5 protein-coding genes (2 of these 5 running past the window's edge) are annotated in these 57,671 nt (G+C 71.8%); all 5 read right to left on the bottom strand.

What is annotated here, in order from left to right; all coding sequences use genetic code 11:
* A protein-coding gene (locus tag CGL27_RS45925) for a type I polyketide synthase (protein ID WP_119993607.1) crosses the window boundary here: on the bottom strand, window positions 1-3,050 show its beginning. 4,696 nt of this gene lie to the left of the window's left edge; only the first 3,050 of its 7,746 coding nucleotides appear in the window; the start codon lies at window positions 3,048-3,050; its stop codon lies beyond the left edge, outside the window.
* Window positions 3,051-3,103: 53 nt separating this feature from the next.
* Window positions 3,104-13,468, bottom strand: a complete 10,365-nt coding sequence (locus tag CGL27_RS45920) for a type I polyketide synthase (RefSeq protein WP_119993605.1) — start codon at window positions 13,466-13,468, stop codon at window positions 3,104-3,106.
* A gap of 57 nt (window positions 13,469-13,525) precedes the next feature.
* Complete coding sequence (locus CGL27_RS45915; protein WP_119993603.1) at window positions 13,526-23,143, bottom strand: type I polyketide synthase; 9,618 nt, start codon at window positions 23,141-23,143, stop codon at window positions 13,526-13,528.
* Window positions 23,144-23,188: 45 nt separating this feature from the next.
* Entirely contained in the window at window positions 23,189-48,022 is a 24,834-nt protein-coding gene (locus CGL27_RS45910; protein WP_119993600.1) for a type I polyketide synthase, read from the bottom strand.
* Between the two features lie 77 nt (window positions 48,023-48,099).
* Window positions 48,100-57,671, bottom strand: the 3' portion of a protein-coding gene (locus tag CGL27_RS45905; RefSeq protein ID WP_119993598.1) for a type I polyketide synthase. Its footprint extends 4,684 nt past the window's final position; the window shows 9,572 of its 14,256 coding nt (coding positions 4,685-14,256); its start codon lies beyond the right edge, outside the window; it ends in the stop codon at window positions 48,100-48,102.

Here is a 57,671-nt window from a genome sequence, read left to right as displayed (position 1 = left end):
CCTCCGCGCTCGGGCATCGCCAAGGGCGCCACCAGCACCAGCTCATCGACCCGGCCGCACCCGACCTGGTCGCCCGCCTGTGCGGCCATCTCCGCGAAGGCCGTCCCGGGAACCAACGCCACGCCCTGCACCGTGTGTTCGGCGAGCCAGGGGTTCGTGGCTGTCGACAGCCGCCCGCTGAGCAGCACTCCGCCGCCGCCCGCCAGCGAGACCGCGGCGCTCAGCAGGGGGTGCGCCACCGCCCTGAGGCCCACCGATCCCACGTCGCCGACGGCCGCCATCGAGTCCAGCCAATAGCGCTGACGCTGAAAGGCGTAGGTCGGCAGATCGACCCGGCGGGCACCTGGGCCCTCGAACACCTTCCGCCAGTCGACACCGACGCCACTGGTGTGCAGCTCGGCGGCCGAGGTCAGGAACCGCTCGGGTCCGCCCTCATCCCGCCGCAGGGTGCCCACGACCACTGCCCGCGCCTCAGCGGCCTCCACCGTCTGCTGCACCGGCAGGGCCAGCACCGGATGCGGGCTCACCTCGGCGAAGACCGTGAAACCGTCATCCAGCAACGTGCGTGTCGTGCTCTCCAGTTCAACGGTCTGCCGCAGGTTCCGGTACCAGTACTCCGCGTCAAGAGCAGCGGTGTCCACCAGCTCACCGGAGACCGTCGAGTAGAACGGCACCTCCGACGAACGGGGCGCGATGTCCGCCAGAACCTTCAGCAGTTCCTCGCGGATCTCCTCCACATGTGCGGAGTGCGAGGCGTAGTCCACCGGAACCCGACGGACCCGCACCTCCTCGCCCTCCAGCTTCGCGACCATCTCATCCAGCGCCTTGGCATCACCGGAGACCACGATGGAACCGGGGCCGTTGACCGCCGCGACCGAGATCGCGCCGTCCCAGGCGGCGATACGCTCCTTGACCTGGTCGACCGGCAGCCCGACCGACACCATGCCGCCACGACCCGCCAGACCGGCGGCGATCGCCTGCGACCGCAGGGTCACCACCTTCGCGGCATCCCCAAGCGACAGCGCACCCGCGACACAGGCCGCCGCGATCTCGCCCTGGCTGTGACCCATCACGGCATCCGGTTCCACACCCACCGAACGCCACAACTTCGCCAGCGACACCATCACCGCGAACAACACCGGCTGAACGACATCCACCCGGTCGAAACCGGGAGCACCCTCGGCACCACGCAGCACATCCGTCAACGACCAGTCCACATACGCGGACAGAGCCGTCTCGCACTCGCCGATCGCCTCCGCGAAGACCGGAGAGGATTCCAGCAGCTCCACCCCCATACCGGCCCACTGCGCACCCTGACCGGGGAACACGAAGGCGGTCCTGCGCCCCTTCGCCGCCTGCCCCCTGACCACGCCCTGGGCCACCTCGCCCTCGGCCACGGCCCGCAGGCCGCGCAGCAGGCTCTCGCGGTCCTCGCCGATCACCGCCGCGCGGTGCTCGAACGCCGATCGGGACGCCGCCAGGGAGTAGCCGATGTCCGCTACGGACGCCGTCGTGAGATCGTCGCCCTCGGCCGTCAGACGGGCGTACAGCCGCTCGGCCTGCGCCCGCATCGCGGTCTCGCCCTTGCCCGAGACCAGCCATGGCACGACGGAGGAGGCGACCGGGTGGGGAGCCTCGGCCTCGGCACCGGCCGGCTCCGGCTCCTCCGCTTCGGGGGCCTGCTCGATGATGGTGTGCGCGTTGGTGCCGCTGATGGCGAAGGAGGAGATCCCCGCCCGGCGGGGCCGGCCCGTCTCCGGCCAGGGCTGGGCCTCGGTCAGCAGCTCCACGGCCCCCGCCGACCAGTCGACATGCGGGGTCGGCTCGTCCACATGCAGCGTCTTCGGCAGAACGCCGTGCCGCATGGCCATCACCATCTTGATGATCCCCGCGACACCCGCCGCCGCCTGTGCGTGGCCGATGTTGGACTTGATGGATCCGAGCCACAGCGGTCGGTCCTCCGGCCGGTCCTGGCCGTAGGAGGCGATCAGCGCCTGCGCCTCGATCGGGTCGCCCAGGGAGGTGCCCGTGCCGTGCGCCTCCACCACGTCGACGTCGTCCGGGGTGAGTCCGGCGTTGTCGAGCGCCTGACGGATCACCCTGCGCTGTGACGGGCCGTTGGGGGCCGTGAGGCCGTTGCTGGCACCGTCCTGGTTCACCGCGGAGCCGCGCACCACCGCCAGCACGGGGTGGCCGTGGCGGCGGGCGTCGGACAGTCGCTCCACGAGCAGTACGCCGACGCCCTCGGACCAGTTGGTGCCGTCCGCGGCCGCCGCGAAGGGCTTGCAGCGGCCGTCGGAGGCGAGACCCCGCTGACGGCTGAACTCGGTGAAGGTTCCGGGGCCGGCCATCACGGTGATGCCACCGGCCAGGGCGAAGTCGCACTCGCCCTGGCGCAGCGCCTGCGCGGCCAGGTGCAGCGTCACCAGGGACGACGAGCACGCCGTGTCCACGGTCACCGCAGGGCCTTCGATGCCGAGGACATAGGAGATCCGGCCGGAGGTGACGGCGGGTGTCTGCCCCGTCATCAGATGGCCTTCGACCTCTTCGGCCTCGATCGGGCCGGCCGCACCGTACCCCTGGAAGGCGGCGCCCATGAACACGCCGCCGGTGGTGCCCTTGACGGACAGCGGGTCGATGCCCGCCCGCTCCAGGACCTCCCAGGACGCCTCCAGCAGCAGCCGCTGCTGGGGGTCCATCGCCAGCGCCTCACGCGGGGAGATCCCGAAGAACACGGGATCGAACAGGGCGGCGTCGTGCAGGAATCCGCCCTCGTTCACATAGCTCGTGCCCTGGCTGTCGGGGTCCGGGTCGTACACCTCCTCGAGCCAGCCGCGGTCCTTCGGGAACGGTGAGAGCCCGTCGGCGCCCTCGGCGACCATGCGCCAGAGCTCCTCCGGAGAGCTGACCCCGCCGGGGAAGCGGCAGCTCATCGCGACGATCGCGATCGGCTCCCGGTTCTTCTCCTCCACCTCCCGAAGGCGCAGACGAGTGCGGTGCAGATCAGTCGTCACCTTGTTGAGATAGTCGCGGAGCTTCGTCTCGCTCACTGTTTTGCCGTCACTTTCTCTACAGTCAGGGTCAGAGGGCGCTGGACAACGGTTCAGGACAGCCCGAGCTCGTTGTCGATGAAGTCGAACAGCTCGTCGTTGGAGGACGACCCGATCCGTTCGGCCATCTCGACAGTGGAGTTGGCGTCGTCGGAAGCCTCGCCCAGCTTCTCCAGGAGCTCCTTCAGCCGCCCGGCCACCTTCGTGCGGGTCTCGCTGTCGTCCATCACGTTGGAGAGCAGCGGCTCCAACTTGTCGAGCTCGGCGAAGACCACGGGCTCCCCCGTGCCGCCGTCCGGCAGGAGCTCCTCCCGCAGGTGGTCCACCAGCGCCGTGGGGGTCGGGTAGTCGAAGACCAGCACGGCCGACAGTCGAAGACCCGTCTCCGCGTTGAGCCGGTTGCGCAGTTCCACCGTGGTCAGGGAGTCGAAGCCCATGTCCTTGAAGGCCATGTCCGGCTCCACCGTTTCCGGCGAGCCATGACCGAGGACCGTCGCCACCTGCACCCGCACCAGGTCCAGCAGAGCCCGGTACTGATCGGCCGCGGAGAGACCGGCCAGGCGGTCCCGCAGCGATCCGGTGCCGGTCCGCGCGGTCTCCACCGCCGTGACCCGGCGCCGGGGAACACGCACCAGACCGCGCAGCAGAGCGGGCACCTCACCGGTGCGGGCCTGGACGCGCAGGGCGGCGAGGTCCACATGGGTCGGCACGAGCACGGTCTCGTCGGTTCCCAGCGCGTCGTCGAACAGCGCGAGGCCCTCTTCCGAGCTGAGCGCGTTCAGCCCGGCCCGCGCGATGCGCTGGAGGTCCGCCTCGCCGAGATCCCCGGTCATCTCGCTGCGCTGCTCCCACATGCCCCAGGCCAGGGAGACCGCGGGCAGGCCGAGCGCGCGGCGCTGATGCGCCAGGGCGTCCAGGAAGGCGTTCGCCGCGGCGTAGTTGGCCTGGCCGCCGCCACCGAAGTTGGAGGAGGCCGAGGAGAACACCACGAAGGCGGAGAGGTCGAGGCCGCGGGTCAGCTCGTGCAGATGCAGCGCCGCGTCCACCTTCGGACGCAACACCTTGTCCACCCGCTCCGGCGTCAGCGACTCCACCACACCGTCGTCCAGCACACCCGCCGCATGCACCACCGCGGACAGCGGACGCTCCGACCCGATCCCCGCCAGCAGACTCTCCACCGACGCCCGATCGGCCACATCACAGGCCACAGCCCGCGCCTGCGCACCGAGCCCGGCCAGCTCCGCCACCAACTCCGCCGCGCCCGGCGCCTCCACGCCACGACGACTCGTCAGCACCAGACGCTCAACACCGTGCTCCACCACCAGATGACGGGCCAGCAGCGCGCCCAGACCACCGGTGCCACCCGTGATCAGCACCGTGCCACGGCCGTCGAACGGCGTGGTCTCCGGCTCGGGCCGGTCCTCGGCCGGGGCCACCCGGGCGAGACGCGCCGCGAGCACGCGTCCGTCGCGCACGGCCACCTGCGGCTCCTCGGCGGTCAGGGCCGTCCGGAGCACCGACGACACCTCGCCCTGCTCCTCCGGGTCCAGGTCCACCAGGAGGAACTTCCCCGGGTGCTCGGTCTGCGCGGAGCGCAGCAGGCCCCATACGGCGGCCTCGGCCGGGGTGCGCACCTCGTCGGAGGAGCGGGCGCCCATCGCGCCGCGGGTCACGTACACCAGGTAGGAGTTGTCGAACCGGTCGTCGGTGACCCAGGTCCGCACCAGTTCCAGCGCGCGGTACGTGGTGCCGCGCACCCGTCCCGCCAGGTCCCCGCCGTCGTCGATGCCGACCGCCTCCGCGGCGCCCGCCACCATGACGACGTCCGGCGCCGTGGCCCCGGAGTCGATCGCCTCGCGCAGCGCGGCCAGATCCGCGTACGACGCCACGTCGGCGCCCTGGGCCGCAAAGCTGGAGAGCACCCCCAGGTCGTCGGTGCCCAGCACGGCCCAGGTGCCTTCGGAGGCGGGGGCCGGCGCACCGACGGGGACGGGGGTCCAGTCCAGCCGGAAGAGCGAGTCATGCCCGGCCGCCGGGGAGCCGGCCGACTGGATCTGCCCCTCCGCGACCAGCCGCAGCACCAGGGAGTCGGCGGTGGCCACGGCGCGGCCGCTGGTGTCGGCCACCGCGAGGCCGATCGAGTCGGGCCCCCGCGAGCTGAGGCGCACCCTCAGTTCCGAGGCGCCCGTGGCCCGCAGCGACACGCCGGTCCAGGAGAACGGAAGCCTGGCGAGGCCCGCCTCCTCCTGGGGTACGAACATGACGGCCTGAATCGCCGCGTCCAGCAGGGCGGGGTGCAATCCGAACTTCCCGGCGTCCGAGGCGTTCTCCTCCGGCAGGCGCACCTCGGCGAAGACCTCGTCACCACGGATCCACACCGACCGCAGCCCCTGGAAGACCGGGCCGTAGGCGAAGCCACCCGCCGCCATCCGGTCGTAGACGTCCTCGATGTCGATCCGCGCCGCGCCCTCCGGGGGCCATACGGCGAGGTCGGCCTGCCCGGTCTCGTCCGGCGCGCCGCTTTGGGCGAGCAGGCCGGAGGCGTGCTGGACCCACGGCTGCTCCATGGTGGGGTCTTCCAGCCGGGAGTACACGTTCAGCGTGCGCGCGCCGTTCTCGTCCGGTCCGCCCACCGCCAGTTGGAGGTGCACCGCGCCCCGCTCGGGCAGCGGCAGCGGCGCCGTGAGGGTCAGCTCCTCGACCCGGTCGCATCCCACCTGGTCGGCGGCGTACAGGGCCAGTTCGAGGAAGGCGGTGCCGGGCAGCAGGATCGTGTCCTGGACCATGTGGTCGACCAGCCACGGGTGCGTCTGCGGCGAAAGACGGCCGGTGAACAGGAAGCCGTCCGCGTCGGGCAGTTCGACGGCGGCGCCCAGCAGCGGATGCGTCGGCGGGACGAGCCCCACCGCGGTGACATCGCTGGCGAACGTCGACAGGGCCTCCAGCCAGTAGCGCTCGCGCTGGAAGGCGTAGGTGGGCAGCTCGACCTGCCGGGCGTGACGTCCGGCGAAGGTCTGCGCCCAGTCCACTCCGACGCCGTGCACGTGGAGTTCGGCCAGCGCGCTGGTCAGCGCCAGTGTCTCGGGTCGGTCCTTGCGCAGCACCGGCACCAGGACCGGCTCGGTGGTCCCCTCGGGCCGGTCCGCCACGCAGTCCCGCGCCATCGCGGTGAGCACACCATCGGGGCCGACCTCGACGAACCTGGACACGCCCTGCGCTTCGAGCGCCCGTACGCCGTCCGCGAACCGCACCGCCTCCCGGACATGCCGGACCCAGTACTCCGCGGAGCACACCTCGTCGGCGTTCGCCGCCTCGCCCGTCACATTCGAGACCAGGGCGATGGACGGTGCCTGGAACGACAGTTCCTCGACGACCTTGCGGAAGTCGCCCAGCATCGCGTCCATCCGGGGCGAGTGGAAGGCGTGGCTGACCTTCAGCCGGCGGATCTTACGGCCCTGCCGCTCCCACTCGGCGGCGATCTCCAGCGCCGGTGCCTCGTCGCCCGCGATGACCACGGAGGTGGGGCCGTTGATGGCGGCGATGCTCACCTCGGCCTCACGACCGGCCAGCGACGGAGCGATCTCGTCCTCGGACGCCTGCACCGCCACCATGGCTCCGCCCTCGGGCAGCGCCTGCATCAGCCGCCCACGCGCCGCGACCAACGTGCAGGCGTCCTCCAACGAGAACACCCCGGCCACATGGGCGGCGGCGATCTCACCGATGGAGTGGCCGATCACCACATCCGGCGCCACACCCCACGCCGACAGCAGCCGGAACAACGCCACCTCGACCGCGAACAGCGCGGGCTGGGTGAACGCCGTCTGATCCAGCAGCTCGGCGTCCGCGCTCCCCTCCGCCGCGAACACCACATCCCGCAGCGGACGGTCCAGCAGACCGTCCAGATGCGCGCACACCTCGTCCCACGCGTCGGCGAACGCCGGGAAGGCGTCGTACAGCTCCCGCCCCATGCCCAGGCGCTGCGCACCCTGGCCCGAGAACAGGAACGCCGTCTTGCCGGCCGCTCCCGCCACGCCGCGTACGACGCCGGGCGCGGTCTCGCCCTTCGCGAGGGCCTCGAGGCCACGCAGCAGGTCCGCGCGGTCCTCGCCGACCACGGCGGCCCGGTGGTCGAAGAGAGATCGGGCCGTCGCCAAGGAATAGCCGACGTCCACAGCGGGCATGGACTCTTCGGTGGCGGTGGCCAGTTGGCCCCGCAGCCGTTCGGCCTGGCCCCGGAGGGCGGCGTCGGTCCGGCCGGACAGGATCCACGGCACCGGGGCCGCGGTGGAGTCCGGGGCCTGTGCGGCCCGCGGCGCCTGCGGCTCGTCGTCGGTCGGCGCCTGCTCGATGATGGTGTGCGCGTTGGTACCGCTCACGCCGAAGGCGGACACCGCCGCCCTGCGCGGGTGGTCCCGCTCCGGCCAGGGCATCGCCTCGGTCAGCAGCTCCAGATCGCCCGCCGACCAGTCCACATGCGGCGACGCCTCGTCCACGTGCAGCGTCTTGGGAAGGGTGCCCTCGCGCATGGCCATCACCATCTTGATGACCCCGGCGACACCGGCGGCGGCCTGCGTATGACCGATGTTGGACTTGATGGCGCCCAGCAGCAGCGGCTGGCCCTCGGGGCGGCCCTGGCCGTAGGTGGCCAGCAGCGCCTGCGCCTCGATCGGGTCGCCGAGCGGAGTGCCGGTGCCATGGGCCTCGACCACGTCCACGTCGGCGGAGACCAGCCGGGCTCCGGCCAACGTCTGCTCGATCAGCCGCTGCTGCGACGGGCCGTTGGGCGCCGTCAGACCGTTGGACGCGCCGTCCTGGTTGATCGACGAACCCCGGATGACGGCCAGCACCTTGTGGCCGTTGCGCTGCGCGTCCGACAGCCGCTCCACGAGCAGCATGCCCACGCCCTCGGACCAGCCGGTGCCGTCGGCGTCGGCGGAGAACGCCTTGCACCGTCCGTCGAAGGACAGCACGCGCTGGGCGCTGAACTCGATGAACGTGCCCGGCGTGGCCATGATCGTCACACCGCCGGCCAGCGCCACGGAGGCCTCGCCCTGGCGCAGCGACTGGCAGGCCAGGTGCAGGGCGACCAGCGACGACGAACACGCGGTGTCCACCGTGACGGCCGGCCCCTCGAAGCCGAAGGTGTAGGAGATACGGCCGGAGGAGACGCTGGGGGCGCTGCCGAGTCCGAGATACCCCTCCACTCCTTCGGTGTCGCTCAGGATGCGTGAACCGTAGTCGTGGTAGTTGGAGCCGACGAAGACTCCGGTCTGGCTTCCGCGTAGCGCCACGGGGTCGATCCCGGCGCGCTCGAACGCCTCCCAGGAGGTCTCCAGCAGCAGCCGCTGCTGCGGGTCGATCGCCATCGCCTCACGGGGCGAGATCCCGAAGAACGCCGGGTCGAAGTGGCCCACCTGGTCGAGGAAGCCGCCCGCCCGGACGTAGCTCGTACCGGACTTCTCGGGGTCCGGGTCGTAGAGACCGTCGATGTCCCAGCCACGGTCCTCGGGGAATCCCGAGATCACGTCCGCACCCGCCATCACCAGGTCCCACAGCTCCTCGGGGCTGCTCACCCCGCCGGGGAACCGGCAGCTCATGCCGATGATGGCGATGGGCTCATCGGTGGCCATGGGCTTGTCGAGCCCCTCCGGCCGCTGGGGTGCGGCGGTGGTGGCACCCGCGGTGACCGGCTGGTCGCCGAACATCTCGGTGTACAGGTACCGGGCCAGCACCGTGGCGGTCGGGTAGTCGAAGACACAGGTGACCGGCAGTCGGAGGCCGGTGACCACGCCGAGGCGGTTGCGCAGCTCGACGGCGGTCAGCGAGTCGAAGCCGAGGTCCCGGAAGGCCCGGTCGGCCTCCACCGCGTCCGCGCTGTCGTAGCCGAGGACGTCGGCGGCCTGGTTGCGCACCAGCTCCAGCAGCAGCTTGGGCTGCTCGGCAGGGGGCAGCTCCGCCATCTCCCGGCGCAGCGCGGAAATGGCGTCGTCGCCGTCGCCGGTGTCCGCACCAGTGGTGGCAGCGGGGCGGTTCAGCTCGGGCAGCTCACGGAACAGCGCGCTCGGACGTGAACCGACGAACTCCGGCCGGAAGCGATCCCAGTCGATCTCGGCGATGACCACGAAGGTCTCGTCCAGTTCAAGCGCCTGCTGCATACCGGAGATCGCCAGCTCGGGCACCATTCCGACCATGCCGGAACGGTCCATCCGCTCGCCGACGTCGCCGGAGCCGAGGCCGCCTCCGGCCCAGGCGCCCCAGGCGATGGAAGTCGCCGGAAGGCCGTCCGCACGCCGCTGCAACGCCAGCGCGTCGAGGTAGGCGTTACCCGCCGCGTAGCTGCCCTGACCCGGACCGCCCAACGTACCCGCCCCGGAGGAGAACAGCACGAACGCCGACAGATCCATCCCCGCGGTCAGCTCATGCAGATTCCGGGTCGCGTCCACCTTCGGACGCAACACCCCGGCCGCCCGACGCACCGTCAGCGCGTCCACCACACCGTCGTCCAGCACACCAGCCGTATGCACCACGGCCGTCAGCGGGAACTCCCGCGGAATCGCGTCCAGCACCGCGGCCAGCGCCGCACGGTCCGCGGCGTCACACGCCGCCACCGTCACCCGGGCACCGAGCCCCTCCAGCTCCGCCTTCAACTCGGCGGCACCCTCGGCCTCCATACCACTACGGCTCGTCAGCACCAGATGCTCAGCACCGGTACGCGCCAGCCAGCGGGCCACATGGCCACCCAGCGCACCCGTACCACCGGTCACCAGCACCGAACCCCGGCTCTGCCACGACTCCCGGCCCCCGGCGTCCTCAGCCGCCGAGACCCGCACCATGCGCTTGGCGAACACACCGGAGCCGCGCACCGCGACCTGGTCCTCGCCCTCCGTGCCCGCCAGCACTCCGGCCAGACGGGCCACCGCACGGCCGTCCATGGTCTCTGGCAGATCGACGGCACCGCCCCAGCGCTGGGGATACTCCGCCCCGACGATCCGCCCCAGGCCCCACACCATCGCCTGCACCGGGCTCACCAGCCGGTCGGAACGCCCCACCGACACCGCACCCCGAGTGCCGCACCACAGCGGAGCCACCACACCCGCGTCACCCAGTCCCTGGACCAGGCCCACCATGGCCGCCAGTCCGGCAGGCACCACCTCGAACGTCGTGTGCCCCGACTCGTCCAGTCCGAGGAGCGAGAACACGCCCGCGACGCCCGAGGGCTCCACCCCGGCCTCGTCGAGCGCCCCGCCCAGCCGCTCCGCCACTGTCCAGCGGTCGTTGCCGGATCCGTCCAGCACCACTCGGACGACGTCGGCCCCGCTCGTCCCCAGCCCGTTCACCGTGGCGGTCACCAGGGCATCGTCGGCGTGCGACGCGGGAAGGACGACGAGCCAGGTGCCCGAGAGGGCCGCCGCGGTGGCGGACGCCTGTGGCTTCCAGACCACCTGGTAACGCCAGCTGTCCACCGTGTTCTGCTCACGCCGCTGACGGCGCCAGGACGACAGCGCCGGAAGCAGCGCCGTCAGCGACGACTGCTGCTCCTCGTCGTCCACCTCCAGCGTGCGGACCAGCGCCTCCAGGTCCTCGCGCTCCACCGCCTCCCAGAAACGGGCGTCCACCGCGTCCACGGCCAGACCGTCGACGGTGGCGGACAGCTCCTCGGCCGACACATCCAGCCAGTACCGCTGACGCTGGAAGGCATAGGTAGGCAGCTCCACCCGGTGGGCACCGCGGCCCTCGAGCAGGGCGGTCCAGTCCACCGTGACGCCGCGGACGAACACCTCGGCGGCGGAGGTCAGGAACCGCTCCGGGCCGCCCTCGTCACGCCGCAGCGTGCCGACGACCACGGCCTGGGTCTCGGCGGCCTCCACGGTCTGCTGCACCGGCAGAGTCAGCACCGGGTGCGGGCTCGCCTCGATGAACACGGAGTGGCCGTCGTCCAACAGCTTTCGAGTGGTGGCCTCCAGCTCGACGGTCTGCCGCAGGTTCCGGTACCAGTACTCCGCGTCCAGACCGGTGGTGTCCACCAGCTCGCCGGACACCGTGGAGTAGAACGGCACCTCGGACGCGCGGGGCTCGATGCCGGCGAGGACCTTCAGCAGCTCCTCGTGGATGGCCTCGACGTGCGCGGAGTGCGAGGCGTAGTCCACCGGGACCCGGCGGACCCGGATCTCCTCGCCCTCCAGCTGGGCGACCATCTCGTCCAGCGCGCCCGGGTCTCCGGAGACCACGACGGAACCGGGGCCGTTGACCGCGGCAACCGAGATTCCACCGTCCCAGGCGGCGATACGGTCCCTGACCTGGTCGACCGGCAGCCCGACCGACACCATGCCACCACGACCGGCAAGGCCCACCGCGATCGCCTGCGACCGCAGGGCCACCACCTTCGCGGCGTCCTGCAGCGACAGCGCACCCGCGACACACGCCGCGGCGATCTCACCCTGGCTGTGGCCCATCACGGCATCCGGCTCGACACCCACCGAACGCCACAGCTTCGCCAGTGACACCATCACCGCGAACAGCACCGGCTGAACGACATCCACCCGGTCAAAACCGGGAGCGCCCTCGGCACCGCGCAGCACATCCGTCAACGACCAATCGACATACGCCGACAGGGCCGTCTCACATTCGGCTATCGACTCCGCGAACACCGGCGAGGACTCCAGCAACCCCACCGCCATGCCCACCCACTGCGCCCCCTGACCCGGGAACACGAAAACCGAGCGGCCGGCGTCGCCGGTCCTCCCCCGCACCACTCCGTTCGCCGCGGTGGCGTCCTCGGCGACCGCCTCCAGACGCTGGAGGAGTTCCTCACGGTCGGCCCCGGTGACCACGGCCCGGTGCTCGAAGGCGGACCTGGTCGTGGCGAGCGACAGCGCCACGTCCGCCGCGTTCAACTCCGGGCGCTCCGTGAGGAATTCGCGGAGCTGCCCGGCCTGCGCACGCAGCGCCTCGGCGCCACGGCCCGACACGACCCACGCCACCGGACCGTCGGCGACCTCGGCCTCAGTGGCCTCGGCCACCTCGGACTCCGGAGCCTGCTCCAGGATGGTGTGCGCGTTGGTGCCACTCATGCCGAACGACGACACGGCGGCGCGGCGCGGGTGATCCCGGTCCGGCCACGGTGTCGAGTCGTGCAGAAGGGAGACGGCGCCGCCGGTCCAGTCGATATGCGGCGAGGGCTCGGCCGCATGGAGCGTCTTCGGCAGCACGCCCTCCCGTATGGCCATCACCATCTTGATGACCCCGGCGACACCGGCGGCGGCCTGCGTGTGCCCGATGTTCGACTTGATGCCCCCCAGCCACAACGGCTGGTCCGCGGGCCGGTCCTGCCCGTACGTGGCCATCAGCGCCTGCGCCTCGATCGGGTCACCCAGTGTGGTACCCGTACCGTGCGCCTCCACCGCGTCCACCTCGGCGGCGGACAGCCGGGCGCTGGTCAGCGCCTGCCGGATGACCCGCTGCTGCGAGATGCCGTTGGGCGCCGTCAGACCGTTGGAGGCGCCGTCCTGGTTGATGGCCGAACCCCGGACGATGGCCAGCACCTGGTGGCCGTTGCGCTCGGCGTCGGACAGCCGCTCGACGAGCAGCATGCCGACGCCCTCACCCCAGCCGGTGCCGTCGGCCGCGGCCCCGAACGGCTTGCACCGGCCGTCCGCCGCCAGGCCACGCTGCCTGCTGAACTGGACGAACGCCGATGGCGTGGACATCACGGTGATGCCACCGGCCAGCGCGAGCGTGCACTCGCGCTGGCGCAGCGCCTGAACGGCGAGGTGCAAGGTCACGAGGGACGACGAGCACGCCGTGTCCACGGAGAGCGCGGGGCCCTCGAGACCCATGGTGTAGGAGATCCGGCCGGAGACGATGCTCGCCGCGTTGCCGGTGCCCGAGTGGCCCTCGACATCTTCCAGGCTCTCGGCCGCGCCGAGCATGAGCATGGAGTAGTCCTGGCCGTTGGTCCCGACGAACACACCGGTCCTGCTGCCCCGCAGGGATGTCGGGTCGATGCCCGCCCGCTCGACCGCCTCCCAGGATGTCTCCAGCAGCAGCCGCTGCTGCGGATCCATCGACAGCGCCTCGCGCGGCGAGATCCCGAAGAACGCCGGATCGAATTGGCCGGCGTTCTCCAGGAAACCGCCCTCGGTCGTATAGCTGGTGCCGGGACGGTCCGGGTCCTCGTCATAGAGGGCGTCGATGTCCCAGCCACGGTCCATGGGGAATTCCGAGATCGCGTCGGTGCCGTCCGCCACCAGGCGCCACAGGTCCTCGGGAGAGTTCACCCCTCCGGGGAACCGGCAGCTCATGGCGACGATCGCGATCGGTTCCTGGTCCGCTGACTCGGCCTCGAGCAGGCGCTGGCGAGTCTGCTGGAGATCCGCGGTCACCCGCTTGAGATAGTCGAGAAGCTTCTCTTCGTTCATTGTTATGTCACCCATGGAAGTAGTAAGGAACGACCCTCGGGAACCGACCGCGCCAGCTCAGGAGATCCCGAGCTCCTTGTCGATGAAGTCGAACATCTCGTCCGACGTCGCCGACTGAATCTTGTCCGAAACCGCCTTCTTGCCCGAATTGCTGGAATCCTGCTCCGCCTCTCCCCACTTCAGAAGGAGCGTCTGCAAGCGCGTCGTGATCCTCGGCCGGTCCACGTCGTCGGCGGAGATCGTGGCCATCGCCGCTTCGATCCGGTCCAGCTCGCCGAGGATCGGTGCGGCCGCCGAGATCCCGTCCTCAACTACGTCGGTACGCAGTCGGCGGGCGAGCGCCACGGGCGTCGGGTGGTCGAAGACGATCGTCGCGGGCAGGCGCAGGCCCGTCGCAGCGTCCAGCCGGTTGCGCAGTTCGACGGCGGTCAGCGAGTCGAACCCGAGTTCCCGGAAGGCCCGCTGGGACTCGACCGACTCCACCGACGGGAAGCCCAGCACCATCGCCACCTGTGTGGTGACCAGGTCGAGCAGCGCTCGTTCCTGCTCCGCCTCCGACATTCCGGCAAGCCGCTCGCGCAGTTCCGAGCCACCGGTCTCGAACTGCGCGGCGGTACCACCGCCGATCGCGGCCTCCAGGATCCGCCGCGCCTCGGGCACCTCGTCCAGCAGTCGGCTGGCCCGAACGGCGACGTAGGAGGGTACGAATCGCTCCCAGTCGAGGTCGGCGATGGCCAGGTGCGTCTCCTGCAGGTCGAGGGCCTGCTGGAGGGCCTTGACCGCCAGTTCCGGGGTCATCGCGGCCATGCCGCCGCGCCGCAGCCGGTCCTCCAGCGCCCCGTCGACCGCCATGCCGCCCTCGGCCCACGGGCCCCAGGCCACCGAGGTGGCCGCCAGGCCCTGGGCCCGGCGCTGCTGCGCCAGGGCGTCGAGGTAGGCGTTGGCCGCGGCGTAACTGCCCTGCCCGGCCCCGCCGATGGCTCCGGCGAGCGAGGAGAAGAGCACGAACGCGGACAGGTCGAGGCCCTCGGTCAGCTCGTGCAGATTGCGAGCCCCGTCCACCTTGGGACGCAGCACGCCCGCGACCCGCTCCACCGACATCGAGTCCAGGACACCGTCGTCCAGGACGCCCGCCGCGTGCACGACGGCGTTCAGCGGATACCGCTCCGGGATGGCGGCCAGTACGCCGGCCAGGCCATCGCGGTCTGCTGCGTCACAGGCCGCGATGGTCACCTCGGCGCCCAACGCGGTGAGCTCGTCGCGCAGTTCGGCCGCGCCGTCGGCCTCCAGGCCACGGCGGCTGGTCAGCACCAGGTGCTCGGCGCCGGCACGTGCCAGCCACCGGGCCACCTGGCTGCCCACTCCCCCGGTGCCGCCGGTCACCAGCACCGACCCCCGCGCGCTCCACGGCCGAGCCGCGGTCTGCGGCGCGGTGGCCCGCACCAGGCGCCGGGTGAACACGCCGGACGTGCGCACCGCCACCTGGTCCTCGAACTCGCCCGCGCCGCCGCCCAGCACACCGGACAGCCGGTTCGCGGCCCGCTCGTCGAATGTCTCCGGGAGGTCGACCAGACCGCCCCACAGCCGCGGGTGCTCCAGACCGGCGACCCGGCCAAGCCCCCACATCTGCGCCTGGGCGGCGCTGCGCAGGGTGTCGGATCCGGTCACCGACACGGCGCCTCGTGTCGCCACCCACAACGGGGCCTCGACACCGGCGTCCACCAGTGCCTGCAACGCGACGAGGTTCAGCGCGAGCCCTTGCGGCACGACCGCGTGCTCGGGGCTGGGACTCTCGTCCAGGGCCAGCAGGGAGAGAACCCCGCTGACGGCCGCGTCGGACGCGCCCTCGGCCGCCGTGCGGAGCCGCTCGGCGACCGCCGCGCGGTCGACGTCGGCCGCGCCGTCGAGCTCGATCCGCGCCACCTCCGCGCCCTGCCGCTCCAGCATGGTCACCGCGGAGGTGACCAGCTCGTCGTCGGCGTACGACTGGGGAACCATGACCATCCAGGTCCCGGTCAGCGCCCGCTCCGAGAGCTCGGACACCGGGGTCCACGCGATCTGGTAGCGCCAGCCGTCCACCGTGGACCGCTCACGATGGCCCTTGCGGTAGGACGACAGGGCGGGGAGCACCTCGGTCAGCGAGGCGTTTCCGTCCACGTCCAGCGCGGTGGTCAGCGCCTCCAAGTCCTCACGTTCGACCGCGTCCCAGAACCGGGCGTCGACCGAATCCGCGGCGGCGGATGCGGTGGAGTCGTCGCTCTCCGGAGCGTCCAGCCAGTAACGCTGCCGCTGGAACGCGTACGTCGGCAGCTCGACCCGCCGGACGTCCTCACCGGCGAACAGGGCCTCCCAGTCCACGGTGACGCCGTGGACGTGGAGTTCGGCCAGGGCCGCCGTCAGCGCCTGGGCCTCCGGGCGGTCCTTGCGCAGCGCGGGCACCACGACGGGGGCCGAAGTCTCCTCCACTGTCAGGCACTCCCGCGCCATCGCCGAGAGCACCCCGTCGGGGCCCACCTCGAAGAACCTGGTCACGCCCGCGTTCTCCAGGGAGCGCATCCCGTCCGCGAAGCGCACCGCCTCGCGGACGTGGCGCACCCAGTACTCCGGCGAGCACACCTCATCGGCACCCGCCGACTTGCCCGACACGTTGGAGACCAGCGCGATCGAGGGCGGGGCGAACGACAGCCCCTCGACGACCTTGCGGAAGTCGTCCAGCATCGCGTCCATACGGGGCGAGTGGAACGCGTGGCTGACCCGCAGTTGGCGGGTCTTACGGCCCTGCTCCGCCCACTGTCCGGCGATCTCCAGCGCCGCGGCCTCGTCGCCCGCGATCACCACGGAGGTCGGCCCGTTGACCGCGGCCATGCTCACCTCGGCCTCACGACCGGCCAGCGACGCCGCGATCTCTTCCTCGGACGCCTCGACGGCGACCATCGCACCCCCCTCGGGAAGCGCCTGCATCAGACGGCCACGGGCGGCCACCAGCGTGCAGGCGTCCTCGAGCGAGAACACCCCGGCCACATGCGCGGCGGCGATCTCACCGATGGAGTGACCGATCATCACATCCGGGGCGACACCCCACGCGGACAGCAACCGGAACAACGCCACCTCGATGGCGAACAGCGCCGGCTGGGTGAACGCCGTCTGATCCAGCAGCTCGGCGTCCGCACTGCCCTCCGCCGCGAACATCACATCCCGCAGCGGACGATCCAGCACCACATCCAGATACGCGCACACCTCGTCCAGCGCACGGGCGAACACCGGGAACGCCTCGTACAGCTCCCGCCCCATGCCCAGGCGCTGCGCACCCTGGCCCGAGAACAGGAACGCCGTGATGCCCGTGGGAGTGGCGACCGAGCGCACGACCCCGGGAGCCTCCTCACCGGTGGCGACGGCTTCCAGCCCGCCCAGCAGCTCCGCACGGTCCGCGCCCGTCAGCACGGCACGGTGTTCGAACACCGACCGGCTGGCGACCAGGGAGTAGCCCACGTCCTTCAGGCTCAGTTCCGGCCGTGCGGTCAGATGCGCCCGCAGCCGCCGCGCCTGGGCGCGCAGCCCGTCCGCGCTCCGGGCGGAGAGCGTCCAGGGTGCCGCGCCACGGTCGTCGGGAGCCGTCGCCTCGGCCGGTCGCTCGTCCTCCGCGTCCGTCGGGGCCTGCTCGATGATGGCGTGCGCATTGGTGCCGCTGACGCCGAACGCGGAGACACCGGCCCGGCGCGGCTGACCCGTCTCGGGCCACTCGGTGGCCTCGGTCAGCAGCCTCACCTCGCCCGCCGACCAGTCCACCTGCGGCGAAGGCTCGTCCACGTGCAGCGTCTTCGGCAGCACACCGTGCCGCATCGCCATGATCATCTTGATGATGCCGGCGAGTCCGGACGCGGCCTGGGTGTGTCCGATGTTCGACTTCAGCGCGCCCAGCCACAGGGGCCGGTCCTCGGGGCGCTGCTTGCCGTAGGTGGCCAGCAGCGCCTGCGCCTCGATGGGGTCGCCCAGCGACGTACCCGTGCCGTGTGCCTCCACCGCGTCCACCTCGGCGGCCGACACCCCGGCGTTGGCCAGCGCCTGGCGGATCACCCGCTGCTGCGAGGGGCCGTTGGGCGCCGTCAGACCGTTGGACGCACCGTCCTGGTTCACGGCCGAGCCCCGCACGATGCCCAGTACCTGGTGGCCGTTGCGCCGCGCGTCCGAGAGCCGCTCCACGAGCAGCACATCGGCGCCCTCGCTCCAGCCCGTACCGTCCGCCGCGGCCGAGAACGGCTTGCAGCGGCCGTCCGGGGCAAGCCCGCCCTGCCGGCTGAACTCGACGAAGGCCATCGGAGTAGCCATAACCGCCACACCACCCACCAGCGCCATGGAGCATTCGCCCTGACGCAGCGACTGACAGGCCAGATGCAGTGCCACCAACGACGACGAGCAGGCCGTGTCCACCGTGACGGCGGGGCCCTCCAGGCCGTAGGTGTAGGAGAGACGGCCGGAGACCACGCTGCCGGAGTTGCCGGTCAGCAGATGGCCCTCGACGTCCTCGGGCACCGTCTCCAGGTTGGTGCCGTATCCGGAGCCCGAGAAGCCCACGAACACACCGACCTGGCTGCCCCGCACCGACGCGGGGTTGATGCCCGCCCGCTCGAACGCCTCCCACGAGGTCTCCAGCAGCAGCCGCTGCTGGGGGTCGGTCGCCAGCGCCTCACGGGGCGAGATCCCGAAGAACCCGGGGTCGAACTCGCCCGCGTCGTAGAGGAATCCGCCTTCACGGGCGTAGAACGTGCCCGGCCGGTCCGGGTCCGGGTCGTACATGCCCGACAGGTCCCAGCCGCGGTCCGACGGGAAGGAGGAGACGGCATCGCCGCCGCTCTCGACCAGCTGCCACAGGTCCTCCGGGCTCCGCACCCCACCGGGGAAACGGCAGCTCATGGAGACGATCGCGATGGGATCGTCGTCCGCGCCGACCCCGGCGGGAGCCCCGGATCCGGTGGCCACCGCCGGGGACGAGGTGCCCAGCACCTCGGTGCGCAGATGCGCCGCGAGCGTGGCGGCGCTGGGGTAGTCGAAGACCAGCGTGGCCGGAAGACTGAGACCGGTCTCGGCGGCCAGCCGGTTGCGCAGGTCGACCGCGGTCAGCGAGTCGAAGCCCAGATCGCGGAAGGCCCGGTTCGGCTCGACCATCTCCGCGGAGGCGTAGCCGAGCACGGAGGCGGCGTGCTTGCGCACCAGATCGAGCAGCGCCCGGTCCCGCTCGCCCTCGGTGAGGGGCTTCAGCCGCTCGCGCAGCTGCGCCCCGGCGGCGTCGGCGCTCTCGCCACCGTCGCCCTTCGTCTCCAGCGCCCGGACCTCGTCGAGGTCGCTCAGCAACGGGCTGGGGCGGACCGCGGTGAACGAGGGCGCGAACCGCTCCCAGTCCACGTCCGCGACCGTCACCACACCGTCGTCACCGGCCACCGCGCGCTCCAGAGCGGCGATCGCCAACTGGGGTGCCATCGCGGGCAGTCCACGCCTCGCCAGCTGCTCCCCCGCGTCGTCCCGGGTGGCCATGCCGCCTTCGGCCCACGGGCCCCAGGAGACGGCGGTGCCCGCGAGGCCCCGCGCACGGCGCTGCTCCACCAGCGCGTCCAGGAAGGCGTTTCCGGAGCCGTAGACGCCCTGGCTGCCGCCGCCCCAAATACCGGAGATGGACGAGAAGACCACGAACGCGTCAAGCTCACGGTCGCCGAGCAGCTCGTCCAGGTTGACGGCGCCCGCCACCTTGCCCGATACCACCCTGGCCGCGTCCGCGAGCTCCGTCTCCAGCAGGGAGGCCGCGATCGTGACACCCGCCGCGTGCACCACTCCGGTGAGCGGCTGGTGCTCCGGCACGGCGTCCAGGACGGCGGCCAGCGCGTCGCGGTCCGCCGCGTCGCACGCGGCCACCGTCACCTCGGCGCCCATGCCCTCCAGCTCCGCCTTCAACTCGGCGGCGCCTTCGGCCTCCAGACCGCGACGGCTGGTCAGCACCAGGTGCTCGGCACCGCTGCGGACCAGCCAGCGGGCCACCTGGCCGCCGAGCCCGCCCGTGCCGCCGGTGACCAGCACCGTGCCACGCGCCCGCCACGACGTCTCCTCGCCGACGGCCGGGGCGGACCGCACCAGACGGCGTACGAAGACACCGGAGCCGCGGACCGCGACCTGGTCCTCGCCGCCCTCGGCGGACAGCACACCGGCCAGCCGCTCCGCACCGCGCCCGTCCAGCGACTCGGGCAGATCGACCAGACCGCCCCACAGCGGCGCCAGCTCCAGCCCGGCCACCCGGCCCAGCGCCCAGATCATCGCCTGCGCCGGGCTGGTGAGCCGGTCCGAACGGCCCACCGACACGGCGCCACGCGTACCGCACCACAGCCGGGCCGGGATGTCGGCCTGCACCATGGCCTGCACCAGCACCAGGGTCAGCGCATAGCCGCCCGACAGCGCCGGGTGGCCCGGGCAGGGCTCCTCGTCCAGGGCGAGCAGCGACAGCACACCGCCCAGCTCGGGCGTCTCCGCGGCCACCTCGCGCAGCCGCTCCGCCAGCGCGTCCGCGTCGAGGTCCCGCTCGTCCACCGTGACCGGGACCACGCCCGCGCCATGCCGCTCGAGCCCGGCGACAACGCCGGAGACCAGTTCGTCCTCGGCGCGGGATGCCGGAACCACCACCAGCCACGTCCCCGACAGCGAGCCGTCGGCGACGTCGGAGAACGGCTTCCACGACACCCGATAGCGCCAGCCGTCGATCGTGGACTGGTCGCGGTTGTTGCGGTGATACGCGGAGAGGGCGGGCAGCACCGCGCTCAGCGGCGCCTCACTGTCGACGGCCAGCGTCCCCGCCAGCGACTCCAGGTCCTGGCGCTCCACCACGTCCCAGAACCGCGCGTCGACGGAGCCGGTGGCATCGGCCACGCTTCCACTGGGCGGCAGGCCGAAGCCGTCCAGCCAGTAGCGCTCGCGCTGGAAGGCGTAGGTCGGCAGCTCGACACGGCGGGCGCCACGGCCCTCCAGGGTGGTGAGCCAGTCGACCTTCTTGCCGCGCGCGAACACCTCGGCGGCGGAGGTCAGGAACCGCTCCAGGCCGCCCTCGTCACGCCGCAGCGTGCCCACGACCACGGCCTGGGCCTCGGCGGCCTCGACGGTCTGCTGAACGGGAAGGGCGAGCACGGGGTGCGGGCTCACCTCGATGAAGGTGGTGTGTCCCTTGCCGAGGAGTGCGCGGGTGGTGGCTTCCAGCTCGACGGTCTGGCGGAGGTTGCGGTACCAGTACTCCGCGTCCAGACCGGCGGTGTCCACCAGCTCACCGGTCACCGTCGAGTAGAACGGCACCTCGGACGAACGCGGCCGAAGGTCCGCCAGGACCTTCAGCAGCTCCTCGTGAATCGCCTCCACGTGTGCGGAGTGCGAGGCGTAGTCCACCGGGACCCGGCGGACCCGGATCTCCTCGCCCTCCAGCTGGGCCACCATCTCATCCAGCGCACCCGGGTCACCCGACACCACGACCGAGCCGGGACCGTTGACCGCCGCGACGGAAATCGCGCCGCCCCAGGCGGCGATACGCTCCTTGGCCGCATCCGCCGACAGGCCGACCGACACCATGCCACCACGACCCGCGAGCCCCGCCGCGATCGCCTGCGACCGCAGGGTGACCACCTTCGCGGCATCCTCCAGCGACAACGCACCCGCCACACACGCCGCGGCGATCTCACCCTGGCTGTGACCCATCACGGCATCCGGCTCCACACCCACCGAACGCCACAGCTTCGCCAGCGACACCATCACCGCGAACAGCACCGGCTGAACGACATCCACCCGGTCAAAACCGGGGGCACCGTCAACCCCGCGCAGCACATCCGTCAGCGACCAGTCCACGTAAGCGGACAGGGCCGTCTCACACTCGCCGATCGCCTCGGCGAACACCGGCGAGGACTCCAGCAGCCCCACGGCCATGCCGGCCCACTGCGCCCCCTGGCCGGGGAACACGAACACCGAACGGCCGCGCACGTCCGCCACGCCACGCGTGACACCCGAGGCGATCTCGTCCCCGGCCAACGCGCCGAGCCGCTCCAGGAGTTCCTCGCGGTCGGCTCCCGTCACCACCCCACGGTGCTCGAACACCGACCGGGACGCCACCAGCGAGAGCGCCACATCGGCGGCGCCCAGCTCCGGGCGCTCGGCCACGAACTTCCGCAGGCTGCCCGCCTGGGCCCGCAGACCCGCCGCGCTCCGGCCGGACACCACCCAGGCCACCGGGCCATCGGCGCCCTCGGCCTCGGCCTCCTCAGCCGCCTCGGCCTCCGGGGCCTGCTCCAGGATCGCGTGCGCGTTCGTCCCGCTGATGCCGAACGAGGACACGCCCGCCCGCCGGGGCTGCTCCGACTCGGGCCAGGGGGTGGACTCGTTCAGCAGCCGGATGTCACCCTCGGTCCAGTCCACCTGGCTGGACGGCTCATCCGCGTGGAGTGTCTTGGGCAGGACGCCGTTCCGTATGGCCATCACCATCTTGATGACCCCGCCGACACCGGCGGCGGCCTGGGAGTGGCCGATGTTGGACTTCAGCGAGCCCAGCCACAGCGGCTTGTCCGCCGGCCGGTCCTTGCCGTAGGTGGCCATCAGCGCCTGCGCCTCGATCGGGTCGCCCAGCGACGTACCCGTACCGTGCGCCTCCACCGCGTCCACATCGGCCGGTGTCAGGGCCGCGTTGCTCAGCGCCTGGCGGATCACCCGCCGCTGCGAGGGGCCGTTGGGCGCCGTGAGCCCGTTGCTCGCGCCGTCCTGGTTGATGGCCGAGCCCCGGATGACGGCCAGCACCGGGTGTCCGTTGCGCCGGGCGTCCGAGAGCCGCTCCAGGAGGAGCAGGCCCACGCCCTCCGCCCAGCCCGTGCCGTCGGCGCCCGCGCCGAACGCCTTGCACCGTCCGTCGGGGGCCAGCCCGCCCTGGCGGCTGAACTCGACGAACATGCTGGGGGTGAACATCACGGCCACGCCGCCCGCGAGGGCCAGTGAGCACTCCTCCTGACGGAGCGCCTGGCAGGCCCAGTGCAGCGCCACCAGCGACGACGAGCAGGCGGTGTCCACCGTGACGGCGGGCCCCTCGAGGCCCAGGGTGTAGGCCACCCGCCCGGAGACCACGGAGGTGGCGTTGCCCGCGAGCATCAGCCCCTCCACGTCCGGGGGCATCTCGCTCACGCCGGCGCCGTAGCCGGAGGGCGAGGCGCCGACGAACACACCGGCCTGGCTGCCCCGCACCGACGCCGGGTCGATTCCGGCGCGCTCGAACGCCTCCCAGGCGGTTTCCAGCAGCAGCCGCTGCTGGGGGTCGGTGGCGAGCGCCTCCCGCGGGCTCATGGAGAAGAAGCCGGGGTCGAAGTCGCCGGGGGTTTCCAGGAATCCGCCCTCGCGGACGGAGAAGGTGCCGGACCGCTCCGAGTCGGGGTCGAAGAAGCCCTCGACGTCCCAGCCCCGGTCGGGCGGGAACTCGCTGATGGCGTCGCCGCCCTCGGCGACGAGCCGCCACAGCTCCTCCGGCGTCTTCACGCCCCCGGGGTACCGGCAGCTCATCGCCACGATGGCGATGGGCTCCCGGTCCCGCTCCTCCACCTGCCGAAGTTGCCGACGAGCCTGACGCAGGTCTGCCGTCACCTTCTTGAGGTAGTCAAGGAGTTTTTCGTCTTCCGCCACTATCGCCAGCCCCTTGAAACCGTCTGTGAATTTCTGCTCGCCACGTCAGGACGTTCCGAATTCGTCATCGATGAGCTTGAAGATTTCGTCGGCGGTCGCCGATTCGATCTCGCTGTCGTCGTCCGCGTCGTCGGCCGGCGCCGACGCGGTGCCGGACACCGTCCCGGTGCCGCCGGCGGACCACTTCGCCACCAGGCCCTGGAGTCGCTCCATGACCTTGGCGTGCGTCTCACTGTCGTCGGAGTCGAGTCCCGACAGGGTCGATTCCAGCCGGTCGAGTTCTCCGAAGACGGGCTCGGTCGCGGGCCCGTCGGCAGGAGTGACCTCCTCGCGCAGGAACCGTGCGAGCACCGCCGGGGTCGGGTAGTCGAACACCAGGGTCGCCGGCAGCCGCGTTCCGGTGATCGCGTTGAGACGGTTGCGCAGTTCGACGGCCGACAGGGAGTCGAAGCCCAGGTCCTTGAACGCGTGTCCCGGCTCGATCGCCTGTCCCGACGCATAGCCGAGGACGATGGCCACCTGGTCGCACACCAGGTCCACCAGGATGCGCTCGCGCTCCGTCTCGGACTTCCCGGCCAGGTGCTGCTTGAGCTCGGCGGTCGGGTCCGCCGTGGTGCTCGCCGCGCCCGCCTCCGCGGTCCTGCGCGCCGGAGCCCGCACCAGTCCGCGCAGGAGCGCGGGTACCGGCTCGCCCAGCGAGGACATGTCCATCGTCATGGGCACCAGGACGGCACCGTCGAGATCGCGGGTCGCGTCGAACAGCGCGAGTCCGGCCTCGGGGGTGAGGGCGACCATGCCGGTCCTGGTCATCCGGGTGACGTCGGCGTCGGCCAGTTCGGTGGTCATGCCGCCGTCCTGCGTCCACGGTCCCCAGACGAGCGAGGCGGCCGGGAGCCCGGCGGCCCTGCGGTGCTGGGCCAAGGCGTCCATGAAGGCGTTGCCCGCCGCGTAGTTGGCCTGGCCGGCGCCACCGAAGGTGCCGGAGACGGAGGAGAACAGGATGAAGGCCGAGAGGTCGAGGTCGCGCGTGAGCTCGTGGAGGTGCAGCGCCGCGTCCACCTTCGGACGCAGCACCTTGTCCACCCGCTCCGGCGTCAACGACTCCACCACACCGTCATCCAGCACACCCGCCGCATGCACCACGGCCGACAGCGGATGCTCCGACCCGATACCCGCCAGCAGGCTCTCCACCGACGCCCGGTCGGCGACATCGCACGCCATGACCTCCGCCTCGGCACCCAGCCCGGCCAGCTCCGCCACCAACTCCGCCGCACCCGGCGCCTCCACGCCACGACGACTCGTCAGCACCAGACGCTCAACCTTGTGCTCCACCACCAGATGACGGGCCAACAGCGCGCCCAGACCACCCGTACCACCCGTGATCAGCACCGTCCCCGGACCATCCAGCGTCCTCGGGATGGTCAGCGCCACCTTGCCGGTATGCCGGGCCTGGCTGATGAAGCGGAAGGCCTCGGGCGCCCTACGGACATCCCAGGTACGCACCGGAAGCGGTCGCAGCACTCCGCTCTCGAACAGGGAGAGCAGAACGCTCCACATCTCGTGGATGCGGTCGGCTCCCGCCTCCATCAAGTCGAACGCCTGGTAGGAGACACCGGTGTACTCGGCGGCCACCTCGTCCGGGACCCTGATGTCGGTCTTGCCCATCTCCAGGAACCGACCACCGCGCGGCAGCAGACGCAGACCCGCGTCCACGAACTCCCGCGCCAGCGAGTCGAGCACCACGTCCATGCCGCGTCCGCCGGTCGCGTCGAGGAAGCGCTTCTCGAAGTCCAGCGTCCGCGACGACGCGATGTGCTCGTCGTCCAGACCCAGCGACCGCAGAGTGTCCCACTTGCCCTCACTCGCGGTACCGAAGACCTCGGCGCCGAGGTGCCGTGCCAACTGGAGCGTGGCCATGCCCACACCACCGGCCGCCGAATGCACCAGCACCGACTGGCCGGCCTGGAGACCTCCCAGGTCCACCATGGCGTAATAGGCCGTCAGGAACACGATGGGCGTGGAGGCCGCCTGCTCGAACGTCCAGTCCTCCGGGATCCGGGCGACGACCCGCCGGTCGGTGATGGCGACCGGGCCGAACGACCCGCTGAAGATGCCCATCACCCGGTCACCGGGCGCCACGTCGGTCACTCCGGGGCCGACCTCGGTCACGGTACCGGCGCCCTCGCCACCGAGCGGCCCGGCCTCTCCGGGGTACATCCCCAGGGCGTTGAGCACATCGCGGAAGTTCATACCCGCGGCGCGCATCTCGACCCTGATCTCGTTCTCGCGCAGGGCTTCGGTGGCATCGGGGCAGGGCAGCAGCGCCAGATTCTCCAAGGTCCCCTTGGCGTGCATGTCCAGGCGCCATTCCCGGATTCCGGCGGGCGGCAGCAGCGCGGTGCCCGAGGAGACCCGGGCCATCCGCTGGCCGAGCACCGTTCCCTCGCGGACCACGGCCTGCGGCTCGTCGGCGGCGAGCACAGCGGGCAGTGCCGCCTTGGACGCCTCGGCGGGCTCCTGCGGGTCCAGGTCCACCAGGACGAAGCAGTTCGGGTTCTCCGACTGCGCGGACCGCACCATGCCCCAGAGGGGGGCGTGGATCATGTCCGGCGTCTCGTCGCGGTCCTCGGGCGCCATGGCACCGGAGGTCACGAAGACCAGTCGGGAGGAGTCGAACCGGCGGTCGCCGAGCCAGCCCTGGATCATGCCGAGCGTGTGGTGCGTCACCGCGTGGATGGCGCCCGCGGGCTCCAGGCCCCGCTTGGCCTTGTTGCCCTTGCCCTTGCCCCTCCCCTTCGCCTTGCTCTTGGGCTTGCCCTGGGCCGCCTCGTCGTCGAGGCCCGGTGCGTAGGAGACCAGCACGGCCTCCGGGGCAGCGGCGCCACCGTCGATCGCGGCGCCCAGCGCGTCGAGATCGGCGTAGGCGGTCACCTCGGCTCCGGCGATCGCGCCGGCGGCCAGTCCGTAGTGGTCGGTGCCCACCACGGCCCACTTGGCCGTTGCCGCCTCGGCCGGAGCGATGGCCGGAACGGCGGTCCAGTCCAGCGTGAACAGCGAGTCGCGGAACGCCGACGTCCTGGCCGCGTCGATGTGTTCCACCGACACCGGGCGCAGCACGAGGGATTCGATCGACGCCACCGGGCGGCCGGCTCCGTCGGCCACCGCGAGGGAGATGGAATCCGGTCCCAGCTGGGTGAGCCGCACCCGCAGGGTGGACGCGCCACCGGCGTGGAGCGACACCCCGCTCCAGGAGAACGGGAGCCGGGAGAGCCCGACGTCCTCCAGGGCGACGAAGGTCACCGCCTGCACGGCGGCGTCCAGCAGGGCGGGGTGGAGGCCGAAGTCGACCGCGTCCGACGCGTGCTTCTCACCGAGGCTGACCTCGACGTAGACGTCGTCGCCGGAGCGCCAGGCGGCCCGCAGGCCCTGGAACACCGGGCCGTAGGCGAAACCGGTGGCGGCGAAGCGCTCGTAGAAGTCGCTGATGTCCAGGGCTTCCGCGTCCGCCGGGGGCCATGCGCTCAGGTCGAACGACGGCTCGGGGCCGGCCGGGGCCAGCGCACCGGCCGCGTGCTGCGTCCACGGCTCCTCCGAGGACGCGTCGGCCGGGCGGGAGTACAGGCTGAGCGAGCGGTAGCCCGTCTCGTCCATGTCACCCACCCAGAGCTGCACCTGGACCGGTTCGTTCTCGGGCAGGACCATCGGGGTGGCCAGGGTGACCTCCTCGACCCGGCCGCAGCCGACCTGGTCGGCGGCGCGGATGGCCAGTTCGAGGAATCCGGTCCCGGGGAACAGCGCCGCGCCCCCGATCGCGTGGTCGGCGAGCCACGGCTGGCTCTGCACCGACAGCCTGCTGGTGAACAGGAATCCGTCGCTGCCCGCGAGCTCGACTCCGGCACCCAGCAGCGGGTGGTTGGGAGAGCTGAGCCCGGCGGAGGCGACATCCCCGGTCATCGGGCCGGCCGCCTTCGGCCAGTAGCGCTGCCGCTGGAAGGCGTAGGTGGGCAGTTCCACCCGCCGCACATCGTGTCCGGCGAACGCCGTCGACCAGTTCACGGTGGTGCCGTGGACGTGGAGTTCGGCCAGCGCCGTCGTCAGGGACTGGGTCTCGGGGCGGTTCTTGCGCAGCGCGGGGACGAGGGTGAGAGCGTCTCCGCCCTCGTCGGCCGTCAGGCAGTCCTGGGCCATCGCGGTGAGCACACCGTCGGGGCCCACCTCCAGGAACGAGGTCACCCCGAGCTTCTCCAGGGCGTGTACCCCGTCCGCGAAGCGCACCGCCTCCCGCACGTGCCGCACCCAGTACTCCGGCGAGCACACCTCGGCGGCTCCCGCCGACGCACCCGTGAGGTTGGAGACCAGGGAGATCGACGGTGCCTGGAAGGACAAGCCGGAGACGACGTCACGGAAGTCGTCCAGCATCGCGTCCATGCGCGGCGAGTGGAAGGCGTGGCTGACCTTCAGCCGACGGGTCTTGCGGCCCTCCTGCTCCCACTGCTCGGCGATCTCCAGTGCCGCGGCCTCATCGCCCGCGATCACCACGGCCGTCGGGCCGTTGACCGCGGCCATGCTCACCTCAGTCTCACGACCGGCCAGCGACGCCGCGACCTCCTCCTCGGATGCCTGGATGGCCACCATCGCGCCACCCTCCGGCAGCGCCTGCATCAGACGGCCGCGCGCCGCGATGAGCGCGCACGCGTCCTCCAGCGAGAGCACCCCGGCCACATGGGCCGCGGCGACCTCGCCCACCGAGTGGCCGATCAGAACATCCGCGGTGACGCCCCAGCGCTCCAGCAGCCGGAACAGCGCCACCTCGATGGCGAACAGCGCCGGCTGGGTGAACGCCGTCTGGTTCAGCAGCTCGGCATCCGCGCTGCCCTCGGCGGCGAACATCACCTCCTGCAGCGGCCGGTCGAGCAGCACATCGAGATGCGCGCACACCTCGTCCAGCGCCTGGGCGAACACCGGGAAGGCGTCGTACAGCTCCCGTCCCATGCCGAGGCGCTGCGCGCCCTGACCCGAGAACAGGAACGCCGTCTTGCCGGCCGTGCCCACGGATCCCTGGACGACTCCGGGGGTCGTGGCACCCGAGGCGATGGCCTCGAGACCGCTCAGCAGCCCGTCCCGGTCGCCGCTCAGGAGCACGGCGCGGTGGTCGAAGACGGACCGGGTGGCCGCCAGCGAGTGGCCCACGTCGTTCAGGTCGAGCTCGGGGTGGGCCGTCACGTAGTCGTGAAGGTTCCTCGCCTGGGCGCGCAGCGCCTCGGCGCCCTTGCCGGTGACCGCCCAGGGAAGTGCTTCCGCTTCGGCCTGGGGGGCGTCGTCCGTACGGACCCGCTCCACCGGCTCCGGCTCCGGGGCCTGCTCGATGATGGTGTGGGCGTTGGTGCCGCTGATACCGAACGAGGAGATACCCGCCCGGCGCGGCTCACCGTTCTCCGGCCACGGGGCCGACTCGGTCAGCAGCCGGACCTCGCCCGCTGTCCAGTCCACATGCGGCGTCGGCTCGTTGACGTGGAGCGTCTTCGGCAGCACGCCCTCACGCATGGCCATCACCATCTTGATGATCCCGGCCACACCGGCGGCCGCCTGCGTGTGCCCGAGGTTCGACTTGATGGAGCCCAGCCACAGCGGCTGGTCCGCCTGCCGCCCCTGGCCGTAGGTGGCCAGCAGCGCCTGCGCCTCGATCGGGTCACCGAGCCTGGTGCCGGTGCCGTGCGCCTCGACCGCCTGCACCTGATGGGCGGCGAGGTCGGCGCTGGCCAGCGCCTGGCGGATCACCCGCTGCTGCGACGGGCCGTTGGGCGCCGTGATGCCGTTGGACGCACCGTCCTGGTTGATCGCGGAGCCACGCACGATCGCCATCACCGGGTGACCGTTGCGCCGCGCGTCCGAAAGCCGCTCGAGCAGCAGCACGCCGACGCCCTCCGACCAGCCCGTGCCGTCCGCCGATTCGGCGAACGCCTTGCACCGCCCGTCCGACGACAGCCCCTTCTGGCGGCTGAAGTCCACGAACGATCCCGGGCTGGACATGATCGTGACACCGCCGGCCAGCGCGAGGGAGCACTCGCCCTGGCGCAGCGACTGCGCGGCCATGTGCAGCGCCACCAGCGACGACGAGCACGCCGTGTCCACCGTGACGGCCGGTCCTTCGAGACCGAAGGTGTAGGAGATACGGCCCGATACGACACTGGCCGCGTTGCCCGTTCCGAGGTAGCCCTCGGGTCCGCCCGGGGCGGTCAGCAGCAGGCCGATGTAGTCCTGGCCGTTGCTTCCCGCGAAGACACCCGTCCGGCTTCCCTTGAGCGATGTGGGGTCGATGCCCGCCCGTTCGATCGCCTCCCAGGAGGTCTCCAGCAGCAGTCGCTGCTGCGGGTCGATGGTCAGCGCCTCGCGCGGAGCGATCCCGAAGAACTGCGGATCGAACTCGTCGGCGTCATAGACGAAGCCGCCGCCGCTCGAGTAGCTGGTGCCCGAGTTCTCCGGGTCCGGGTCGTAGAGCTCGTCAAGGTCCCAGCCACGGTTGGTCGGGTAGGCGCTGATCGCGTCGCTGCCCTCGGAGACCAGCCGCCACAGATCCTCCGGAGTGCGTACCCCACCGGGGAAGCGGCAGCTCATCGACACGATCGCGATCGGATCGTCGTCCACGACGGTGCCCGTCACCACCGGCAGGTCATCCACCGGCGCGGGGGCGGTGCCCTGCGTCTCATCCAGGATGAACCGGGCGAGCACCGTGGGTGTCGGGTAGTCGAAGGCCACGGTGACCGGCAGGTTCACACCGGCCGCCATGCTGAGGCCGTTACGCAGCTCCACGGCGGTCAGCGAGTCGAACCCGATGTCCCTGAAGGCTCGGTCGGGCTCCACCGCGTCGGCGCTCGGGTACCCGATCACCTCGGCGGCCTGGGACCTGACGAGGTCGAGCACCTCCGCCTCGCGTTCGACGGCCGACAGCCCTTCGAGGCGCTCGGCCAGTCCGGTGAGCGACGCGCCGAGTTCGGCCTCCGCCGCCTCCAGGGCCTGCCGCACCTCCGGCAGTTCGTTCAGCAGCGGACGCGGCCGGGCCGCGGCGAATCCGGGGGCGTAGCGCTCCCAGTCCACGTCGGCGACGGTGATGTCGACCTCGTCGTGATCGAGCACCTGCTGAAGGGCGTCGACGGCGAGGACGGGCTCCAGCGCCGGCATACCGCGCCGCTTGAGCTGGGCCGCGATGGCGTCGTCGACCAGACCGCCGCCGCCCCAGGCACCCCATGCCACCGAGGTCGCCGCCAGGCCCTGTGTCCGGCGCTGCTGCGCCAGGGCGTCGAGGAAGGCGTTGGCGGCGGCGTAGCTGCCCTGACCGGCACCACCGACGGTCCCGGCGTAGGAGGAGAAGAGGATGAACGCGGACAGGTCCAGGTCCTGGGTCAGCTCGTGGAGGTTCACCACGGCGTCCACCTTGGGCCGGAAGACACCCTGCGCCCTGGGGACGGTGAGGGTGTCGATGAGGCCGTCGTCCAGCACACCGGCCGCGTGCACCACCGCGGTCAGCGGATACTCCGCGGGCAGCCCGTCGAGGAGCTCCCGCAACGCGTCACGGTCGGCGACGTCACAGGCCGCGACGGTGACCCGCGCGCCGAGAGCGGTCAACTCGTCCCGCAGCTCGGCCGCGCCGGGGGCGTCCGGGCCGCGGCGGCTGGTCAGCACCAGGTGCTCGGCACCGGCCTGGACGAGCCAGCGGGCGAGGCGGCCACCGAGGGCACCGGTACCACCGGTGATCAGGACGCTTCCGCGAGGCTCCCAGGTACGGGCCGGCCGGGCGTCGCCCAAGGGCGCCCGGACGAGCCGTCGGCCGAAGACTCCGGAGGCGCGCACCGCGACCTGGTCTTCGTCACCGGAGCGCCCGATCAGGCCGACCAGACGGTTCAGCACCCGGTCGTCGATCGCGTCCGGCGACTCGGGGAGGTCGACGAGACCGCCCCACCGCTGTGCGTACTCCAGGCCGACCACCCGGCCCAGACCCCACACCAGGGACTGCTTGACGCTGCCGACCCGGTCGGAGCGGCCCACGGACACGGCCCCGGTGGTGGCGAGCCAGAGCGGCACGTCGATGTCGATGTCGCTCAGCGCCTGGACCAGGGTCACGGTGCCGGCGAAGCCCCGCGGAACACCCGGGTGTTCGGCGAGCGCCTCCTCGTCGAACGCGAGCAGGGAGAGCACTCCGTCGATCGCGAGCGTCCCCTCCTGCTCGGCGCCGTCCGCGGAGGGCGTGCGGGGGGCCGCGTCCCGGAGGAGTTCGGTCAGCGACGACCGCTCCGGCTCCGAGTCGTCCAGGTCGACCCGCACCATGCGGGCACCGTGGCGCTCCACGTCCCGCGCGATGCGCTCCGCCAGTTCACGGGCGGTGTCGACCGGCGGTACGACGACCATCCAGGTACCGGTGATCGGGGCGCCCCGCTCCTGCTCGGAGCCGGACGACGGCTGGTCGATCAGGGGCTTCCAGTTGATCCGGTAGCGCCAGTTGTCGACGGTCGAGCGGTCACGCCTGCCGCGCCGGTACGACGACAGGGCGGGCAGCACCGCGCTCAGCGGCGCCTCCCCGTCGAGCTCCAGCGTCTGCGCCAGTCCTTCGAGGTCCTCGCGCTCGACGGCCTCCCAGAACCGGGCGTCCACCGAATCGGCCTCGGACACGGGCGCGTTGCCGAACGTGGCGCCCTCGGCCGCCTGCGGCCAGTACCGCTGACGCTGGAAGGCGTAGGTCGGCAGGTCGATCTGACGGGCGCCGTGTCCGGCGAACACCTTCCGCCAGTCGACGTCGGCCCCGTTGACATGAAGCTCGGCGATCGAGGTCAGGAACCGCTCCAGGCCGCCCTCGTCACGCCGCAGCGTGCCGACGACCACGGCCTGGGCCTCGGCGGCCTCCACGGTCTGCTGCACCGGAAGGGTCAGCACGGGATGCGGGCTGACCTCGATGAACACGTCATGCCCGCTGTCGAGCAGGGTGCGGGTGGTGGCTTCCAGTTCGACGGTCTGCCGCAAGTTGCGGTACCAGTACTCGGCGTCCAGACCGGCGGTGTCCACCAGCTCACCGGACACGGTGGAGTAGAACGGCACCTCGGAGGTACGCGGTTCAAGGTCCGCCAGGACGTTGAGCAGCTCCTCGTGGATCGCCTCCACATGCGCCGAGTGCGAGGCGTAGTCCACCGGAACCCGGCGGACACGAATCTCCTCGCCTTCGAGCTGGGCGACCATCTCATCGAGCGCACCCGGGTCGCCGGAGACCACGACGGAACCGGGGCCGTTGACCGCGGCGACGGATATTCCACCGTCCCACGCGGCGATCCGCTCCTTGACCTGGTCGACCGGCAGCCCGACCGACACCATGCCGCCACGACCCGCCAGACCGGCGGCGATCGCCTGCGACCGCAGGGTCACCACCTTCGCGGCATCCCCAAGCGACAGCGCACCCGCGACACAGGCCGCCGCGATCTCGCCCTGGCTGTGACCCATCACGGCATCCGGTTCCACACCCACCGAACGCCACAGCTTCGCCAGCGACACCATCACCGCGAACAACACCGGCTGAACGACATCCACCCGGTCGAAACCGGGAGCGCCCTCGGCACCACGCAGCACATCCGTCAACGACCAGTCCACATGAGCCGACAGGGCCGACTCACACTCGCCGATCGCCTCCGCGAACACCGGAGAGCTCTCGAGCAGCCCCACCGCCATGCCCATCCACTGCGCACCCTGGCCGGGGAACACGAACACCGAACGGCCAGTTGCCTCGGCGGCGCTGGCGCGGACCACGCCCGGTGCCTTCGCACCCTGGGCCACCGCCTCCAGGCGCTCGAGGAGTTCCTCGCGGCTGGTCCCGGTCACCGCGGCCCGGTACTGGAACGCGGACCTGGTCGTCGCCAGGGAGAGCGCCACATCGGCGGTCCGCAGCTCCGGGCGCTCGGCCACGAACTCCCGCAGCGCGTCGGCCTGGGCCTGCAGCCCGTCGCCGCTCTTGCCCGCCACGACCCACGCCACCGGGCCGTCGGCAACCTCGGCCTCGGCGACCTCGGCGGTCTCGGCCGCCTCGATCTCCGGAGCCTGCTCCAGGATGGTGTGCACGTTGGTGCCGCTCATGCCGAACGCCGACACACCCGCGCGCCGCGGATGTCCCGTCTCCGGCCACGGCTTGGCCTCGGCCAGCAGCTCGACGTCGCCCTCGGTCCAGTCCACGTGGGGCGAAGGCTCGTCGAGGTGCAGGGTCTTCGGCAGCACCCCGTGACGCATCGCCATCACCATCTTGATGACGCCGCCCACACCGGCGGCCGCCTGCGAGTGGCCGATGTTCGACTTGATGGCGCCCAACATCAGCGGCTGGCCCTCGGGACGCTCCTGGCCGTAGGTGGCCAGCAGCGCCTGTGCCTCGATCGGGTCGCCCAGCGAGGTACCCGTGCCGTGCGCCTCGACCGCGTCCACCTCGGCGGCCGACAGGCGGGCGTTCGCCAGCGCCTGCCGGATGACCCGCTGCTGCGAGGGGCCGTTGGGCGCCGTCAGACCGTTGGACGCACCGTCCTGGTTCACCGCGCTGCCGCGCACCACGGCGAGGATCGGGTGTCCGTTGCGGCGGGCGTCCGACAGCCGCTCGAGGACGAGCATGCCGACGCCTTCGGCCCAGCTCGCGCCGTCCGCGGCGGCCGAGAACGGCTTGCTGCGTCCGTCGGAGGCGAGCGCACGCTGCCGGCTGAACTCGACCAGCGACATCGGGGTGGACATCACCGTCACACCACCGGCCAGCGCCAGCGAGCACTCGCCCTGGCGCAGCGCCTGCCATGCGAGATGCAGGGCGACCAGCGACGACGAGCACGCGGTGTCCACCGTCATGGCGGGCCCCTCGAGGCCCATGGTGTAGGAGATACGGCCCGAGAGCACGCTCGGCGAGACACCGGTGCCGACGAGGCCCTCGACGGCCTCCTGGGATCCGGCGAGGACACCGCCGTAGTCCTGGTAGGTCACGCCCGCGAAGACGCCGGTCTGGCTGCCCTTCGCCGAGAGCGGGTCGATACCGGCGCGCTCCAGCGCCTCCCACGAGGTTTCCAGCAGCAGCCGGTGCTGCGGGTCCATCGCGATCGCCTCACGCGGCGAGATCCCGAAGAACGCCGGGTCGAACTGGCTGGCGCCGTGCAGGAAGCCGCCTTCCTGCGTGTAGCACTTGCCGGGCTCGTCCGGGTCCGGGTCGTAGAGGTTCTCGACGTCCCAGCCGCGGTCCGTCGGGAAGGGCGAGATGCCGTCCCGGCCCTGCGCGACGAGGTCCCACAGATCCTCCGGGGTGGCCACCCCTCCGGGATAGCGGCAGCTCATCCCCACGATCACGATCGGCTCGTCGCTGTCCGCCACCGCGACCGGCGCCGGCTGCCGCGCCCCGGTCAGCGAGCCGAGGACCTCGGCACGGGCGAACTTCGCCAGTTCGACGGGGGTCGGGTAGTCGAACACGGCGGTCGCCGGGATGCGCAGGCCAATGGCCTTGCTCACCCGGTTACGGAACTCGACGGCGGTCAGCGAGCTGAAGCCGAGGTCCTTGAACGCCTGCAAGCCCTGGACCTGGCCGGCGGAGGCGTGTCCGAGCACCGCCGCGACATGCGTGCGGATTATCTCGAGCAGCACGCGGTCCTGCTCGGGCTCGGAGAGCCCGGCCAGGCGCTCCCTCAGCGATGCGAGCGGCCCGGCCTCCGGGCCGCCCCGCTGGGCGGTGCGCCGCGCGGTCCTGCGTCGACGGGCAGGCGGCATGGCAGTGGTCTCCTCAGCAGGGGTTTCGGTGGCCACGGGGGATTCGGTGGCCGCCGGAGCGTCGGCGCTCGCCTCGGGCGAGACGGCGGGCTCCGGCAGGGTTTCGGTCGTCTTCGGCGCCGGGAGCTCCGGCTGGTCCGTGGCGACCTGGCGCAGCGTCAGCGTGTCGGCGGAGACCACAGCCTCCCCGGCTCCGTCGACCGCGGCCAGGGAGAGGGTCTCCGGGCCCGTGCGGGCGAGCCGGACACGCAGCTCGGAGGCGCCTTCCGCGTACAGCGATACCCCGGCCAGGCTGAACAGGATGCGGCCGCGCCCCACGCCGTCCAGCACTCCGAGGCCGAGCGGCTGCAACGCCGCGTCCAGAAGGGCCGGGTGCAGCCCGAACCGCTCGGCCTCCGCAACGGACTCCTCGGCCAGGCTGATCTCGGCGAACACCTCGTCATCGCGCTGCCACACCGCTCGCAGGCCACGGAAGGAAGGTCCGTAGACGAGGCCGCCTTCGGCGAGCATCTCGTACAGGCCGTCCACCTCGACGCGCTCGGCGCCGGGCGGGGGCCATGCGGCGGAGGCGAAGCGCACCGCTCCTTCGGCGGTGGCGAGATCGTCCGGCTCGGGGGCGAGCACACCGCTGGCGTGGCAGATCCACTCGTCCTCGTCCTCGTCCGCCGGCTCGGCCACGCGCGAGTACATCTCCAGCGAGCGGGTGCCGAACTCGTCCTCTTCGCCGAGGACGAGCTGAATCTGGACTCCGCTCCCTCGGGGGAGGACCAGCGGCGCCTGGCTGACGAGCTCTTCCACATGGCCGAGGCCGACCTCGTCACCGGCGCGAATCGCCAGTTCGACGAGGGCCGTGGTGGCCAGGACCGCCTCGCCGCGCAGGACATGGTCCGCCAGCCAGGGCTGGGTGTGCAGCGAGAGCGTTCCGGTGAAGACCAGGCTGTCGGTGCCCGCGACGGGGACCGCTCCGCCCAGCAGCGGGTGATCGGCGGGATCGAGGCCGAAGGCGGCGGCGTCTCCCGCCGCGGTGCCGGCCTCCAGCCAGTAACGCTGGTGCTGGAACGCGTAGGTGGGCAGGTCCACCCGGCGGGCGCCGCGTCCGGCGAAGAAGGCCCGCCAGTCGACGGTTTCGCCGTGGACGTGTGTTTCGGCGAGAGCCGCGACGAGCGCCTGCGTCTCGGGACGGTCCTTGCGCAGCACCGGGACCAGCAGGGGGGCCGGTGTGTCGTCGGCCGCGATGTCGTCGACCGGTTCGGTCAGGCAGTCCTGGGCCATCGCGGACAGCACACCGTCGGGGCCCACCTCGAGGTAGGTGGTGACGCCCTGGGCTTCGAGGGTCCGCACCCCGTTGAGGAAGCGGACGGTCTCGCGCACGTGCCGCACCCAGTACTCCGGCGAGCACACCTCTTCGGCACCGGCCTGCTCACCCGTGACGTTCGAGATGAACGCGGTGGTCGGGCCGTGGTAGGTGAGCGTCTCCGCGACGGCGCGGAAGCCGTCCAGCATCGCGTCCATATGCGGGGAGTGGAAGGCGTGGCTGACGCGCAGGCGGCGGGTCTTGCGGCCCTGCTCCGCCCACTGGGCGGCGATCTCCAGCGCCGCTTCCTCGTCACCGGCGATCACCACGGCGTTCGGGCCGTTGACCGCGGCCATGCTCACCTCGGCCTCACGACCGGCGAGCGAACCGGCGACCTCCTCCTCGGACGCCTCGATGGCCACCATCGCGCCGCCCTCGGGCAGCGCCTGCATCAGACGGCCACGCGCGGCCACCAGCGTGCAGGCGTCCTCCAGCGAGAACACCCCGGCCACATGGGCGGCGGCGATCTCACCGATGGAGTGGCCGATCAGCACATCCGGGGTGACGCCCCAGTGCTCCAGCAGCCGGAACAACGCCACCTCGATGGCGAACAGCGCCGGCTGGGTGAACGCCGTCTGGTCGAGCAGTTCGGCGTCCGCACTGCCGTCGACCGCGAACATCACCTCAGTGAGCGGACGGTCCAGCACCACGTCCAGGCGCGCACACACCTCGTCCAGCGCACGGGCGAACACCGGGAAGGCGTCGTACAGCTCCCGTCCCATGCCCAGGCGCTGCGCACCCTGGCCGGTGAACAGGAACGCGGTCTTTCCGGCCTTGGCCGCCTGCCCCTGGACGATGCCGGGGGCGTCGTCCCTGGCGGCGACGGTCTCCAGGCCACGCAGCAGCGCCTCACGGTCGGTGCCCAGCAGCACCGCACGGTGCTCGAACACCGATCGCGTGGCGACCAGCGATTCGGCGATGTCCAGCACACCGGACTCGGCCCCCTCGGAAAGGTGGGCTCGCAGCCGCTCGGCCTGGGCGCGCAGGGCTTCCGGGCTCCGGGCGGAGAGCACCCAGGGGGCCATGCCGTGGTCGTCAACGGGGGCCGGGGCGGGCTCCGCCTCGTCCTGGACCGGGGCCTGTTCGATGATGGTGTGCGCGTTGGTGCCGCTCACGCCGAAGGCGGAGATACCCGCCCGGCGCGGCTGCTCGGTCTCGGGCCATGCGGCGGCCTCGGTCAGCAGCCGCACCTCACCCGCCGACCAGTCCACCTCGCGCGACGGCTCGTCCACATGCAGCGTCTGCGGCAACACACCGTGCCGCATGGCCATCACCATCTTGATGACACCGGCGACACCGGCCGCGGCCTGGGTGTGCCCGATGTTCGACTTGATCGAACCCAGCCACAGCGGCAGGTCCTCCGGGCGCTCCTGGCCGTAGGTGGCCAGCAGCGCCTGCGCCTCGATCGGGTCACCCAGGGTCGTTCCGGTGCCGTGTGCCTCGATCACCTGGACGTCGGCCGACGACAGCCTGGCGTTGGCGAGGGCCTGGCGGATCACTCGCTGCTGCGAGGGGCCGTTCGGCGCCGTCAGACCGTTGCTCGCACCGTCCTGGTTCACCGCCGAGCCCCGCACGATGGCCAGCACCTGGTGGCCGTTGCGCTTGGCGTCCGAAAGCCGCTCCACGAGCAGCATGCCCACACCCTCGGACCAGCCGGTGCCGTCCGCGGCGTCCGCGAACGGCTTGCACCGGCCGTCGGGGGCGAGGCCGCGCTGGCGGCTGAACTCCACGAAGGCGGCCGGGCTGGTCATCACGGTGACGCCACCGGCGAGCGCCATGGAGCACTCGCCCTGGCGCACCGCCTGCGCGGCCTGGTGCAGGGCGACCAGCGACGACGAGCACGCCGTGTCCACCGTCAGCGCGGGTCCCTCCAGACCCATGGTGTAGGAGATGCGGCCCGAGACGACCGAAGTGGCGCTACCGGTCAGCAGCTGCCCTTCGAGCCCCTCGGGGATCTCGTTCAGCCCCGCTCCGTAACCGGAGGTCGCGGCTCCGACGTAGACGCCGATCTGGCTGCCACGCACGGACGCCGGGTCGATGCCGGCCCGCTCGAACGCCTCCCAGGAGGTCTCCAGCAGCAGCCGCTGCTGCGGATCCATGGCGAGCGCCTCACGCGGCGAGATGCCGAAGAACGCCGCGTCGAACTCGCTCACCCCGTCGAGGAACCCGCCCTCACGGGCGTAGAACGTGCCCAAGCGCTCCGGGTCGGGGTCGTACATCCCGTCGACGTCCCACCCACGGTCGGAGGGGAAGTCGGTGATGGCGTCCGTACCGGCCGCCACGAGGTTCCATAGTTCCTCCGGGCTGCGCACACCGCCCGGGAAGCGGCAGCTCATCCCGACGATCGCGATCGGGTCGTCGTCGGCCGGGACCATTACCGCCGACGGCGCGGTCACCGCGTCCCGCGTCCCGCGCACCTCGGCACGCAGATGGCCGGCCAGCACCGTGGCGCTCGGGTAGTCGAAAACCAGCGTGGCCGGCAGGACCAGCCCGGTCTCCGCGTTCAGCCGGTTACGGAACTCAACGGCCGTGAGCGAGTCGAAGCCCAGTTCCTTGAACGCACGGCCGGGCTCGACCGCCTCCGCACCCGTGAAGCCGAGGACGGCCGCGGCGTGGGCACGCACCAGGTCGAGCAGAGTCCGGTCGATCTCGGCCTCGGTGAGGCCCGTCAGGCGGTTCCGCAGTGCCGAACCGGTACCGGTGCCTTCGGCGTTCTCGGCGTTCGCCAGCGCCCGCTGCACCTCGGGCAGATCGCCGAGGAGCGGACTCGGCCGCCCGATCGTGAACGCGGGGGCGAACCGCTCCCAGTCCACATCGGCGACCGTCAGCAGACCCTCGTCACCCGCGACCGCCCCCTGCAGCGCGGCGATCGCCAGACCGGGCACCATCGCGGGCAGACCGCGGCGCGCCAGCTGGTCGGCCTCGTCTCCGGCCGCCATACCGCCCTCGGCCCAGGGGCCCCAGGCCACGGCCGTACCGGCGAGACCCCGCGCACGGCGCTCCTCCACCAAAGCGTCCAGGTAGGCGTTGGCAGCACCGTATGCGGCCTGGCCGCCGCTGCCCCACACACCGGCGATCGAGGAGAAGACCACGAACGCGTCGAGCTCACGGTCGCCCAGCAACTCGTCCAGGTTGACGGCGCCCGCCACCTTGCCGGAGACCACGGCGGCGGCGTCGGCCAGCCCGGTCTCCGTCAGCGGCACCACTCCGTTGGCGCCCGCCGCGTGGACGACCGCCGTCAGCGGATACTCCTGCGGAACGGCGTCCAGCACCGCGGCCAACTGCTCACGGTCGGCCACATCACAGGCCGCCACGGTCACCCGGGCGCCCAGCGCCTCCAGCTCCGCACGCAGCTCGGGCGCGCCCGGCGCCTCCAGACCGCGACGGCTGGTCAGCACCAGATGCTCGGCACCCTGGCCCACCAGCCAGCGGGCCACCTGCCCGCCCAGCGCACCCGTACCACCGGTCACCAACACCGTGCCACGCGCCCGCCACGTCGTTCCGTCGGCAACGGGTGCGGCCGACCGGGTCAGGCGACGTGCGAACACGCCGGAGCCGCGCACCGCCACCTGGTCCTCGGTGGCCTCGGCGGACAGCACACCGGCCAGCCGCGCCACCGCACGCTCGTCCAGTGACTCGGGCAGATCGACCAGACCGCCCCACAGCTCCGGCAGCTCCAGCGCGGCCACCCGGCCGAGCGCCCACACCATCGCCTGCTTCGGGTGGCTGAGCCGTTCGGAGCGGCCCACCGACACGGCACCCCGCGTACCGGACCACAGCGAAGCCTCGATTCCGGCGTCCGCCATGGCCCGCACCAGCGTCAGCGTCAGGGCGAGACCGTTCGACAGCGCCGGGTGCTCCGGGCAGAGGTCCTCGTCCAGGGCGAGCAGCGACAACACGCCGCTCAGTGCGGGCGCGTCGGCGGCCGCCGCACGCAGCCGCTCCCCCAGCGCCTCGGCGTCGAGGTCCCGCTCGTCGGCCACCAGCGACACCACGCCCGCGCCATGCCGCTCGAGCCCGGAGACGATCCCCGTCACCAGCTCATCCTCGGCGCGGGACGCCGGAACCACTACCAGCCACGTCCCCGACAGCGACCCATCGGCCACGTCCGAGACCGGCTTCCAGGCCACCCGGTAGCGCCAGTTGTCGATCGTGGACTGGTCACGCCGGTTGCGGTGGTACGTGGACAGGGCGGGCAGCACCGCGCTCAGCGGCGTCTCGCCGTCGACGTCGAGCGTCTCGGCGAGCGCTTCGAGATCCTCGCGCTCGACCGCTTCCCAGAACCGCGCGTCCACCGAGTCCACCGAGTCCACGGCGCTCGACGCGTTCAAGCCGTTCAGGGAGATGGACACCTCGGGCCAGAACCGCTCGCGCTGGAAGGCATACGTCGGCAGCTCCACCATCCGCGCACCACGCCCGGCGATCACGGACTCCCACTCCACCGAGGCTCCGTGGACGTGGAGTTCGGCCAGCGCCATCGTCAGCGCCTGGGCCTCGGGACGGTCCTTGCGCAGCACCGGCACCACGGCCGTGGCCGCGGTCTGGTCCGCCGTCAGGCAGTCCCGCGCCATCGCGGACAGCACACCGTCGGGGCCTACCTCCAGGAACCTGGTGACGCCCTGGGCGGTGAGTGCCCGCATGCCGTCCGCGAACCGCACCGCTTCCCGGACGTGGCGCACCCAGTACTCCGGCGTGCACACCTCGTCGCGGCTCGCCGCCTCGCCCGTCACATTGGAGACCAGGGCGATGGACGGTGTCTGGAAGGACAGGCCCGTGACGACGTCACGGAAGTCGTCCAGCATCGCGTCCATGCGCGGCGAGTGGAAGGCGTGGCTGACCCGCAGGCGGCGGGTCTTGCGGCCCTGCTCCGCCCACTGGGCGGCGATCTCCAGCGCCGCTTCCTCGTCACCGGCGATCACCACGGCGTTCGGGCCGTTGACCGCGGCCATGCTCACCTCGGCCTCACGACCGGCGAGCGAACCGGCGATCTCCTCCTCGGACGCCTCGATGGCCACCATCGCGCCGCCCTCGGGCAGCGCCTGCATCAGACGGCCACGCGCGGCCACCAGCGTGCAGGCATCCTCCAACGAGAACACCCCAGCCACATGGGCCGCGGCGATCTCACCGATGGAGTGACCGATCACCACATCCGGGGTGACACCCCAGTGCTCCAACAACCGGAAGAGTGCCACCTCGATGGCAAAGAGCGCGGGCTGAGTGAACGCCGTCTGGTCCAGCAGCTCGGCGTCCGCACTGCCCTCCGCCGCGAACATCACATCCCGCAGCGGACGATCCAGCACCACATCCAGCCGCGCGCACACCTCGTCCAAGGCACGGGCGAACACCGGGAAGGCGTCATACAGCTCACTCCCCATGCCCAGGCGCTGCGCACCCTGACCCGAGAACAGGAACGCCGACTTTCCACCGGTTACGGCCTGTCCCTGGACAGCTCCCGAGGCGATTCCGTCCTGCGCGAGAGCCTGCAGGCTACGCAGCAGGGTCTCGCGGTCCTCACCCACCAGCACGGCCCGGTGCTCGAACACCGACCTCGCCGCCAAGGTGTGCCCGACGTCGAGCACACCGACCTCTTCGCGGGCCGCCACATACCCGTACAGCCGCTCGGCCTGCGCCCGCAGCGCCTCCCGGCTCTTCCCGGAAACCAGCCACGGCACCACGGCCGCCGACACCGGCGCCTCGGGCGCGACCGCCTCCGAGGCCGCGGCCTCTTCCAGGTCAGGACCCTGCTCGATGATCGTGTGGGCGTTGGTCCCGCTCAGTCCGAACGAGGAGATACCGGCCCGGCGCGGCCGGCCAGTCTCCGGCCACGCGGTGGCCTCCGTCAGCAGCCGCACCTCGCCCGCCGACCAGTCCACCTCCCGCGACGGCTCATCCACATGCAGCGTCATCGGCAGCATGCCCGCGCGCATGGCCATCACCATCTTGATGACCCCGGCCACGCCCGCCGCGGCCTGCGTATGGCCGAGGTTGGACTTGACGGCGCCCAGCCACAGCGGGTGGCCCTCCGGCCGCTCCTGGCCGTAGGTGGCGAGCAGCGCCTGCGCCTCGATCGGGTCGCCCAGCGTCGTACCGGTGCCGTGCGCCTCCACCGCGTCCACCTCGGCGGCCGACAGTCCGGCGCTGGCCAGCGCCTGCCGGATGACCCGCTGCTGCGAGGGTCCGTTGGGCGCGGTCAGACCATTCGAGGCACCGTCCTGGTTCACGGCGGAGCCCCGCACGATCGCCAGCACCTGGTGGCCATTGCGCCGGGCGTCCGACAGCCGCTCCACGAGCAGCATGCCCACGCCCTCGGACCAGCCCGTGCCGTCCGCACCCTCGGCGAACGGCTTGCAGCGGCCGTCGGGAGCCAGGCCGCGCTGGCGGCTGAACTCCACGAAGGCACCCGGTGTCGACATCACCGACACACCACCGGCCAGCGCCAGATCGCACTCACCCTGACGCAGTGCCTGTGCCGCGAGATGCAGCGCCACCAGCGACGACGAACACGCCGTGTCCACCGTCATCGCCGGCCCCTCGAGGCCGAACGTGTACGAGATGCGCCCGGACACCACGCTGGCCGCGCTGCCCGTGCCCACATGGCCACCGAAGTCCTCGGGGGCGTCGAGCATGATCGTGGAGTAGTCCTGGCCGTTGGTGCCGACGAACACACCGGTGCGGGTGCCCCGCAGCGCGGCCGGCTTGACGCCCGCGTACTCGAACGCCTCCCACGACGTCTCCAGCAGCAGTCGCTGCTGCGGATCCATCGCCATCGCCTCGCGCGGCGAGATCCCGAAGAACACCGGGTCGAACTGGGGCGCCCCGTAGAGGAAGCCGCCCTCGCGGGCGTAGAAGGTGCCCGGGTGCTCGGGGTCCGGGTGATACATCCCCTCGACGTCCCAGCCACGGTCGCCGGGGAACCCGGCGATGGCGTCGCCGCCTTCGGCCAGGAGGCGCCACAGGTCCTGCGGGGTCTCGACGCCTCCGGGGAAGCGGCAGCTCATCGCCACGATCGCGATGGGGTCGTCGTCATCGGGCCGCACCCGGTGCGCCACCGTCGAGCCGACCGCATCGGTGTGGGCGCCGCCCAGCTCCTGAAGCAGATGGCCGGCGAGCACCTCGGCGGTCGGGTAGTCGAAGACGAGGGTCGACGGCAGGCGCAGACCGGTGGCCAGGTCGAGCCGGTTGCGCAGCTCGATGGCGGTGAGGGAGTCGAACCCGAGGTCCCGGAAGGCGCGGCCGGGCTCGACGGAGTCCGCCGAGAAGTGGCCGAGCGCCGAGGCCGCGTGGGTGCGGATGAGGTCCAGCAGGACGGCTCGCTGTTCGGCGTCCGAGAGTCCGGCCAGTTGCTCCGGCAGGCCGGACCCCGGCTCTGTCCGGGCGGCGGCACCACCCGAGGCGGTCAGGAACTCGCGTGCCTCGGGGATGTCGCTGACGAGGGCGCTGGGGCCCGCGCTCATCATCGAGGCCATGCCGGACCAGTCGATGTCGGCCACGACCAGCGCGGCCTCGTCGTGGCCGACGGCCCAGCGCAGCGCGTCCACGGCCAGCGAGGGAGCCATGGGGGGCAGTGGCCCGCCGCGCATCCGGTCCCCGGCGCGGCCGCTCGCGGCCATACCGCTCTCGGCCCACGGGCCCCAGGCGACCGCGGTGGCGGCCAGGCCCTGGGCGCGGCGCTGCTGCGCCAGCGCGTCCAGGTAGGCGTTGGCCGCCGCGTAGGCGGCCTGGCCCGCGCCGCCGACGACACCGGCGAAGGAGGAGAACAGCACGAACGCGTCGAGCGACAGTCCTTCGGTCAGCTCGTGCAGCTGCCGCGCGCCCTCCACCTTCGCGGTCAGGGTCCCGGCGAGCTGGTCGACGGTCAGGCCGTCCAGCACACCGTCGTCCAGGATGCCCGCCGCGTGCACGACGGCGCTCAGGGGGTGCCGCTCGGGAATGGCGGCCAGCACCGCGGCGAGGGCGTCCCGGTCGGCGGCGTCGCAGGCCGCGACGGTCACCTCGGCGCCCAGTTCCTCGAGTTCCGCCTTGAGCTCGGAAGCGCCTTCGGCCGCCGGGCCGCGACGGCTCGTCAGCACCAGGTGTTCGGCGCCCTCGCGTACGGCCCAGCGCGCCACCTGCGCGCCCAGGGCGCCGGTGCCACCGGTGATCAGCACCGAGCCCCGGGGCCGCCATGCGCGCTCGGCCGACTCGTTGCCGACCGTGATGCGGGTGAGGCGCCGGGCGTACGCTCCGGATCCGCGCAGTGCCACCTGGTCCTCGCCGCCTTCGGCGGACAGTGCCCAGGCCAGTCGCGCGGCGGCGCGCTCGTCCAGCGTCTCCGGCAGATCGACGAGGCCGCCCCAGATCCGCGGGTGTTCCATGGCCGCGACCCGGCCGAGGCCCCAAATCTCCGCCTGTGCGGGGCTGGTGAGCTGGTCGGAGCGGCCCACCGACACGGCACCCCGGGTGCCGCACCACAGTCGGGCCTCGATGTCCGCCTCGGCCATGGCCCGCACCAGCGTCAGGGTCAGCGCCAGGCCACGGGAGACCACCGGGTGCTCGGTGCAGGGCCGCTCGTCCAGCCCCGCCAGGGACAGCACACCGCCGACCCCGGGCAGACCGGTGGCGATCTCGCGCAGCCGCTCGGCCAGCACACCGGGGGCAAGGTCGCCCTCGTCCGCCACCACGCGGACGACATCGGCACCGTGCCGCTGGAGAGCGGCGGACGCCGACTCCCCGACGGTGTCATCGACGCCGGAGGCGGGGACGACCACAAGCCATGTCCCCGAAAGGGTGGCAGCGGGGTTCTCCGAGACCGGCTTCCATGAAATCCGGTACCGCCAGCCGTCGACGGTGGCCCGGTCACGCTGCTGGCGCCGGTACGAGGACAGCGCGGGCAGCAGTTCGCCGAGTGAGCCGGCGCCGTCGACATCCAGCGCCTGGGCCAGCGCCTCCAGGTCTTCGCGCTCCACCGCGTCCCAGAACCGCGCGTCCACACTGTCCGCGGCGGACCTCTTGGACGCCGCGCTCGTACCCTCCAGCCAGTAGCGCTGACGCTGGAAGGGGTACGTCGGCAGCTCAACCTTGCGGGCGCCCCGCCCGTCGAAGACCTGCGCCCAGTTCACCGTCACACCGTGGACGTGGGCCTCGGTCAGCGCGGCCATCACAGCCTGTGCGTCGGGGCGTCCCTTGCGCAGAACGGGCACCACGACCGGGGCCGACGCCGGCTCGGTCGTCAGGCAGTCCCGGGCCATCGCCGAGAGCACACCATCGGGCCCGACCTCCAGGTAGGCGGTCACGCCCTGGGCATGGAGGGAGCGTATGCCGTCGGCGAAGCGCACGGCCTCGCGCACATGCCGCACCCAGTAGTCGGGCGAGCTGATTTCTTCGGCGCCAACGGGCTCGCCGGTGACATTGGAAACCAATGCCTGGGTAAGAGTCTGGAAGGACAGCCCCCGCACGACACGGCGGAAGTCGTCCAGCATCGCGTCCATACGCGGGGAGTGGAAAGCGTGACTGACCTTCAGCCGGCTCGTCTTACGGCCTTGTTCCGACCACTGGGCCGCGATCTCCAGCACCGCGGCCTCGTCACCGGCGATGACGACGGCGGTGGGGCCGTTGACGGCGGCGATGCTCACCTCGGCCTCACGACCGGCGAGCGAACCGGCGATCTCCTCCTCCGACGCCTGCACCGCCACCATGGCGCCGCCCTCGGGCAGCGCCTGCATCAGCCGGCCGCGGGCCGCCACCAGCGTGCAGGCGTCCTCCAGGGAGAAGACCCCGGCCACGTGGGCTGCGGCGATCTCACCGATGGAGTGGCCGATCAGCACATCCGGGGTGATGCCCCAGTGCTCCAGCAGCCGGAACAGCGCCACCTCGATGGCGAACAGCGCGGGCTGGGTGAAGGCCGTCTGGTCCAGCAGTTCGGCGTCCGCGCTCCCCTCCGCCGCGAACACCACATCCCGCAGCGGGCGGTCCAACACGACATCCAGGTGCGCACACACCTCGTCCAGCGCCTGGGCGAACACGGGGAAGCCGTCGTACAGCTCCCGGCCCATCCCAAGGCGCTGCGCGCCCTGACCCGAGAAGAGGAACGCCGTCTTGACGGCCGTCCCCGCCACGCCCTGGGCCACGGCGGGAGCGACATCGCCCGTGGCCACGGCTTCGAGCCCGGCGAGGAGTTCCGCATGGTTCGCACCGGACACCACCGCGCGGTGCTCGAACATCGACCGGGTCGCCACCAGGGAATGGCCGACGTCCTGGGCGCTCAGCTCGGTCCGCTCCAGCAGGAACGCCTTGAGCCGGGCGGCCTGGGCGCGCAGCGCGTCCGAGTCACGACCCGACAGCAGCCAGGTGGCCACACCAGTGTCACCCTCGGACACCGGGGTCGCCTCGGCCTCGTCCTCGACCGGCGGGGCCTGTTCGATGATGGTGTGCGCGTTGGTGCCGCTCACACCGAAGGCGGAGACACCGGCCCGGCGCGGCTGCTCGGTCTCGGGCCATGCGGTGGCCTCGGTCAGCAGCCGCACCTCACCCGCCGACCAGTCCACCTGACGCGAGGGCTCGTCCACATGCAGCGTCTGCGGCAGCACACCGTGCCGCATCGCCATGACCATCTTGATGATCCCGGCGACACCGGCGGCGGCCTGGGTGTGCCCGATGTTCGACTTGAGCGCGCCCAGCCATAGCGGGCGGCCCTCCGGCCGCTCCTGGCCGTAGGTGGCCAACAGGGCCTGCGCCTCGATCGGGTCGCCCAGGGACGTACCGGTCCCGTGCCCTTCCACCACGTCCACATCGGCCGGGGCCAGCCGGGCGCTCGACAGGGCGTCCCGGATGACCCGCTGCTGGGACGGGCCGTTGGGCGCCGTCAGACCGTTGGACGCACCGTCCTGGTTGACCGCCGAACCCCGCACGACCGCCAGTACCGGGTGGCCGTGTCGGCGCGCGTCCGACAGCCGCTCCACGAGCAGCATGCCCACGCCCTCGGACCAGCCCGTACCATCCGCGGCGTCCGCGTACGGCTTGCACCGGCCATCGGGTGCCAGCCCACGCTGCCGGCTGAACTCCACGAAGGCGCTCGGGGACGACATCACCGTCACACCACCGGCCAGCGCCAGGTCACACTCACCCTGGCGCAGCGCCTGTGCCGCGAGATGGAGCGCCACCAGCGACGAGGAACACGCCGTGTCCACGGTCACCGCGGGCCCCTCGAGACCGAAGGTGTACGCGATACGGCCTGATACGACGGAAGTCGAGGTACCCGTCAGCAAATGGCCTTCGGCTTCCTCCGGGACCTCGTCGACATCCGCCCCGTAACCCGAGGTCGAGGCGCCCACGAAGACACCGCCTCGACGGCCCTTCACCGACCCCGGAGCGATGCCCGCACGCTCGAACGCCTCCCATGAGGTCTCCAGCAGCAACCGCTGCTGCGGATCCATGGCAAGGGCCTCACGCGGCGAGATTCCGAAGAAGCCCGCGTCGAACTCGGCCGCGTCGTGAAGGAAACCACCCTCACGGGAGTAGAACGTGCCCGAGCTCTCGGGATCGGGGTCGTACATCCCGTCCACGTCCCAGCCACGGTTGGACGGGAAGTCGGAGATGGCGTCACCACCGCCGGCCACCAACCGCCACAGGTCCTCGGGGCTCCCCACGCCGCCCGGGAAACGGCAGCTCATCGCCACGATCGCGATGGGCTCCTGCTCTCCTGCCTCCAGCTCGCGCAGGCGTTGGCGCGCTTGGTGCAGATCTGCCGTTACCCGTTTGAGGTAGTCCCGAAGCCTATCTTCGTTCACCATGAAAACCTTGCCTGTTACGAGTCAAAGAAGACTGAAGAATGAAAGGAGGCCAGAGAACTGCACCTCGGCGGTCACATTTAGCTGAGCTCGTTTTCGATGAAATCGAAGAGATCGTCGTCCGACGCCCCGTCAAGCCGCTGCGTAATGCTCTCAGTGTCCGACGCCCCGCCCTCGCCACCGTTCAGCTTGGCGAGGAGCACCTGGAGTCGGGATGCGATGGCCATTCGCTCGGCGTTGTCCGGCTCAGCCGTGGAAAGTGATGCCTCGAGTTTTTCCAGATCCGCGATCAGCGGAGTGGCGGATGTCCCTTCGTCGGGCAGTACGCCCGCTCGTACGTGTTCGGCGAGAGTCCTTGCGTTGGGATAGTCGAAGACCAGCGTGGTCGGCAGCCGGAGTCCGGTGTCCGCGTTCAACCGGTTTCGGAATTCTACCGCCGTGAGCGAGTCGAATCCCAATTCCTTGAAGGCACGGTCGGATTCCACGCCCTCCATACCGGAGAAACCGAGAACCGCGGCCGCGTGACCGCGCACCAGGTCGAGGACGGCGCGCTCCCGTTCGCCCGGAGCCAGCGCGAGAAGCCGCTCCCTCAGGCGCGATCCGCCCTCCGCATGGGTCTCCTCGGCGGCACGGGCCTGCTCCAGGGCCGATATGACCTCGGGCAGTTCGCCGATGAGCGGGCTGGGCCGTCCGATCGTGAACGCGGGGGCGAATCGCTCCCAGTCCACATCCGCGACAGTCACCAGACCTTCGTCACCCGAGACCGCCCCCTGCAGCGCGGCCATAGCCAGACCGGGCGCCATCGAGGGCAGGCCACGACGCGCCAGCTGGTCGCCGCCGTCGCCGGCCGCCATACCGCCCTCGCCCCAGGGGCCCCAGGCCACCGCGGTACCGGTGAGGCCCCGGGCACGCCGGTCCTCCACCAGCGCGTCCAGGTAGGCATTGGCCGCACCGTACGCGGCCTGGCCACCACTGCCCCACACACCGGCGATCGAGGAGAAGACCACGAACGCGTCGAGTTCACGGTCGCCCAGCAGCGCGTCCAGATGGCCGGCTCCCGCCGCCTTCCCCGACACCACCGACGCCGCGTCCGCCAGCCCCATCCCCGCCAGCTCGGCGGCCTGCTCCACACCGGCCGCGTGGAAGACGGCCCTCAGCGGGAACTCCTCCGGAACGGCGTCCAGCACCGCGGCCAGTCGCTCGCGGTCGGCCACATCGCAGGCCGCCACGGTCACCCGGGCGCCCAGCGCCTCGAGCTCCGCACGCAGCTCGGGCGCGCCCGGTGCCTCAAGGCCCCGGCGACTGGTCAGCACCAGATGCTCGGCCCCCTGGCTCACCGCCCACCGCGCGATCCGAGCACCCAGCGCGCCCGTACCACCGGTCACCAGCACCGAACCGCCGGCCCGCCACGACCGCTCCGCACCCTCACCGGCCCCGGCCCTCACCAGGCGCCGTACGAAGACCCCCGAACCGCGCACGGCGATCTGGTCCTCATCGCTCCCGGCGGACAGCACACCCACCAACCGGCCCACGGCCCGCTCGTCCAGCACCTCGGGCAGATCGACCAGACCACCCCACACCTCGGAGTGCTCCAGCCCCACGACCCGGCCCAGACCCCACACCTGCGACTGCGTCACGCCGGCGAGCCGGTCCGAACGCCCCACCGATACCGCACCCCGCGAAGCACACCACAGCGGAGCCCCTGCACCCACCTCCACCAGCGCCTGCACCAGCGTCAACGTGGAAGCGAAGCCGCCGGACAGCGCGGGGTGTTCCGGGCAGGGCTCCTCGTCCAGAGCGAGCAGCGACAGGATGCCACCCAGTTCGGGCACATCCGCGACCATCTCACGCAGCCGCTCCCCCAGGACCACGGCGTCAAGGTGATGCTCATCCACCACCAGCGACACCACATCCGCGCCATGCCGCCCGAGCCCGGAGACAACGCCCGCCACCAGTTCGTCCTCGGCACGCGACGCCGGAACCACCGCCAGCCACGTCCCCGACAGCGACCCACCGGTCATGTCCGCGACCGGCTTCCACGACACCCGGTAGCGCCAGCCGTCGATCGTCGACTGCTCGCGGTTGCTCCGGTGATACGCGGACAGCGCGGGCAGAACCGCGCTCAGCGGCGTATTGCCGTCGACGTCGAGCGCCTCGGCGAGCGCTTCGAGATCCTCGCGCTCGACCGCCTCCCAGAATCGCGCGTCCACCGAATCCGCGGCGGTCGAACCGGCATCCCGGCCGCCACCGGCCGCGGACGTCTCCGGCCAGAACCGCTCGCGCTGGAACGCGTATGTGGGCAACTGCACATGGCTGGCACCGCGGTCCGCGAATACCGATTCCCAGTTCACCGCGCCACCGTGCGCATGCAATTCGGCCAGCGCCGTCACCAACGCCCCTGTTTCGGGGCGCTGCTTGCGCAGCACAGGAACCAGCATTGCCGCCGAAGTGTCTTCGGCGCTTTCCGCGAGGCAGTCCTGAGCCATCGCGGTGAGCACACCATCGGGACCCACTTCCAAGAACCTGGTCACACCCAACGCCTCAAGCGAACGTACCCCATCCGCGAACCGAACCGCCTCACGCACATGCCGAACCCAGTAATCCGGAGAACACATCTCCGCTTCCGATACCAGCCCACCGGTGACATTGGACACCAGCGCCATGGTCGGCGGTTCAAAAGAGACCTCACGGACCACGTGGCCGAACGCGTCCAACATACTGTCCATGAGGCAAGAGTGAAACGCATGCGAGACCCGCAAACGCCTAGTCTTTGCCCCCTTCGCCGTCCATGTGTCCGCCACCTCCTGGACCGCTGCCGCATGGCCGGCGATCACCACTGCCGACGGACCGTTGACCGCCGCGATGCTCATCTCGTGCTCGCGGCCGGCGAGTGACGCGGCGACCTCCTCCTCGGATGCCTGGATGGCCACCATCGCGCCGCCCTCGGGCAGCGCCTGCATCAGCCGACCGCGGGCCGCGATCAGCGTGCACGCGTCCTCCAGCGAGAACACCCCGGCCACATGTGCCGCCGCGATCTCACCGATGGAGTGCCCGATCACCACATCCGGGGTGATGCCGAAGTGCTCCAGCAGCCGGAACAGCGCCACCTCGATGGCGAACAGCGCCGGCTGGGTGAACGCCGTCTGATCCAGCAGTTCGGCATCCGCACTGCCCTCGGCCGCGAACATCACATCCCGCAGCGGACGGTCCAGCACCACATCCAGGTGCGCGCACACCTCGTCCAGCGCCTGGGCGAACACCGGGAACGCCTCGTACAACTCCCGCCCCATGCCCAGGCGCTGCGCGCCCTGGCCCGAGAACAGGAACGCCGTCTTGCCACCCGGTACCGCCTGCCCCTGGACGACGCCGGAGGCGATCCCGCGCCCGGCCACGGCCTCAAGACCACGCAGAAGGGCTTCCCGGTCCTCGCCGACCAGCACGGCCCGGTGCTCGAACACCGAGCGGGTCGCCAACGAGTACCCCACGTCCAGCGCCCCGAGGTCGGCCCGGGCCGCCACATGCGTGTGCAGCCGTTCGGCCTGCGCCCGCAACGCCTCCGGGCTCTTCCCGGAGACCAGCCACGGCACCATGTCCATCGAATCGGCCGTTCCGGGGGTCGCGGGGTCCGAGACCTCGGACCCCGCCACGGCGGGGGCCTGTTCGATGATGGTGTGCGCGTTGGTGCCGCTCAGTCCGAACGAGGAGATACCCGCTCGGCGCGGTCGGTCCGTCTCCGGCCACGCGGTCGTCTCGGTCAGCAGCCGCACCTCACCCGCCGACCAGTCCACCTGCCGCGACGGCTCGCCCACATGCAGCGTCTTCGGCAGCACGCCGTACCGCATCGCCATCACCATCTTGATGATCCCGGCGACACCGGCGGCGGCCTGCGTATGGCCGATGTTCGACTTGATGGCCCCCAGCCACAGTGGACTTCCCTCCGCCCGGCCCTGGCCGTAGGTGGCCAGCAGCGCCTGCGCCTCGATCGGGTCACCCAGCATGGTGCCGGTGCCGTGCGCCTCCACCGCGTCCACCTCGGCGGCCGACAGTCCGGCACTGGCCAGCGCCTGCCGGATCACCCGCTGCTGCGACGGGCCGTTCGGCGCCGTCAGACCGTTCGACGCGCCGTCCTGGTTAATGGCGCTGCCACGCACCACCGCCAGCACCGGGTGACCATTGCGGCGGGCGTCCGACAGCCGCTCCACGAGCAGCATGCCGATGCCCTCGCCCCACCCGGTGCCATCCGCCCCGTCGGAGAACGGCTTGCACCGACCGTCGGGAGCGAGTCCACGCTGACGGCTGAACTCCACGAACGCACCCGGTGTCGACATCACCGACACACCACCGGCCAGCGCCAGATCACACTCGCCCTGGCGCAGCGCCTGCATGGCCATGTGGAGTGCCACGAGCGACGAGGAGCACGCGGTGTCCACCGTCACCGCGGGTCCCTCGAGACCGAAGGTGTAGGAGATGCGCCCCGACGCCACGCTGGCCGCACTGCCCGTGCCCAGGTGACCCTCGAGGTCACCCTGCGCGTCCATCCACAACCCGGCGTAATCCTGGCCGTTCGTGCCGACGAACACACCCGCCCGGGTGCCCCGCAGCGACTCCGGAGCGATACCGGCCCCCTCGAACGCCTCCCACGACGTCTCCAGCAGCAGCCGCTGCTGCGGGTCCATGGCGACCGCCTCGCGCGGCGAGATCCCGAAGAACCCCGCGTCGAAGTCCGGGGCACCGTAGAGGAAGCCGCCCTCGCGTGCGTACGACGTGCCGAACCGCTCGGGGTCGGGATCGTACAGCCCGTCGAGGTCCCAACCGCGGTCGGCGGGGAACTCGGCGATGGCGTCGCCGCCCTCGGCGACCAGCCGCCACAGCTCCTCCGGAGTATGGACATCCCCGGGGAAGTGGCAGCTCATCGCGACGATCGCGATCGGGTCACTGTCCACGGCGACGGCCCTCGGCTCGGCCGCGGCCACGGCCGGCCGGGTGGTGCCGAACGCCTCGGCGTCCAGGTAGTCGGCCAGTTCGACGGCGCTCGGATAGTCGAAGACCAGCGTGGCCGGGAGACGCAGCCCCGTCGCGAGGTCCAGCCGGTTGCGCAGCTCGACCGCCGTGAGGGAGTCGAACCCGAGGTCGCGGAAGGCCCGGCCGGGCTCGACCGCCTCCGCCGAAGCATGGCCGAGCACAGCGGCCGCGTGCCCCCGTACCAGTTCCAGTACGGCCAGGTTGCGCTCGGTCGCCGACAGTCCGGCGAGCTTCTGGGCGAAGGTGGCGGCTTCCGCCTCGGCACCGGCCTCGACCGCGGTCAGGTGCTTGTGCGCTTCGGGGATGTCGCTGATGAAAGCACCGCCGCCGGACGCGGCATGTGCCGAGGCCAGACGCTCCCAGTCGACGTCCGCGACGACGAGTGCCGCCTCGTCATGGCCGACGGCCCAACCGAGCGCCGCCACGGCCAGCGCCGGGTCCATCGCGGCCACCACACCACCGCGCACCCGTTCCCCGGCGCGACCCTCCACGGCCATACCGGCCTCGGCCCACGGCCCCCAGGCGACCGCCGTACCGGCGAGTCCGGCGCCACGACGCAGCACCGCGAGCGCGTCCAGGTGGGCGTTGGCCGCCGCGTAGGCCCCCTGTCCGGCGCCGCCCATGACGCCGGCGAACGACGAGAACAGCACGAACGCGTCGAGATCCAGATGTGCCGTCAGTTCGTGCAGCTGCCGGGCGCCCGCCACCTTGGCGCCGAGCACCCCGGCGACCCGGTCGACGGACAGGCCGTCCAGCACACCGTCATCCAGCACGCCGGCCGCGTGCACCACTCCACGCAGGGGGAACTCCTCGGGGATCCCCGCCAGCAGCTCGGTGAGCGCTTCGCGGTCGGCCACATCGCACGCGACCACGGAGACCAGCGCGCCCATGGCCTCGAGTTCCGCCTTGAGCTCGGGCGCACCGTCGGCCGCCAGGCCGCGGCGGCTGGTGAGGACGATGTGCTCCGCGCCCTCGCGCACCGCCCAACGGGCCACATGCGCGCCCAACGCGCCCGTACCACCGGTCACCAGAACCGAGCCGGTCGGCCGCCAGGCTCCGCCACCCGACGACGCGACACGCGCCAGCCGCCGGCCGAACACTCCGGAGCCCCGCACCGCCGCCTGGTCCTCGGCGCCCTCGGCGCCCTCGGCGGACAGCACACCGGCCAGCCGCCCGACGGCACGCTCGTCGAGTACCTCGGGCAGATCGACCAGGCCACCCCAGATTCGGGGGTGCTCCAGCGCGGCGACCCGGCCAAGGCCCCACACCTCCGCCTGCACCGGGCTGGTGAGCCGGTCGGAACGCCCCACCGAGACCGCGCCCCGCGAGGCGCACCACAGCCGAACGCCCATGTCCAGCCCGGCCAGGGCCTGCACCAACCGCAGGGTCAGCGCGAGTCCGGCCGCGACCACCGGCTCCTCGACGAGGGGCTCCTCGTCCAAGCCGAGCAACGACAACACGCCGACCTCGGACTCACCGTCGAGTGCGGCGAGCAGTGCTCGGGCCAGCCCGTCGGCGTCCGTGTCGGCGGCAACCGTCACCGGTACCGCCCGGGCGCCGTACTTCTCGAATCCATGGCGGATCGACGTGGTGACGTCGCTGTCCGCCAGTCCGGCCGGCACCACCAGCAGCCAGGTCCCCGACAGGGACCCGGTGGCCAGGTCCGGGACCGGCTTCCAGGAGACGCGGTAACGCCAGCCGTCGACCGTGGCCCGGTCGCGCTGCTGCCGACGGTACGACGACAGCGCGGGCAGCAACTCGCTCAGCGAGCCCTCCCCGTCGATGTCCAGCGCCTCGGCGAGAGCCTCCAGGTCCTCGCGCTCAACCGCTTCCCAGAACCGGGCGTCCACGCTGTCGGCGGCGGAGCCACCCGACGCACCACCCGCGTCCTCCAGCCAGTAGCGCTGTCGCTGGAAGGCGTAGGTGGGCAGTTCGACCTTCCGCGCACCGCGTCCGGCGAAGAGCTGCTCCCAGTCGACGGTGACGCCGTGGGCGTGGAGTTCGGCCAGAGCCGTCGTCAACGCCTGCGGCTCGGGGCGGTCCTTGCGCAGCACCGGCACGACGACCGAGGCCGATGCGTCCTCCGCCGTCAGGCACTCCCGCGTCATCGCCGAGAGCACCCCGTCGGGGCCCACCTCCAGGAAGGTGGTCACGCCCTGCGCCTCGAGTGCCCGTGCCCCGTCCGCGAACCGCACGGCCTCCCGCACGTGGCGCACCCAGTACTCCGGCGAGCACACCTCGTCCGCACCCGCCGACTTACCCGACACGTTGGAGACCAGCGCGATCGAGGGCGGGGCGAACGACAGCCCCTCGACGACCTTGCGGAAGTCGCCCAGCATCGCGTCCATACGGGGCGAGTGGAACGCGTGGCTGACCCGCAGTTGGCGGGTCTTACGGCCCTGCTCCGCCCACTGTCCGGCGATCTCCAGCGCCGCGGCCTCGTCGCCCGCGATCACCACGGAGGTCGGCCCGTTGACCGCGGCCATGCTCACCTCGGCCTCACGACCGGCCAGCGACGCCGCGACCTCCTCCTCCGACGCCTCGACGGCCACCATCGCGCCACCCTCCGGCAGCGCCTGCATCAGACGACCACGAGCGGCCACCAGCGTGCACGCGTCCTCCAGCGAGAACACCCCCGCCACATGCGCGGCGGCGATCTCACCGATGGAGTGACCGATCACCACATCCGGCGTCACGCCCCAGTGCTTCAGCAGCCGGAACAGCGCCACCTCGACCGCGAACAGCGCGGGCTGGGTGAACGCCGTCTGATCCAGCGACTCGGCATCCACACTCCCCTCCGCCGCGAACATCACGTCCTTCAGCGGACGGTCCAGCAGCACATCGAGGTGTGCGCACACCTCGTCCAGCGCACGCGCGAACACCGGGAACGCCTCGTACAACTCCCGCCCCATGCCCAGGCGCTGCGCACCCTGACCCGAGAACAGGAACGCGGTCGAACCCGACGTACGCGCAGCGGACTGAATCACACCAGGGGCGGTCTCACCGGCCGCGACAGCCTCGAGCCCGCGGAGCAGTTCAGCACGGTCCGCGCCCGTGACCACCGCACGGTGTTCCAGGACCGAGCGCGTCGCCACCAGCGAGTAGCCCACATCCAGCGCACCCAGTTCGGTGCGCTCCATCAGACGCGACCTCAGCCGTTCGGCCTGGGCGCGCAGGGCTTCCGGGCTCCGGCCGGAGAGCGCCCAGGCAAGGACGCCGCGGTCCTCGGCGGGAGCCTCGTCCCGCACCGCCTCGTCGTACACCGGGGCCTGCTCGATGATGGTGTGGGCGTTGGTGCCGCTCACACCGAACGCCGACACACCGACCCGGCGCGGCTGCCCCGTCTCCGGCCACTCGATGGCCTCGGTCAGCAGCCGCACCTCACCCGCCGACCAGTCCACCTGCCGCGACGGCTCGTCGACATGCAGCAGCTTCGGCAACGCACCGTGCCGCATGGCCATCACCATCTTGATGATCCCGGCGACACCGGCGGCGGCCTGCGTATGGCCGATGTTCGACTTGAGCGCGCCCAGCCACAGCGGGCGGCCCTCCGGCCGCTCCTGGCCGTACGTCGCGAGCAGCGCCTGTGCCTCGATCGGGTCGCCGAGCATGGTGCCGGTGCCGTGCGCCTCCACCGCGTCCACCTCGGCGGCCGACAGGCGGGCGTTCGCCAGCGCCTGCCGGATGACCCGCTGCTGCGAGGGGCCGTTCGGCGCCGTCAGACCGTTCGAGGCGCCGTCCTGGTTGATGGCGCTGCCACGCACAATTGCCAGCACCTGGTGGCCGTTGCGCTCGGCATCGGACAGCCGCTCCACCAGCAGCATGCCCACACCCTCGGACCACCCCGTGCCGTCCGCGGCGTCCGCGAACGGCTTGCAGCGGCCGTCGGGCGCCAGTCCACGCTGGCGGCTGAACTCCACGAAGGCCGTCGGCGTGGCCAGCACGGTGACACCGCCGGCGAGCGCCATGTCGCACTCGCCCTGACGCAGCGCCTGCGCGGCCTGGTGCAGGGCGACCAGCGACGAGGAGCACGCCGAGTCCATCGTCATCGCGGGCCCCTCGAGACCCAGGGTGTAGGAGATACGACCGGACACGACCGATGCCGAGTTACCGGTCAGCAGCTGTCCTTCCAGCTCCTCGGCCAGCTCGCCGCCACCGGACCCGTAACCCGAGGTGGCGGCCCCCACGAACACGCCGATCTGGTTGCCGCGCACGGACGTGGGAGCGATACCGGCGCGCTCGAACACCTCCCACGAGGTCTCCAGCAGCAGCCGCTGCTGCGGATCCATGGCGAGCGCCTCACGCGGCGAGATCCCGAAGAACGAGGCGTCGAACTCGCCCGCCTCGTGCAGGAAACCGCCCTCGCGCGAGTAGAACGTGCCCGAGCGCTCGGGGTCCGGGTCGTACATCCCGTCCACGTCCCATCCGCGGTTGGACGGGAATTCGGAGATCGCGTCGCTGCCGCCGACCACGAGGTCCCACAGATCCTCCGGGCTGTGCACCCCGCCCGGGAAGCGGCAGCTCATGCCGACGATCGCGATCGGATCGTCATCGACCCGAGCCGCCACCGCCACCGGCCCGGCCACCGCACCCCGCGTGCCCAGCACCTCGGCACGCAGGTGGTCCGCCA

This window comes from Streptomyces sp. 11-1-2 (genome assembly GCF_003595545.1).
Taxonomy (GTDB): domain Bacteria; phylum Actinomycetota; class Actinomycetes; order Streptomycetales; family Streptomycetaceae; genus Streptomyces; species Streptomyces hygroscopicus_B.
The sequence above is the reverse complement of the archived record's forward strand: the minus strand, read 5'-3'. Positions and strand labels throughout refer to the sequence as shown.

What these genes read in the sequence shown, in the direction of transcription:
- CGL27_RS45910 (WP_119993600.1), bottom strand. Translation starts at nt 48,022, where the DNA reads ATGGTGAACGAAGATAGGCTTCGGGACTACCTCAAACGGGTAACGGCA.
- CGL27_RS45920 (WP_119993605.1), bottom strand. Translation starts at nt 13,468, where the DNA reads ATGAACGAAGAGAAGCTTCTCGACTATCTCAAGCGGGTGACCGCGGAT.